This window comes from Yersinia alsatica (genome assembly GCF_902170305.1).
In the GTDB taxonomy this organism is placed as follows: Bacteria; Pseudomonadota; Gammaproteobacteria; order Enterobacterales; family Enterobacteriaceae; genus Yersinia; species Yersinia alsatica.
In genome coordinates this window covers 173,015-230,685 of record NZ_CABHWW010000028.1, presented here as the reverse complement: position 1 = coordinate 230,685, position 57,671 = coordinate 173,015, and the positions used below count along the sequence as shown (strand labels likewise).

Here is a 57,671-nt window from a genome sequence, read left to right as displayed (position 1 = left end):
ATTGGAATTCAACCCAACTTGTTTGGTTTTTTGCGCTGAGTGATACGGTCTTACTTTCTTCTTTTATTGAAGTATTATGTTCTTTATTACTCACCTGCCCACCTCTTTTATTAGTCCTGAGTTATGTCTTATTAACAAAGAAATCCCTTTACGGGTTTCTTTTCTTTTTCCATAAATAAGTGCTATAAAAAACACCAACTAATAAAAAACAGCCCGGCAGCAACAATTTGATTAAAAAGCCCATATAAAACGCAGCTTTGGTTTCCCCCTCATAGTGTCCTTGTAGAATAACCCCTTCATAGACATGATAAAGATATGATGAAAAACCAGTGATAATGAAGATAAAAAATAAAGTTAAAGAAAGTAAAATATAAAGGGATAAAAGCAAAAGTTTTCTTTTCATAGAATTTCCCAAAACAAGACTTTTGTTGATTTCCTTAGGTCGGACATTGACAGGTAACTTTCAGATGCCTGAGGAAAGGTTCTTCTTGCCCAAGTAGATAACCATCCCAGACTGGCTAATTTATTGTTTTTCCATAAATCGATATGATCACCGGTAGGGGATTTCTCACCAGAGCGTAACCAATAATCCTGGAAAAAAATGAGTCCTGTTTTATCAGACACAGCATCTTCATAGGTTTTTCCCGTCAATTCCAGTGGCTTTTTACCCCCAGCAAAAGGAAGTGTTTTCTGGTTTTTGAGATAATCACTCAATTCCTGGGCACGAATAGCATGAATTCCTTTTCCTGTACTATCCGGTGTAGGGCAATTCCAACATCTGGCTCCTTTAAAACTTTTCATCAATATGCCACATTGATACAAAGCTTGACTGACATTTATTGCACAGTGATCTGAAAATATATCGTCTTTCGACTTGGGATCAATATGTTTGATCGTACTTGATGGGTAAGCCGACCATAACTCATCAAAGTAGATAGATTTAATTTTGACATCCTGAACAGAACCCGTTTTATTATTGGATTTCACGACTGTTTTCTGATTCATTTATGCACCCTTCTCTATCCGAGCAAGGGCTTCATCGCCCCAAGATACGGTTATCTCCGATTTGCCCTGAGTTATCATTCGTTCAGTCAGTCCTTGAGCATCGGTAAATCCCGAGTAAACCTGTCCATCTTGTGATTTTGCATAGTAAGCATATTCCACCAGTGGTTCTCCCGTTGACTCATCAATCGCTCTTAATTGTTCATCCAGCGATTCATCTGGAGAACCGATGGTCAATGGCATTGGCGTGGTGGTAAAAATTTTGGCTGTTTTCCCTTCAATGTCAGTCGTTCCTGAGTAAACATCCCCTGCGCTAGTTGTTATCTGATAGCGAGTAAAGGGTAAAGCTTCCCCGGTTTTTTCATCAGTAAGGGCATAACTCCCCCCAAAACCACGAGGGAATGTTTTAGGGGCAATATTCAAACTCGCCGCACCCATCTTCTGTACATTGGCCGACTTCAACAAAATATTACCCGGACAACCTAGCTCAATATTCCCACCGCTGAGTTTGATATATGCTCCACCACAAGTCAGCACTAACTCACTATTCGCTGATATCTCTACTTTCCCTTCTGCACTACGGATTTCAATATCTTTCTGCGCCGTTGCTAAAATCGCATCACTCTGCGCCTGTACTTCTATCTTGCCCTTGCCCGCAAACAGTTTCATGCCCTGTCCTTGAGCAAACAAGCTCACCGCATCACTGGCCGCCACCGTGAACGACTTACCCGCACTGATATCAGTGTTGTGCCCTGACATCACACCAATACTTTCACCACCCGATGCTATCCGTACCGCTTTTGGGCTCACCATCCCTATACCTTCCGGAGCATGCAGTAATATCCCTGCCGCTCTCAGTTCGTTCAGCGATTTGTTTAACTGCTGCTGACTGGCAATATCTCCTTCATGTGTTTGCGCGGTTTGCACTGCTTGCGATAGGCTTTTCGCCAGCGACAATGCCGTCTCCAGTTGGCTTATCGCCTCGCTCATATCCAGCATCTCTCCCCCAGCAGACGGCTGTTTATCCGCACTGATAAACACCCCTTTCCCACCACGGATGCTAACCCAGTCATCGGTTCGCAGCTCGGCCCCCTCACCGCGGAGAACTCGTTGGGCATCCACGTTATGCCCGAGGTTCAACTGGGTTTTGCCGCCGTATTCGGTGCTGAGCTTGATGTGCTCTTCGCCGCGTTTGTCTTCCATGCGCAGCTTGTTGAAAGCAGGGGTGCGGATCACGTTGCGGGTGTTATTTTTTTCGGTTACATGGTCGGTATGACGCGAGTCGTGCAGGGCATGGGCGATATAGGGGCGGTCTGGGTCACCGTCATGGAAGGCTATCGCTACCTCGGTGCCTTGTACCAGTGGGAAGTGAATGCCATACACATCACCACCGTAAGGTTTGGCGAGTCGCACCGGCATACTCTCCTGACCCTGTACTTTATCGTCCTGATCCGCATCAAATTTCACCCGATACAAACCGGAGGTATCCTGCCAGGCATAGATATCATTCGACTTGGCGCTGGTCACGCGTGCCATCATGGTGCCACTGACTTTCGGACGTGGAAGTAATTCCGGACGCCAGCACAGGGTTTCACTGTAGGGTACTGCTGCGATTGTCACTTTCAGTGCATCTTTACGACTGGCACTGAATCCGGTGCGGACCACGACCATCGGTTGCGACAGCAGTTCCGGTAATGTAGACGGGATCGATGTATCAGTTACCGTCAGTACTTGAGCAGGATGTAATGTTGGATCGGTGCTAAGGCCGGTGATTAGTGTTTGTGCTGATAAAAAACGTTCATGGTCAAGACGAGCGAGGAAGTTAGCAGTTTCCGCGGTTGGATCTACTTTATCGCCGGTATCCAGATGGCGAGGTTTGTAATGATACACTTCGCCATAGGTTGTGCCTTCACCATCGCCGCGCGTCATGTCTACTCTGGTAGACTGCAATACTTTCTGCGCTTCACGGTAGTTGTAATCTTTGGTTGTCACGCTGGCCTGCACTACGCTATGCCGTACACTCAGTCCCCAGACTGACTGTACGCCGCTATCACTCATGCCTGACGGGCTGTTCAGTGGCAGAGTTTTACCAAACTCATAGGCACTCTGCTTATCAGCAAAATGAATCACTTCGGTCTGGGTGTCCGGTTGCAAGGTGAAGAAGTAAAATATCCCCATCTCCGAGAGCAATCGCTCAATGAATTTTAGGTCGCTTTCCTGATACTGGTTTATCTGCTCACGTTTTGGGTAACTCTGTTTCAGAGCAAATTCATATTCCCAGTCTTTCAGACCATGTTCCTGAAGTATTTGTTCGACCACTTCAGGTACCGATTTATTAACAAAGAAACGGTGTGTACGGAATTGTTTGTTTAGCAGGACTAGAAAGGGTTCTACAATAATCTCGTATTTAACCTGATCACGTGAACCTGATATACGCCTAAAATGTGTAATTACACCGTGTACCACTTTTCCCGTCACCGGGCTGAGCAAATCCCCTATACCCATATTCAATGTGGCTGGTTTATTCAAAAACAACTCAGCGGTGAGATCGGGATGAAGAGTGGTAAATTGGATAGTGTAATGATACAAAACACTTATTTGCTCAAGCCCATTAAAGTCCTCAACATCCAGCGGAGAAAAGCAGGACGGAATAATCAGGCTGTAGCGGTTAAGCGTTGCTCCAGTTAGTTCGGATAAAAGATTCATTTTCGGTTTCCTGCCCTATAATTTCACTATGCTGTAGGACTAATAAATATTAGGTGGTTGAACGTTATTAGTAGTAATCATCCCATTTCCTTTGAATGTTAGGATAAGTGATGCGGAAAATTAAATATCCTAAGATGGCCAATAAACTAGCCCCCCCACCCCAGTAGAATCTATCATCACTGTTCGATAGAAAAAAAAACCAAAGAGAAGAGATTACGCCAACCATTGCTATGGTAGAACCAATTGCACAAACAATATTTGACATTAAGATTACTGCAATTTTTTTTATATTCATGAATGACTTATATCTTATGTTTTCGTTTCTTTATTTTAAGAGACTAGTGATTATCAAACTTATTTTGAATTTTATTTAATCCTAATCCTAGCCAACGTACAGCCATGGATAATGTGATAAATGCTATTTTTTCAAACTCATAGGCCACCAAAAAAGTATTCGCAAATTTTATTAAACTCTTCCGGATTTTGGTCACTAACAGTGCAGGCTCGTTCAAAAGGCTTGACCGTATCTTCAACAAGAAAATAAAGAAGGTCTAAATCACCCAATCCTTGCAATTTATAGTATATCATCGGATTCCTTTCCCTTAGATATCTGGATGTATAGATTGATCTGGATGTTTCCGCACCGACAGTAATAAATGCACCGATCGCAGTTCCTGATAAAAATGCAGCCACAGCACGAGTTGCAATTACGTTACCAAGATTAACCCCTGTCAATTGAGAAAATAATACTTTTCCAATCGAGCTTCCTGCGATATTTCTCACGAGATTAGCTATGTTAATTCGAGAGGAAAAGTCATTCATAAAGATACCAATAATTTTCTCAATTACTTCTCTGTTAATAGTCCCTGATTTTATTAGCTTTGCTATTCTCATCTTGTCATCAAAATTTTCGCTTCGATGTTCAGTATCCATAAAGTCATAACCAAGATAATAAAAGCTAACAGGAAATGAGATAAATCCTTTCGCGACTGCACCGAAAAATCCAGAACCATCGATATTAATAGCATCCAGCATATCTCTGGCAATTTCTTTAGCACTGTCCATAATAGTTATCCTTTAGAACTCTCAAACTCCAGCACAATCCCTTCTTCTTCATCCCAGCCCAAAGTCAGTGACGTGGTAGGTGTTTGCTCCGACATCCGTTGCAGCAGTTGCTGACTCAGCACCGGTAAAATCTGTTGATTAAGTAGACTATCAATGTTGCGCGCACCGGTGTCTGGCAATAAGCAGGCAGCAACCAAGGTGTCATACAGACTGTCACCCAGGGTACATTGCAGGCCATAATGCTTATGTAGGCGTTTTGCCACCTGCGCCAATTTCATTTTGACGATGGTGCGCAACGCGGTGGCATCCAGCGGGCGGTAGATTAATGTTTGGAAGCGGGCCAACAGTGCGGGTTGGAAGTGATCACGCAGGATCGGGCGCAGCATTTCTTGCAGATCACTATCGGTGGATTGCGGCTGTTCATCCAATAACTGCATGATGTGGTCACTGCCCAGATTGGCAGTCATCAAAATCACCGTGTTGCGAAAATCAATTTCACGCCCTTCGCCGTCGCGCATAAAACCACGGTCAAACACCTGATAGAACACATTGAGCACATCGCGATGGGCTTTCTCAACTTCATCCAGCAACACCACGCTATAAGGTCGCTTACGCACCGCCTCGGTCAAAATCCCCCCCTGACCGTAGCCGACATAACCCGGTGGCGAGCCCTTAAGTTGGGAAACGGTATGCGCTTCCTGATATTCAGACAGGTTGATGGTAATCAGTGATTTTTCACCACCGAACAGTGTGTCGGCCAGTGCCAGTGCGGTCTCGGTTTTCCCTACACCACTTGGGCCAACCAGTAGGAAAACGCCCAGAGGGCCGTTTTCTGGTGTTAGGCCGGTTTTCGCTGCCCGTAACCGCTGAGCCATATCTTTCAGGGCAGCATCCTGCCCAACTACCCGACTGGCTAAATGATTCTCCAGGGAGAGAAGGTTGGTTTGTTCATCCTTCAACAAACTGCCTAAGGGAACCCCAGTCCAATCGGCGATGACCGTTGCAACGGTACGGACATCAACATCCAGTGACAGTAATGGCGCACTGCCCTGCAATTCACTTAATTGCTGCTGTAGTGCATTGATATCGACCTGACGGCTGATGTCCTGACGAGTTTCCAGCAGTTGCTGCGTCAGGTTTTTTTCCTCATGGTACTGATTCTCCAGCCCCCGCAGTTGCTCACCTAAACTTGTTGTTTGCAGTTCAATCTGACCCAGACGCTCAGTGTTGCGGTGGTTACCGAGGGCGATATCTTCCAACAGCGCCTGTTGTTCCATCGCCAATGCGCTAATCTGCGCCTTCAGCCGGGTTAACTCCTCCGGCAAGGTATCAAGGCTCATGCGCACGCGGGCACTGGCGGTATCCAGCAAATCAACCGCTTTATCTGGAAGTTGACGGCCGGTGATGTAACGGCGTGACAGGCTGACCGCCGCTTTCACCGCCTCATCAGTAATGTGGACACCATGGTGTTGGGCATAACGCGACTTCAGGCCACGCAACATCAGGCACGCCATGTCGTCATTCGGCTCGTCGACTTTAACAATCTGGAAGCGACGTTCCAGTGCCGCATCGCGCTCAAAATACTGTTTGTATTCAGACCACGTAGTCGCGGCAATAGTACGTAATTCACCGCGTGCCAGTGCTGGCTTTAATAGATTAGCGGCATCAGCGCCCCCTGCCTGATTACCAGCACCAATAATAGTGTGTGCCTCATCAATAAACAGCAACACGGGGTGAGGAGACTGCTGAACCGCTTCGATAACATTTTTTAAGCGCTGCTCAAACTCCCCTTTTACCCCGGCCCCCGCTTGCAACAGGCCAAGGTCAAGCGTGCGCAGGCTGACCGTTTTTAGGCTATCCGGCACATTGCCTTCGGCGATACGCAATGCCAGACCTTCAACCAGTGCCGTTTTCCCCACTCCCGGTTCACCCACCAAAATGGGGTTGTTCTTACGCCGACGCGACAAGATATCCACCATCTGGCGGATTTCATTATCGCGACCAAATACCGGGTCAATCTGCCCAGCTTTAGCTTTGGCGGTCACATCCAGAGTGAATTTATCCAACGCCGCTTGCAGGGCGTCATTCAGTTGGGGTTGACCGCTGGCTGAGGGGATGGTCGCTGCTTCGTCCGTCAAATTGACCGGGCTGTCCGCCAGTGCCGCAGCTTGCTGAACCTCGGGACGTTCATCGGATTGACTGTCCAGCAGCGGTAACAGACGGTGTAACTGCGTGCGGCTCAGGCTGAGCAACGGCCAGGCGGCATCGGCGGCTAATAATGACGGCGTGGCAATCAGCGCGGCCAGCAGATGAACGGAACGCACGTTATCGGCGTTCTCCTGCAACGAGGCATCCAGCCAGGCACTTTTGATCAGTTGCTGTAACGCGGCCGACAACTGGGGTTTACCCTGCACTGTGCGCGGCAAGGTATCCAGATGGGCCAGCAACCCCTGCCACAGACTGTCCATGTCCCACTCATAGCGACGGGCAATCACCGTGATATCGCCTTCACCCTGCTCCAGCAATTTCAACAACCAGTGTTCGACGGTGATCTCGGCATGGGCTCGGGTCTGACACAGAGTAGCGGCACCGGCTAGTGCCTGCGCACAATAGGGATTTAACCGACGTAATAAGTGTGCTGAATGCGTTGTCATAAACTCTCTTCCTTGTGTGCGAAACCGTTGCAAAACCTGATAAGTAAGCTAGCGTCGGACACGCTACCGCCCATAGCCGTCAACCGAGGCCCATAAGGTCATCTGATAAAATGTGTATGCGTTTGGCTGAATACCGATGCACAGATACTCAGCTAAAAACACAAAAAAGCAGACGGCGAACCGCCTGCTGATGCGGGTTACCCTAAATAATTCGTGTTGCAGGCAGGCGGCAAGTGAACGAGCCCCTGGGAGCATAGATAACTATGTGACCAAGGTGAGCGAACGTCGCCAACGCACCTGCGGCGCGAAGAATGACGGGTAACTATGCGGTAGTACGTTCGTTCCATGAATCGGAATGAATGATGTTGCCGTCTTTGTAAGTCCAGGTGATTTTTTCGTAACGCAGTTCAATCGCTTCCAGATGGTTGTGTTTCTCTTTAGCTGGATCTTTGATGTCATGCATCTTCGGCGCGACTTTCACCAGTTTTACGTTCTCAAGCTTGGTGTTGAAATACTCCACTTCCTGACCTGCATCGTTAATGCGATACCATTTAAATTCCGCAGATTTCAGGGTCTGACCGGTGGTCACCGCCTTGTACAAATACGGGCTGGAAGAGTCGATTTCTTTGGTAAACAGGAATGGAGTATGAATACGGGTCCCTGTCAGCTTGCCGGTGTTGTTGTCAGTCGGGATATACAGATTATGTTCCTGTGCCACGATCTCGATGCTGCCTTCACGATCTTTAACGTCGACGGAACCTTTAATGTCCGCACCGCCGTCATCTTTCAGCCACAGATAAACTGGAATTGCCATGGTTTACTTCTCCATTTCTTGAGTTGATACGTCACTTTCATCCTGTGACGCTGTTTTTACGCCTGGCAGGCGACAGGCATCAGCCTGCGGTACCAGACTGATTTCGACACGGCGATTGAGCGCACGGCCCGCTTCCGTATCGTTAGATTTCAGCGGGCGGCTCTCGCCATAGCCTTGTACGGCAAAGCAGCTTTCCGGAATGTCCCCGGTATCACGCATCCAGTTACGTACCGATTCCGCCCGTTTCAATGACAGGGTCTGGTTGGACTTATCATTTCCCGTGATATCGGTATGACCCGCGACCACGATCAGCCAGCCAGGTTTCGCCTTAATCCCGACCAGCGCATTGATAAGCACTTTGGTGGAGCCCGCTTTGAGTATTGACTGACCCACGTCAAACAGTGACAGGCTATCCAGACGCAGGGTTTTGGGTCCCTGAACAATTCGATTAATTACGGGAGGGGGCGGTGGAGGAGACGTCCAGCTATTGATAGCAATTTCAAGTGGAGCCCTAAGCCGCAGGCCCTGATACAGCCCCAGAGACAAACGCATGGGTGCACCGCGGCGTAACCAGTCATCCAATAGGTGTGCATCCGCACGCAGTTGCTGCTGAGCCAGAGTCTTCGGGGCTGGAGGCGTACCAGTGAGCCGGTTATACAGCGACAGATGATCGCCCACACTCTGGACCAGACGCTGGTTATTAACAAAAGAGGCCAACAGGGCAAACAATAAAAATACACCGCACAGCACACCGGCCATCTGCCAGCATTGCATCAGGCGGGAGACACCACGACGGCGAGGCAAATAAGGCAGTAACACTTCTGGCAACGGCAGGTCATTTTGCTCAGTGGCGGCTACAGGTGTCAGCGTGGTGACGCCACGAATGTATGTCTGCCACAGATTGTTTTGACGCCCCGTAACCGGGGTAAAACAGCAACCCCATGCGCACGGGGTCAGTGGAGGGACATCCCCTTGCCGCTGTGTCAGGATGCTCAGAACATATTCATCAAGCCAGCACAGAAGACTTTCCATCCATAATACAGAGCTCAACCTTTCCTGCCCGTTGCGGGGATCTTGATGCCGACTCCATTCAACCAACGGCATAATCCCTGCCCCGGCTTCCTGAACCTGAATGCCTTTCTGCCCCGGCGTGACCATATACCAACGATCTGTTTGCGCTGGTGAAACCGTAGGCTGTGAAAGCCAGATGCCCAGCCAGACAGGTGGAACTCCTGCAAGCCATCCTTTGCACTGCACGATAGCCCGTTGCCAAGCACGCAGCGACTGTGAAAAATCATCCCGGTCCTGATGCTGCTCTGGCACAATGGCCAGTAACACAGAGATCTGAGCAATCAGCGCCGGACGTTCCGCCGCCAAATATTGCGCAAATATGGGCAATTGTTCTGGCATCTTCACCGTTAGATACCAACCCTGGTGGGTTTCACGAAAAGAGGCTGAGGGGGAAAACAGGACATTGCTGTCACCGCAAACCAGCACTACCGCGCCCTGAAAATCTTCAGGTGGCAGCGTTGAATCTGCAATGGAGTCATGAGCCACTTTATAGCGGTTGTGTTTGCGCCACTGAAAATAACCGACACCGCCACAGAGGATGACAACCACGATGCTCAGTGCCACACGGCTACCCGTTCCCAACGGCCAAAAACCCAAGATAAGCCACAGTGCCAGGCATGTGCTCAGCAGTAGCAAGAGTAACGGCGTTAATCCACGCATCCGCTAATGCATCCCTGTCAGCTGAGACACCATCTGCGTAAGCCGGGTGGACAACATGAACCACAAAGCAACCAGGATTGCGACGCCCGCGACCCACGAGAACCAATAGGTTTCGCGTCCGGAGCGCAGACGCAGTGAGCGCGAGACCAGCGGTGTCTCCTGTGAAGAAGCGAATGGTGGCACCAGCAAACTCAGCTTACGCACCACATCTTCTCTCCGCTCATCTCCCTGTTCACGATAGCGACCGGAGAATCCTAAGGTCAACGCACGATAAAAGCAGGTCAGCACGGCGGTATCTGGTGCCGGCTCCTGTAACACCGTACGGATCCGCTCCCACAATTCCTCACCTGCATTCAGGGTATTAAAGTAGCGGGCTTGAAGCGGGTTTTTCAGCCATTTGGTATAGCCACTGTCCTGTTTCTGGCGGTTCAGCACACTTTCATCCAGTAACGCACACTGGGTATACAACATATGGTCACAACTAATCTCACTGAAACCGGCACGCGACAACGCCTCACGTGCGCCGTCAATCCACTCACAGGCACGGCGGTACAAAGCCTCACCGTCTTCAATTTCCTGACCGTTGCGCAATTGGCTAACCATCAGCCAGCAGGGATAGAAAACCGCATCAACGACAGATGTATTTATTTTGCTCATGAGCGCAGCACCGCAAACAGTTCAAGTTTGATATCACCCAGCGAACCTGGAGTGTAGAAAGCACAGTTACCCGCATCCAACATGGCTTGCGCTGCTGGCCCGTTGAGTTCAAGGGCAAAGTACTGATTCTCCAGACGCAGCGGGATAGCAGCCGGAACATGGGACAGTGGTTTCATCGCCACACCGTTGAGCGCCACATTAACCACATCGGACACATCTTCAACGCTGCCGGCTTTACACAACAGTGGGAACTGGGTCTGCAACAGATGATTGGGGATCGAAGAGCGAACAGACAGATAGAAATCAGCCCCTTCACGCAGGCGAGCATCGTGTAGAGAACCGGTCCAGAATTGGCCCTCATGAGCGAGTTCAATCACCACCATACGGGATGGCAGACTGGCTTCGAGCAGCGCATCAAGCAAAGTGAACAGCGGCGGGAAAACCTGCTCCGGTGCGTCATGCTGATACAGAGGAATGTCTTCGGCTTTATGCTCCAGAGAAAACGTCAACAGGCTACCGGCGAGGCGAACCAGTTCTCGATAGAACAGTTCGGGATGGCGCGAAGGCGTCTGATACAGTTCTGTTAATACCGGCTCAGCACTGTTTAACGCATTCAACAACCAAAACAGCGACACATCGGCCACCGAGAAATCAGCCATCCGCTCGTTGCTTTCACGCCGCATGGCCATCAGACGACGCCGACGAGCCTGCAGTCGATGGATGAGATCCCCCAACGCCATCAACACAACCGGACTGGCCGCCAGTGACAGCATCGGTGGGATAAAATTCTCATCTGGCATCCACTGCCCCTGGGCACTGCGTATTAACCGCACCACCGGACAGGTCAGATAGGCACTATTTTCCTGGTGAGCAAAACGCAGCGTGACCGCATGGCGCATTATTGCCAGTTCGGTACGCTCATGACCAGCAAGCTCCTGTACGGTAACCCACTCCTGCTGCCAGCGGCGAGGACGCGCGCTGTCTTGCCCATCATCCAGATTGCCGCCGTTAGCCGAAAGCAGCGGCAATGCCAGCACCACGTCCACGGCATCACGGTCTGAAACTACAGACAAATCGCAGCTAGGGGGCAGGTTATCTGCCCGTTCAGAATCAATTAGCGTGCCATCAGGAAAACGAACCACCAGTTTAAGCACGTTCAGGCGAGAAAGCGCCAACGACCCCCGGTCGAAGGTTGCCTCAATAACTCCCCAAGGAGATGCCAGTACCATATGGGCCACGCTATCTGCCACATAAGCATCCCAGCGGGCCTGTTGCTGGAATTGTTGCGGGGCCAAAAAGGCCCCATCGCTCCATAACGGACGATAAATTTTCATCCCAACGACCGCCTTAAGCTTTAGCCTTCGGCATCTGCGAGACTAACGACAGATTGACGTCCATACCTTCCACCTGGAAGTGTGGTACGGCATACAGCTTGACGCGGAAGAAACCTGGGTTGTCTTCAATATCTTCTACTGTAACTTTTGCATCGCGCAGTGGATGGGAAGCCTGCAAATCATCGCCCGGATCAGTCATCTCAGTGACCAGACTGCGTACCCAATTATTCAGCTCCAACTCCAACAAACGGCGATCTTTGGTGGTGCCGATATTTTCGCGTTGGATCAACTTCAGGTAATGAGCAATACGTGATAGCAGGAAGATATACGGCAGACGGGCATTGATGCGGCTGTTGGCAGTCGCATCCGCCGTTTCATACAATGCTGGCTTTTGGGTAGAGTTAGCCGAGAAGAAGCAAGAGTAATCACGGTTTTTGTAGTAAGACAGTGGGATAAAGCCCAGATTGGCAAACTCAAACTCGCGCGTTTCCGGGATCATCACTTCTGACGGGATTTTCACCTGATTACCGGTGCCCAAATCGTACAGGTGAATCGGCAAGTCAGTTACAGCACCACCCGCTTGTGGACCACGAATCTGCACGCACCAGCCGTTTTTGATGAAACTTTTCACCATGTTGGCCGCAAACGCAAAAGACGCATTCGCCCACAGATATTTTTCATGATCCGGGCCTTTCACTTCTTCAACGTAATTAAAGCTACGTACTGGCACAGTATCAGGGCCATAAGGCAGACGACCCAATACACGCGGCATAGTCAAGCCGATATAGCGTGCATCGTCAGAGTCGCGGAACGATTTCCATTTGATGTATTCCGCGCGATCAAAGTAGTTGCCGATATCTTTGATGGCAGCCACTTCTTCCATGGAGTCTTTGAGGAAGAATTTAGGGCCAACAGAGGCGATAAATGGCATATGTGCCGCAGCAGAAACTTTAGAAATGTTGCGTAATAGCGCGACATCTTGCGGACCGGCATCAAACTCATAGTTAGAAATAACCGAACCGATAGGCTCGCCACCCGGTGTGTCATATTCCTGAATATAGGTATGGCGATATAAGCCACTCTGGACAATTTCCGGGCAATCTTCGAAGTCCTGACGTAAGTCTTCTTTCGACACGTCCAGCAGTTCAATTTTGACATTCTGACGAAAATCAGTGCGGTCAACCAAGAACTTAAGGCCACGCCAGCCGGACTCTACACGCTGGAAATCAGGATGATGCATTACCGCATCTAGCTGGCGACTGATTTGGTCGTCCAGTGCTGCAATGTGGCCATCCAGTAAGGTTTTATCCAGTTTTTCTACTTTTCGAGACGACTGTTTCAACAAGTCTAAAAAGACGCTGACCGCAGCGGTAACACGCTCGTCGGTTGTGGCTTCTGCCAGTGCATCGTTGTTTTGAAAAGCATCAAGACGGGTCAGTGATGACACTGGGCTAAGATTGATTTTTTCAAACAGCGAGGCATAAACCCCCTGGGCGACGGGGCGGTTCTTCTCTAATACGGTCGTCGCACTACCCTGCGCAGCATTTTCCTGTACAGACATCAGCATGTTCCTTTTCTTCTTTCCGTTTACAAGCGGCTAATTCAGTGATTAACAGTCTTTCGGGGCCAATGCCGCCAGTTCAGCACGCAGCTCATCGCTCAGTGCCTCGTCTTTGAGGATATTTTCCAGCTCACGGCGGAAGGTGGCGTTGTCCAGCAGATTGGATTTGAGGTCACGCAGCAGGTTACGCATCGCCAGCAAAGCCCTTAATTGCGGGATTTGACGCGCCACGCTTTCCGGTTCGAAATCTTTCATGTCTCGGAAGGTCAGGGAGACCGCTGTATCCGTGCTATCCCCGGCAAGAGTGTCAGGTACAGTCAACTTCAGGCTCGGTTGAAACTCAGCCAGAACACTGTTGAAATTGTTTTTATTAATATCAAGCTTGTCACGCTCAGACAGCGGGCGCTGTTCCTGGCCATTGCTATAATCTCCCATCACTAATAATTTCAGAGGAAGCTCAACTTTCTTCTGAGCTCCGCCAGTGTGGAGATCTAATTTAATATTAACGCGCGCTTTGGGTATTTCATTCTGGAAACTTGAAGAGGACATCAACGTTCCTTATTGAGTGAAGGAAACTTAGGAAATCCATTCCTGAGAAGATGTGTAAAAATAATCTACGCTGCCAGGTTCAATATCCACAACTCACCGACAATTCGGGTGAATGAAATAAGAAAATAATTGTTCGTAGATAACCTTACCCATTCACCGGATGGCATAAAACAGTCTCTGACAGGTATTTTTCGCACACATTAGCACATCAATTAAATACCCAGCGGCGGCAGTTTAGAAACATTAGACACTTAACACCAATTAGTTAAATGTAACAATTTGTAACAGCAACAAGACCACCACAAACGGATCATCATATTGATATATAAGAATTTTCTCGGTACAGCACAATAACACCCTGTTATTTAAGGGAGACGGAAAACATCATCAAGGCTAAAGTAAGATTACATGTAATTAATTGTAGGACTACTCCTACAATATTTTTTCAAAAAATGTGATTTAAGACGGGAATTTTTATCGATGAGAAAACGAGGGAAATGCCATACCCATTATCATAATGAATAAGTTAATTTATAATAATATGAATGTAGCTTACGAATAGGTCTGACCATTGATGATCGCAAGTTATAAAACATTACCAGACAGTATATTTCTCAATATAAACTTCAGAATAAATAACGTTTAAATCCATTGGTGACACTTTGTTTCGGACGAATTAATCATGATTGCCAGTTTAAAAAACCAATAATTAGATCTTACCAGCCAGATAATCCTGCCGTAAAACTTCAATTCATCGTTTCAATTCCAATTAAATTGAAACGACGAATATTTAGCATGTGAATATATTCTTTCAGTTTACTGCGGCATTGGTCATTCTACCCATCACGAAAGCCAAATTGGCGGCAGCAACTAATGAAGCGGCGTGGGCATCGGTACTCATTTGCTGAGCATTTAATAGGCCATTTGCAGCTTCGTTTGCGACCGTGATAGTACCGACACCATTGCGGTAAGACTCCAGTGCGGCGTCATAGGCGATAAATGAGGTTTTCACCAGATTTAGCGCGGCCTGATTGGATTCAAGTGCAGACCGCAAAGTATCCGCTGCGACCACAATTTCACGTACGGCCAATTCTTGCGTTTTCTTAAATCCTTCAGCCGCCACCGCAGCACGCGACTCGGCTTCTTTGACCCTTGCGGCGCGTATCCCACCATCGTAAATAGGCACACTGACACCGACTAAAATGCTGGACGATGAAGTTTGCTGGCTGATTCCCGGTAAACCCTGAATATCAAAGCGCCCATCTCCCCCAGCCACCGCGCCAGCAAGATAAACCTTCGGCAAGAAGTCCGCCTCCACCGCTTTGACGCCTGCGGTCGCCGCTTCAACTGCCGCGTAGCTAGCTAACACATCTGGTCGCTGGGAAAGGGCCAGACGAATCATCCTTTCTGTTGGTGGGCTAGCAACATCCGGTAAAGCGCGATCCTCCGCATAACCGACTTTAATCGCCAATGAAGGCGAAACCCCCATGGCACCAAGCAATGCCTGATAGGCATCACGTTCAGTCCCCTTGGCCACCACTCGGCGTAATTCAGATTGCGCAACTTGCTGTTGGGCCAAAGCCACTTCTACTGACGTGGCGATACCATTTTTCCTACGCTCCTGCGCAGCATCCTGAATTTTCAGACTATTTTTCAGTGTTTGCTCAGCGATTTGAGTCTGGGTTTGCGCGGCACCATATTGGAAATAGGTGCGGGTAACATCGTAAATAAGCTTCTGGTGCATACCATTAAAGCTCACATTAGCCGCATAGGAAGTCTGTTTGGCCGCTTCAAGTAATGCGCTGCGCTGCCCGAAATCAAAGATAAGCCACTGTAATGCCAATGCAGGAACAACAGCACTTCCAGAAGTTTTAAGATCCTTCTCACCACCGATAGCATAAGGCAAAGGGGTGCTGGTGCTCTGGTAGCCGCCAATAACACTGGCTGAAATGATCGGTAGGAATACCGCCTCGCCCATGCCCACGGCGAGTGCGGCCTGTCGCGCCTGCTGCCAGGCAATACGAGTATCAGGATTCTGATTCTGGGCAATATCGATGAGCTCTGGCAATGAGTAAAGATGCTCACTTTTTATTGCCGGAGATTGGGGCAACTCTGCCACTAGTGGGTTCGCTGGCACTGAAAAGTTACCGGCACCAACCGAGGCTCCGGCATTCCCATCAGGTGTCCAAGGGGTGGAATAGGAGCTGGGGGCGAGGTCTAAGCGGTCGGTAGCACAACCGGCAATTAGCATGCTCAGACTCATTACTGCGCAAGTCAGACTTATTTTGGCGATCCGGGCCGTTAGTACCGCGTGCGTCATCATGTCATCAAGTTCCCAGAAGTTCCTCAAGCCGCTTTATGCGCTGTTGAATCGTCATCTCAATCGGCGATAATGGGTGCCGTAAAGAGTCACTATGCTGCTCTTGCTCATCAGAAAATACGCTAATATCGTCACCTGCCGAGAGGCGGCGCAGTTGCTCAGCATCTGACGGCGATTTTTGGCTGGATAAATACAGGGCCGGGCCTAATCTGCCGATTTCCGCCAATATTGCCTGTAGTCGTGCGCACTCTTCGCGTGAGGGGCGCAATTGTTTTGGCTCAAAGGGAACCAGCGCCAGTTCTTCTCGTGCTCCAGTAACTTCAGCTTCAACAAGGGTTGCTTCTCTCAATGCCGCAGGGCGGGCATGAGATGGCAACGCGGCCAAGTTTGTCAACCCGGTCAATGCTTTGCTAATTCGTATCTGCACAGCATCGGCAATCGCTACTGGCCACCAGCGGGTGAAAATTAAATACACCACCACATTACCCAGCAATATGCCGAGCACCCTATCGAGTGCCACGCCCATATCGGTGCTCGGCCCAAAGCCTTGCAATACTGTCAGGAGGAAAGCCAGCCCTATTTGCACACCGGCATAAGCAATACGTTCGTTGCCACACGACACCCAAGCGGCCAATATCACACCACCAAACACCAGCGCCATCAGTTGCCCAATCTCATTCATGTAAGGAATGATGAAAATGATCGCGAGCACCCCCATTAAGGCTCCAATCAGGCAACCAATGATGCGCAACACCAATTTGTGTACCGTCTCACCCGTGGTACCCAGAGCCGCAACATAGCAGGTGATCATGGCGGTATGAATGTCCTGCCAATCCAACGCGGTGTAAATCAGGTAGCAAATCAGGGCTGCGGCGGTGGTCTTCAGAGCAAAACGTTGATGAACTGGATTAGTGAGCGCATCAGCGGCAAAAAATGAGTCTTTGGGCGCATCAGGATCTGGCCCATTATCTGCATTAGCCAGTGCTAGCAGCGCATTGCTGATTTCAGCAATTTCATCCCCCGCCGACTCAATAGCAAACGGTGGGGCGACGGTAAGATGACCCGCAGCAATTGCCTCGCCAGCACGGGTGCAATATGCCGCCAGCTCAAGGCGCACATTTTCAGGGGCGGTGGCCGGTAAAACCGAGGTTGCCAGCAACAGCCGATAACTGCTTTTTACCGCACTTTCGAGCCAGTGCGCTTCAACCGAGGGGCGCAGATGAAAAATACGCACGAACAGCGCCCGCTGCTGATGCTCATTTTGCCCTTCCTCTAGCAAGTCGGTCACTTTAGCCATATTAGCGGCATCGGGCTGCCGTAGTGCCTCGCCCACCGCCAATAAACGCTCTGACAAACTGGCTCGTAATAACCGCTGCGGGGCGCGGCCAAGAAAGAGGTTAAAGCCAATAATCAACAACATAGGAGCGACAGCCATTAGCCAGGCATAGAGTAGCCCCCGCGTCGCGACTTCACCGAGGGGAATATCACTGAGCAAGGTCATCACAAAAGCGATGACCAGCGCAATAATACTGCCTGCCGGGCCCAATTTGCTCGCCGACCCCAAATAGAGAAACAGAAACGAACTGACGATCAGCGCCGCCATGCGCAGTGGCGCGGCTTCCAAAGTGAAGTGGATAAGTAGAAATACCAGCCCGACAACCAGCGAGACCAATACCGTGATAGCAATCGCCATCACCATACTCTCTACGCCATCCGGTTTCATGACGAAGATAATGAGATAGCAGCTAATCGCGGATTCCGGGATGCCATAAACCATGGCAACCATTGCCATCAAGGCGCACAGCACCGCAACCCGCCATGCCATGGCAAATCGCCCTGGGAAGAAGGCCAGATCGGCTTTTGCCTGGCGGAGCATGCCGCCAAGCGTACCGTCAGCAACCATCGTCATTTCGCACGACAACCACAGCCGTCGCTCCAATGCGCATTAGTTCTTCCGGTGGGTTATCCAGACTAATACGTACCGGGAAACGCTGTACAACGCGGACCCAATTCAGTGACTTCGGCACATAAGGCAGCCCACGTGGAATATTGAGCAAATCCTCCGAACTCACTCCCCAGCCAATCCCCTCGACCCGTCCCTGAATCGCGTGCTGGCGGTCCGCCATAACATACACAGTGGCACAGTCACCCACTTTAATGTTCTTCAATTCTGTTTCACGGAAAAATGCCGACGCGTGCCAATGCTCGGTATTGATGAGGGTAAAAATAGCCTGATCCGGGGCGACAAACTCCCCAGCCGAGACAGTGAGCCCCACCACCCGGCCATCATGCGGAGCGCGTATTTGCGTGTTCGCCAGTTCCCGCTCGGCAATGGCCAATGCCGCGCGACGAGCAACCACCAGCGCTTCGGAAGCTGCCGTTGTGCTCACCAAAGCCTCAGCCGCAAAGGACTGTTTCAGTGCCTGGTTTAAACTGACCTCGGCATCATGTTTCGCCGTCGCGGCATCGTCTACCTGTTGCGCCGTCACATAACCTTTAGGCAACAAAGGTTGTAGCCGTGCCAGTGTTTGAGTCGCCAGCTTAAGATTGGCCCGCGCCCGTACAATTTGTTGGTCAGTGATGGCGGCATTCGACTGTTCGGCTACCACTGTTCTTTGCTGGGTATCCCGAGCAGCTTCTGCCATTTTCAGCTCCGCCTGCGCCTGTTCAACCCGCAAACGATAGAGATCCGGCTCGATAGAAAACAGCAGATCGCCACGCTGAACTTTGCTGTTTTCCTCCACATTCAGCGCAATAATGCGACCAGGAACCGAGCTGGAGACATGCACCACGCTAGCGCCCAGTTCCGCATCTTCCGCCAATGGATTCAGTGTGGTTTGCCGCACTGAAAGCCAGCCCGATATCAGTGCCGCGACCACAATCAGCCCGGCGACAATCAGCGCCAATTGCCGCTTACTCCCCTGTCGCTTATTCATCTTCATAATTTATCGCGCAAACAGTAGTAGGGAACAGATAAATGCCACAGCCAGCGCCAGGCAGACATAGACCAACAGCCGCCATGGCAGCACCTCATCAATACCAACACGAATAAATAGGACGCGAGCGGCCATCGCCGCAATAACCCCGATAAATGCGCAAGCCAGCCAAGCAGGGAAATAAGAGCCAAATAATGCAAAAGAGGGCGCCTCTGAGCGCGTACAGCCGCTCAGAGCAATCGCCGATAACAGAACCCATGACCCACGCCATAAGCTTAGACTGGTGCAATTTAACCTATTGAAAAGAATCAACTGTGGCTTCCCAACATGTTTTTGAATATTTGGCCATCTTTCATAATTACCCGGAATGCAGTCTCTGGATGAGCGATAAGTTGGATATCACTCAGAGGATCACCGTCAACCAGAATCAAATCCGCTAATGCCCCATTTTCCACTACTCCCAGCTTACCGGGATAAGGATTTCTTGGGCCAGAAAAGGCACAAAGTTCGGCGTTAACACTGGTCGCCATCTTGAGAACCTCAATGGGTGAATACCAGCGGGTCAGCTTGGCTAATTGCGCCCCCTGCCGGGTGGCTAATCGCGCATCAAACAGCGTATCAGTGCCCCAGGCGGTCTTGATATTGTATTTTTTTGCCAACATGTAAGCATTATCGGTACCCGAGACCATTTCAAGCTGCTTGGCGCGTGAGGCGGGGCTTGCCATCGGCACCGCATCCTCGTCATCCAGGAAGGGTTGCAAGCTCCACCAGATACCTTTTTCGGCCATCAATTGGACAGTTTCTTCATCCACTAATTGACCATGTTCAATACATTTAACGCCGCCTTTAATGGCCATGGTGACGGCCCGAGCGGTATAGGCGTGAACCGTGACATAGGTGCCCCAGTTTTCGGCGGCGGTGACTGCCGCCTGAATCTCCGGCACTGACCCTTCAGTCACACTGATGGAGTCATACATGGAGGCCACACCACCGCCCGCCATATATTTGAGTTGTGATGCCCCGCGCATCAGTTGCTCTCTGGCGCGTAATAGCACCTGATCGGCACCATCGGCTATGGCGGTCATACCCACACGCTCGGCGTAGCTCAGAGGATCTGATGGGGTATGAGGCAGCTCGCCAATCAGACGAAAATCGCCATGCCCACCAGTTTGGGTAATAAATGCCCCAGATGGGAAGATGCGCGGCCCTTTGGCAATTTGCTCGTCAATGGCGCGTTTCAAGCCAAATACTGGTCCCCCCATATCACGTACCGTGGTGAAGCCACGCATTAAGGTGGCATCTGCTTCGGCAATGGCCAGCGCCTGAATATAGTTAAAATCTGCCGTCATCGCGGTCATCATTGAGGGACGAGCCATAATGGCGTGCCAATGTGCATCAATCAGCCCCGGCATCAATACCCCACCGCCGCCATCAATCAACTCCACATCCGGTGGCAACTCGGTATCAACCGGCTCTACCGACTTGATCTTGTTGCCTTCAACTAAGACTCGCAATCCATCGCGCAGATGGTCTGAAACACCATCAAAAATGCGCACATTAATAAATGCCATTACCTGCACAGCATTGGCAGCGACATCTCTTTTTTGCGGTTTGGTGCCCGGTACTGCCGCTGCAACAGTTGCCGCAGTGATAGGGGCTGATTGGGCCGCTTTCTGGGAAAATACGGTATTAATGCGCACGAACGCCGGGCTATGGCAGAGACAACCGTCAGAATGGCTGGAGGGGGGCTTGATTAATGGCATATGAGACATAGAGTTCTCCTATATGAACTGTCCCCCCAATCAATAATTAGAGGGCCGCGCTCTCGATCATAGATCAAATTCTCACGTAACAGCTTATTTTTATGCCAAAAGTTGACCAAAAATAGTGATTGGCCTCTTATCCTGACGAGAACTAGCGGGTCGCCGACATTATCGCTTTTGACAGGTGTATTTTATCTTTGCCTATGGCAATATACATAACATATATGTTTCGTATAGGTGTTTTATGGGCATTGTTAAAATCTCCGACCTGATGCATGAGAACCTTCGCATCGCCAGTAATGCTATGAGCCGGTCAATTAATGCGCAGGCTGAGCATTGGCTCAAAATGGGCATGCTTGCTGAGCTGTATCCTCAATTGAGCCATCATGAGCTTGCCCGCGCATTGGTACATGCAGAATTACAGGGCGGAGCTGATATTGCCAGAATCATCCAAAGTGAAACCAATACGCTTAATAAAGAAGAGAACGCGCAATGACATCAGTAAAGATCCACTCGCCAGCTGAGATTGAAATGGCCCGCGCCGCAGGTCAGGCTGCCGCGAAAGTACTGGAAATGATCACGCCGTATGTGCAAGCGGGTATCACAACCGATGAAATTGACCGGCTATGCCACGATTACATTGTGAACGTACTCAAGGTTATTCCTGCAAACATTGGTTATCACGGCTATACCCGTACCGTTTGTACCTCTGTAAATCATGTGGTTTGTCACGGGATCCCATCCGACAAAAAACTCAAAAAGGGTGACATTGTTAATATCGATGTGGCCATTATTAAAGATGGTTGGTATGGCGATACCAGCAGAATGTACTATGTTGGAGAGCCATCAGTCAGGGCTAAGCGCTTGGTGGATATCACTTATTTATCCATGGTTGCCGGTATTAAAGTGGTGCGTCCAGGAGCAACACTTGGGGACATAGGTGCTGCTATTCAACACGTAGCGGAGAGCGCTGGGTTTTCTGTGGTGCGGGAATATTGTGGTCATGGGGTTGGGCAGGAATATCATACCGACCCACAGATATTGCACTATGGCACGCCGGGATTGGGTATGAGCCTCAAAGCGGGGATGATTTTTACCATTGAGCCAATGATTAATGCCGGTAAAGCAGCAACCAGCGTTCTTTCTGATGGCTGGACAGTTGTCACCAAAGACCGCTCACTTTCGGCGCAGTGGGAACATACTATTGCAGTGACGGAGTCAGGTTACGACCTGCTGACACCTTGGCCAGAAGGCACCGGCGAATACGCGCCAATCTAATATTTCCCGGTATTCGTGGCCCATTAATCTGCCACGAATACCAGAAAATTACCGTTTAATATCTCAGCGGTAGTAAATCGCAATATGCTGATCTTGCACTTTTTCTATTCTTATTTTTAGATCAAAAATCTCTTCCAGAATATCCGGCTGCATTATTTTTTCTGGTGCCCCGCGATAAATAACCGCACCGTCTTTCATCGCAATAATATGGTCGGAATACGCAGAAGCGAAGTTGATATCGTGAATAACCAATATGATGGTTTTGTTCAGTTCATCTGCTGCGCGCCGCAATTGTTTCATCATCGCGACACAGTGCTTCATATCCAGATTATTTAATGGCTCATCCAGCAGGATATATTTCGTATCCTGACACAGCACCATGGCAACATAAGCACGTTGCCGCTGCCCGCCAGAGAGTTCATCAAGATACCTATCTTTCAGCGGCATCAAATTAAGGAATTCCATGGCCGCATCAATATGTTGGCGATCATTGGCATTGAGCCTGCCTTTTGAATAAGGATAGCGCCCAAAACCTACCAAATCCGCGACAGTCAGCCGGCTGGTGAAATGATTTTCCTGGCGTAAAACCGACAGGATAGTGGCCAATTTATCCCCGGAAGTTTTCGCCACATCCAGCCCATTAAACCTCACACTCCCGAGGTCGGGAGTGAGTAAACGGCTCATAATCGACAATAACGTAGACTTTCCGGCACCATTCGGCCCAATAATTGAGGTAATTCCACCTGAAGGAATATGCTCATTTATATTATCGAGTACCAAAGTATCCTGGTATTTTTTATTAATATCAGTTATTTCAATCACACCGGAGCCTTTTTTATTAAAAGATAAATAAACAGCGCGCCGCCAACAAACTCAATAACCACTGACAGCGTTCCCGACATGTTCAGTAAACGTTCGAGAATTAATTGCCCACCAACCAACGTAATAGCTCCCAGCAGAAAAACGCCGGGCAACAAATATTGATGTCGGAATGAGCCCACAATGGGATAAGCCAGATTAGCGATAAGCAGACCTAAAAATGTTAACGGCCCGACAAGTGCAGTAGAGATAGCCACCAGCAATGAAACAAGCAGCAAAATAATGGTTATCTTTTTCTGATAGGCAACACCCAGATTAACCGCGGTATTTCTACCCAGCGCGATAATATCGAGGCAATGGCGCATACGCCAAACAGCAATACCCACAATAACGATTATCCCAGTGGAGAGAGCAATAATTTCAGGCGCGGCTCGCGTAAAGGTAGCAAATACCCTCCCCTGTAATATGGCAAACTCCCCCGGAGAGAGTAGGCGCTGCATCAGGCTAGATAAACTACGGAATAAGGTGCCGCACACCAACCAAACCAATAGCACCTTGTGCAGATTGATGCCCACGCCCATCAGTAACCAGCGGTAGAGAAATGCCGAGAACAGCAATAACAATGCTGACTCACAGAGAAACTTACCGGTAATACCTAATACTCTGAACCCATCGGCATCAACAAAAAATATCAGTAGGGTTTGTATCAGAATAAATAGTGCTTCAAGCCCCATGACCGAGGGGGTCAAAATACGGTTATTGGTGACGGTTTGGAATAAGACGGTGGCAATGCCAGCAGCAAATGCAACCAATAACATCGTGGCTAAAATAAGGCCACGATGCACCAGCACATAGTGGATATTGCCCCTGAGATTAATGGTCATGAAGAGAACAATCGCACTAAGGGCAATGAAGCTTAATAACAATAACCGCTTTGCCGGTAGACTTAGCGTTTTGCTTTTCTCGTGCCGGAGAGAGCCTGTTGGAGAATATTCATTAGCCTGCATGGCGTTTTGTCCTAACAATTAATAATAGGAAAACGAATGCACCAATTGCGCCCAGAATAACGCTGGCCGGTATTTCAAACGGATAGCTGATTAACCGACCAATAATGTCGCATAACACGACCAGTGCTCCGCCACATAGCGCGACCCAAGGAATGGTGCGGCGCAAATTGTCGCCCATCGCCATGCTGACAATATTAGGCACAATCAACCCCAAGAAAGGCAGCACACCAATCACTACCACCACCACGCCGCTAATGATGGCAATAATGGACATTCCCATCAGCATAACGCGTTGATAATTAAGCCCGACATTGACCGAGAAATCTCGCCCCATTCCAGCGACGGTAAAGCGGTCTGCAATCAGGCAGGCAATCAGCGTCAGTGCTCCAACTATCCACAGCAGCTCATAACGCCCCTGTAATACACCCGAGAAATCGCCCGATTCCCAACTGCCCAGTGATTGCAGAAGATCAAATTCCATAGCCAGAAAAGTCGTTACGGCACTAAATACTGCTCCCAGCATAATGCCGGTCAATGGAACCATGAGTGCCGACTTCATTCTCATTCGTGCCAATAACAGCATGAAAAGCGCGGTGCCGCCCATGGCAAATACCGTCGCCACCAGCATTTTGACCATAACTGGCGCTGCCGGGTAAAACACCATGATCAGCAATAAACCAAGGCTGGCTGACTGGGTGGTGCCAGCAATTGAAGGTTCGACAAAACGGTTTTGAGTCAGCATCTGCATGATAAGGCCGGCAACACTCATCGCGCTGCCCGCCAAGACTAATGCCAATGTTCGCGGTACACGGCTTATCACAAAAATATCGCGCATATCCGGGTCAGACCAAACATCAGCCAAAGTGACATTCCCGGCACCGATAAATAAGCTGCATATCATCAGGCCCAGTAAAACCACCAGGCCTGCAATAAAGCTAAGATTTTTCATTAGTGAAAATTACTGCGCTGTCGCTTGTTTATCCAACACAGTGCTAATTTTATCCATCAGCTGCGTATAACTCTGTACACCACCGGCAATATAGAGCGAGGCAGAATCGAGATAAATAATGTGATTATTTTGCCAGGCTTTGGTTTTACGAATCAGTGGATTATCCAGCACCTGCTGTGCAGATTGACCTTCTGCGCGGCCAATCGCGTTATCGCGATCAAGTACAAATAGCCACTCAGGATTAGCATTAAGGATAAATTCAGAGGTGACCACATTCCCATGACGACCCGTCTCGGTGAACGTCGCTGCTGGCGTAAATCCTAACTCGTCAAAAATAAAACCAAAACGAGAACCGGGAGTGTAAGCCGACATTTTCCCGCCACTGACCATCAATACCATCGCTGAACCTGCGTTGGCCGATTTTTGCTTTATGGCATTAATCTGCGAGGTGAAATTACTCAGCAGAGTTTTCGCCTCTTCTTCTTTGCCAAATATCGATGCCAATTGCTCAGTGCGATGAGTCAAACTCTGTGTGAAATGCTGAGTATCTACATCAAGCGAGATAGTGGGCGCGATAGCGCTAAGTTTGTCATAGGCATCTTGAGCACGACCACCGGCAATGATCAGGTCAGGTTTAGCCTGACTCAGTGCCTCGTAATCCGGTTCAAATAAGGTGCCAGCATTCAAGAACTCTGAGCCACTGTATTTGGATAAGAATTCGGGAAGATGAGTGCTGGTCTGTGGGACACCAGCAACTTTAATATGCAGAGCGTCGGCGGTATCCAGTACCGATGGGTTCAGTATGATGACTTTTTGCGGATTAAGTGGAACCTGAGTGGTCCCCTGCGCATGTTCAATACTTATTTTTGATGTTTCTTCTGAGGTCTTAGATGAATCATCACATCCGGTAATGGCAACAGTGGCTGCCAGTAATGATGAAAATAAAGCCAAACGTAATCGCATTTTCTCTCCTGAAAAGTAGGGATGTAAATATCCTTGAGTGCTAACGCTAATGATTTGCATTACTGGTGATGGATAATACCGATCTATGCATGCGATGAACAGATTACATCACCGACCTTCTGGCTAATCTGTAGGATGGGTAACAGCTAAAACACATTATTCAGACTTAATATATTGATTAATTAAATTCAACTCATTGTATTTTATAGAGTAAATATTATTTAATCGAGATGGGTGGGTTTATCGCCGTAATATGGAGAAATTGTGAGTTTTCCTACAGGCTGTAGGAAATGCAGAGGATGAGTTTCAACTGTGCTGCAAAATATAGCCACATTACGGCTGTGGTAAGTTTTTTGTATGACTGGCAACGGTCACTCACCCTATAAAAAAGCCCGCATATGCGGGCTTGAAAAAGTGCGACGTTTAACGGCTAAAACCAATATTGTCATCAATAACGGCATTCGGGCCAATTGGCACCCTACCTGGCTTGGCCAACTGCAATTTATTGAACACAATTTTATCGCGCCATACTTTACGCAGAAAATCTTCAAACACCTGAATCGTCAGTTGCTCACCTGGGCAGCGACGATAGCTGAACCCGAATGGAGCAAAGCCCGCATAATCACATACCGGTTTTGCTTTACCATCCACCACGCCAAACACCGTACCGAAACCACTGTTAGTTAGCGCCACATTACGACCATCTTTAACCTCCAGTGAAGTGATATCAAATGGGCAGCGAGCCAGACCAATTTGTTTGCATTTCTCTTCGGTTATTTCGGCGCTGGTTGGCACATCACGATAACGGTTAGGATCAAATTCTTTAGGGTCTTTCCAGTGAACCGGGCTGAAACTGGTACTGGTATGGGGGGTGCTAATGTAGCTATGACGTTCAAAAGGCAAACCAAAACGATTATGAGGTGACTCTCCATAGGCCGAAGTACGGGCATCCTCCACCGCAGAAATACTGCCGCCATTAGGTGAGATAGTGCGGAATAATTCCATAACGAATAATTCCAGCGGCGTATAAGGTGCCCCATTAGCATTATCAAAATCACTGCTCATGGTCTTTTTAAATGCTTCACGGACAGCCGGGTCCCCTTCATTTTCACTCAAGCGGGACATGATACCGAATAAGGTATTCCCCCACTGACTGAAGGCAACAAAGTTGTGGAAGCATTCAAACACAATATCTTTCTTACTAAAGTGTTCACCGTTACCGGCATTTTTCAACCAATACCAGGCCATGGTTTTTTCAGGATTGGCAGTGCGCCCATTATTGATGTCATCGACACGCTCATCAATCCATTGCTTAAGAAAATCGAGTTGTTTACGTACTGTCATATAGTTTTCATAAACAATCGGTTGCAGTGGGTCACGGTAGGCTAATACGGTATTGAAAGACTCACCAATTTCTCTGACCTGTTTCGGGATAGCATCGCCTTTGACACCCAAATGCAAATCCCAATAAATATCAAAATAATAATCTAAGTAGTGCCGCATGAAGGGTTTATTGGCAAACTGAGGTTCCATCAGTTGGTCGAAAAATGCGACTACTTTATCCCCATACATTGGGCGATACAGATCCGGAGTGACAGCAGAGAAATAGATACGTTTGCGGAGGTTATTCTCACCACGTTCTTCCAAGCCCTGTAAAAAAACAGTGACTCCTTCAGAGGGCGTGGGCTTCCAGTCTTTATAAATCAAGCCCCAAAGATCATAAGGCAGCGCATTCTCTTTCGTAAAATTCAGGTCGATCATGGGTAACATCGGCCTTTCGCCCTCATAGAAACTGGTGAGGAAGAAAGGAACGACGGCATTCTCAACATAAGTTTGGTCAAAATTGGCGGGAATAGTTTCACGAAAACGAGCTAAAGCAGCGGCAATTTTATCAGGTAATGCATGCTCCCCTGTTGCTGCATGAGCTGATGCAGCTACTGCTCCCGCACTGGATGTCCCTGCTGCCAGCCCTAGCGCCGCAGCTCCTTTCAAGAATGTACGTCTTTCCATATCTGCACTCCTCACATTGAAAATAACACATACCAGCCATTGATTTTCTTAATGAATATATAAACAAAGTTAATATACTTATTATTCCATCACTGAATATAGCGATCAAAGTCACACTTGTATTATTTTAAGAGTCACAAATTTTACTGGGAACATTCTTACTATTTATCCTGCCTCACTTATAAAAAGGCAAGATTAATCTCATGGAAAATAAATAAAAAACACTAACTCTATAAAATCACTAATTAAAAGTCATCCAGAGTTAAATATTCCGCCTAAGACAGATACCCGATGAGAGTTATTTTACTTTTGAATTCAAATTCTAATTTTAATTAATTCCTCGATACTTTTAATTGCCATTAATTAAATGACGCAATATTCCACTAAAATAATGTGGTTACTCAGTATCAACCCAACTTTCGTTACCAAAATTGACGTAACGTCATCCTGATTGTTTGGGACTCAGGCTGCTGCGATGGCTTGGCAACAACACGTTCATAATTCACAATAATGTCACCGCCGCTCCAGGCTCTGATGCCGATCCCGGTCCCCAACCTCAAGGTATTAGCAGCATTATCTTGAGCAACATCATCAATACGTGTCTCACCACCAACATTGTAATAACTATCGAAAGATACCCATATTTGCGGTGTAATATTGCGACTGGCATGCCCCTCAATTACCACCAGAGGATCCTGAGCAAGTTTAGAGGCTCCAGCAACCTGGTAGTTATCATTGTCCGTAAATACGGTCGTCGTAATATAAGTCTCAAGCCATGTCCAGCCTTGATCTGGCGTATAGCTATAGTTCAGGGTTGGCGAAAAAACCCATCGATTTGAGCTGGGATTTAGAGCGGAGTGTGCATCATATTCTCCCAATGGAGTGCCAAGATAAAAATGAAAACTGGAGAAGGTTTCCGGAATAAAGGCGCGGAATTGCTCGCGACTCAATGCCGGCCCGCCAAACAAATTAATTTGCCACAACATGCCGATATCAGATACGCCACGAGTAGAAGCCCGGAAGTCATCAGAATGGGTTTCAACGTAACGGTAAGGGAGAACCAATGAAAGCCCCCCGGTTCTCCCCCAATAATCCATCGTACGAGTCAGCATAAAAGATTGAGATAATACATTTGCTCTCACATCAGACGTAATATCCATACCATCTTCTGGAGTCACCGAAGATGAATAACCCGCATTATAAAACCCCAGCCATGAATCAACTGGGGCATTAAGATAATCACGAGCAGACCCAGCAAAGCTATTGATAGGAAAGAGAGTGGCGGTAAGATAAAGCAATGGGTAGAACCGGCGAGAAAGATACATAATGGAGACTCTCTTTATAATAGAGTTGATAACACATTAAGCCATTTATACTATTTCTGAAATACTTACATCCAGATAATTATAAAAAAACTCAATGATAAATAACCCTCAAAAATACTTTTTATTTTCTATCGAACACAATGTTTAAGGCCATCACTGACAAGATCAGTGATGGCCTTAAACATTGACTAAAAGAAAAGTGGGAGACTCTATCTCAGGAATATCAATATGTAACAAGCAACAACCTCAATATTCCCATTTTTATTATGCCTCTAGCGAAGAATATCGCCGTATTGAATCCTCGTCCCTCCTTTTTCTATCAGGGACGAAGATGACTATCTCGTTAACGCGCAACAGCTTCAATGATCGAGAGGTAAGTGCCTGTATCTATGATGCGGTTAATTTTCAGATCAGCCTTGGCCAGCAGTCCTTTTAGCTCAGTTTCGGTACGCTCTCTGCCACCGTCAAAACTGGCTAACATGAGAATATCCATGGTTTTTCCGAAGTGTGGATGGTTATTCTCCGGAATAATAGTGTCCATAATCAGCACCTTGCCGTCAGGCCGCATTGCCTTACGGCAGTTGCTCAATATTTCAACTGATTTTTCATCCGGCCAGTCGTGGACGATATATTTCAGCATATAAATATCGGCTGACGGACATGACTCGAAGAAACTACCAGACTGGAGTTCCCAGCGCGAATCATCCCCCAGTTCACCCAGACGGGTTCTTGCCACCACCGGCTCGCGATCGAATAAAATACCGTGAAGGGTCGGGTTAGCTTGCAATACTCTCAACAGCAATCCCCCCATGCCCCCAGCCACATCTACCACCGTCGCATTTTTCGGGAAGTCATAGCTGCGTACCAAACAAGCATTTTCCACATTGGACATAGAAGACATGCCAGCATGAAAATCTCTGTCAGGCGTGTGATTTTCAGGTTTTGACCAGTATTCGAAGAAAGAAGTGCCGAATATTTTCTTAAAGGCCGAGTGACCGTGAACACTTTCGGCAATGATTCCTAATGGACGCCAGAAGGTTTCATCAGTCAACATCAATACTGCCGCTCGCAGTGAGTGAGGTGAGGACTTAGATAGCAGCTCCGCCGCTGGAGTCAGCTCAAATTTCTGCCCGCCAATCTCTTTAAAGACATCTCGTGTCGCCAGTAGCCGCATTACCCGATGCAAAGGTTGCTCTTCCACACCCATTTCTTGCGCAAGTTCTTTCACTGTTTTTGGTTTATCTAAAAGATGGTCGGCTACCCCTAAAAGAGCGGCGGCCCGAAGCGCAGCTTGATAGGTATAGCTCATGACTTGATCCATTAAAAATAATGCAGCTTTTTCACTTTCAGGTGTAAGTGTCTTATTAGTTTCCATGCTTATAATGCCTCTAATATAATATTCAACAAGATTAATAATTAAGACAACCAGACTAATCCCCTACCTAATTCAGGGTAGAGACATTGCCCGGATATATAATGGTTGCAAAACATAAATGCGCTATCCATTAGCATTAAATATATTTAATGCTAATTGTGGTTTTTTATTTACATGTGGCCCGAGATGTTTACGTTTGAATAATTTTTATTTTGTCACGTTTTTATCGAATTGATTTAATTGAAATTATGGGCTAGAAATATCATATGGATATATATGACAAATACGAAAGGCATTGATAACATTAATGATAAATACATTTCAGAACACAGAATAAAATAAATTAAACTCATTTAACCTTAAATAATATTAAACATAATTTTAAATATATAGCAAATCATTCAAATATAAATGATATCGAAAATTAAATATAAATAAATAGAGAAAAAATGATTAAATAGAATATGTTGTTCAAACTACCTCCTCACTGCTCCTCATAATTCAGCTAATAGTTAAGCTACATTTCTAAATCAGATACAAAGTGGCTCAATGAGAATCCCATAATGTGGACCTGTGCATAGACCACTTAATCAGGAAAATAATCTGTCACTTATTACGATAGATTGCCAAGTTAGGCACCTTTTTCATCGGGATTGGAGTCGTACGGGAATGGCGAATTATTCAGAAAAAACTGGCCGGGCTGTTGCCTTAAACCAGCAAACAGACAATAAACTGACGCAAGGCTGGCTCAATGGCTTCATCCGAATGCTTATTTTCAGTGGCTCTTTGCCCGCAACACGCGTCGCGGTATTGGAGTTCTCTCCCCTATTCTTGACTGGAATGAGAGCGGTGATCGCAGCATTACTGGCAATGAGTGTGTTGGTATGCGTATTTGGCGCGAAGAGATTTTCCAGATAAATCAGAAACAATAGGGCCGATGGATGGGTTTAGCCCCATTATTTTCTACCGACCCGATTGCGTCAGTGAAACCATAATCCCATTTAATTTGATGATTGCTCGAGTGATTTCTTGGTCACTGTATCCGCCAAGCCCAAGGAGTAACCCAGATCGGCGGCGTGCTGTGCCATACATGGGCGAAATAGCCCGCAAGGAGATTCCCGCCTGTGCGCATTTTTGTGCGACCACGCAGTCATCCAATCCTCGTTTGAGCCACAACACCATATGCATCCCCTGATCACAGGGCTGTAGTTCGCCAAGTTCAACATCAATATAAATTCTGATGGCCTCAATCAGTACTTTGCGTTTTTCCGCATATACGCTGCGCATCTTCCTAATATGCCGATCAAGATGCCCCTCGGCCATAAAACTGGCCAACACATACTGATCAGCACTAGGGGGATGGCGATCCATCAATATTCTTGCGCCGCAAAAAGCATCGACTAGCAGTTCTGGAACAATGGCATATCCCAGTCTCAGTGAAGGAAATAGCACTTTACTAAAAGTCCCTAGATAGATGACTCTGGCGGGATCCAGCCCCTGAAGAGAGGCAAATGGGTGGCCGGAATAGCGCATTTCACTGTCATAGTCATCCTCAACTATCCAGGATTTATGCTCTTTTGCCCATGCCAACAGCGCGTTTCTCTGCGCCATGCTCATGGGCATCCCCAATGGGTATTGATGCGAGGGAGTGACAAACACAGCCTTGGCATTTCCCGCGATTTCTCGCCCGACGGCCACATCAATCCCCGACTCAGCAACAGGGATTCTGACCATAGTTCTGTCGCGGAACGCACTGGCAAAAATGGCGGTAATTCCCGGATAAGCCGGTTCTTCAACCCATGCGCTATCACCTGAGTCCAGCAATATCTGGGTCGCCAGATATAACCCCTGCTGTGTTCCAGAGGTGATAATAATCTGCTGCGGCGTACAGTGAACTGATCGCGCTTTTCGCACATATTCACAGATAGCTTCGCGCAGTGCCAGCGCCCCCTGCGGATCACCGTAACCAGAAGGTGCACCCGGCCCTTTGGCGCGAATTCGATTACCTAAACGCCGCCAGATGTCGTCAGGTGCGGTGTCTAATGCGGGAACAGAAACAGCAAAAGGCACCGGGGCCAATGGTTTCATTTGAGCCGCAGTCAGGGCGAAGGCCTGCGCCTGAGCCGACAGAGGAATATCGTCAGCAATGATAGGTATTGTGGGTGATGGCTTTTTGCAATCACTTTCCAGTAATCGCGCTACGCGTGTACCAGAGCCATATTGCATCTCCAGAAAACCCTCGGCTTTTAGCTGTTCAAAAGCCTCAAGCACTGTGCCTCTGGCAACATTGAGTGCACTGGAAAGAACGCGGGTCGAAGGCAGAAGGTCACCTGCTTTAAGCTCACCTTTATGAATGGCTTTGCGCAGTGATCGCGCCAGTTGCAGGCTAAGATTTCCAGCGGTTCGATCAAGTTCACCAATAACCGGAATATCAACCACTCTGGCTTTTCTCGACATCTATTGTGGCCCATTAATTAATCTGCAATCTGGTACTTAATAGTAAACCACCATTGCCGTAATTTCGACGCCATAAGTCAGCGAGCCGCGCGAGTTGCTGTGCGAATACCTATTTGCACAGAAAACAGAGCAAGCCAATCATTAAAGGAGTGGAATATGTACTCTCCGCGTCAGTTTCAGGAACATCGTCCAGAAGTTCTGCATGCCCTTATTAAACAGTATCCATTGGGTATTCTCATCAACCAGCAAGCGGGAATACTTGATGCATGCCATATTCCCTTTGAATATCGTGCTACAGACCAAGGGGCGGGTTCGCTACATGCCCATGTAGCAAGAGCAAACCCTGTTTGGCAGAATATTGAGGGGAACGAAGAGGTACTGGTGATTTTTCGCGGCGAAAATGCCTATATTTCTCCCACTTGGTATCCCAGCAAACACCAACATCATAAACAGGTTCCAACCTGGAATTATCAGGTAGCCCAAGTGCGCGGAAAGCTCATTATTCATGATAATGAAGACGATATTCGTGAGCAGTTGGCCCGCCTGACACACCAGCAAGAATCTGGTCAGCTTACTCCTTGGCAACTAACTGATGCGCCAGAAAGCTATATCACTGCCATGGTCAAAGCCATTGTCGGTGTCGAGGTGGTTATTACAGAACTCAGCGGAGTCATGAAACTCAGTCAGAACAAAGATGATGCCGATGCCAAGGGGGTCAGCGAAAATTTGATAAAAACGGGCAATGTGGTCATCGGCGAGGCTATTTTGGCTAAAAGGCCACAGCGTTAATACAAAACAGGCTAAAAAAAGAGGGGATATCAGCAGCATCCCCTCCAATCACTTCTAACGGCTTATTTTATTATTTTTTATATATTCCACAATTTCATCATATTGGCTTCCCTCGATAAAGTTAGTGATCGACATGAAAGTGATCCCTTTATCTCCATGTAACTTTTTGGCGCGATCTATTAGTTGAATATGTGTAATAACCAAGTCGGTATCGCTGGGGATCTCCTCTATTTTTGCGTTAGCCACTTTAATATCTATCATCGCCTTCTTCAGTTTTGTTTTTAGCACTGAAGCCCCCATGGCACTAGAGCCCATACCGGCATCACAGGCAACAATAATCTTTTCAATATTTCGCGCACCCTGGGTGTTTAAAACTTCGCTATTAGCATTGTTGGCTGAGTGTGTATCAACAGACTCAGTTCCATCGATAGTTTCAGGGCGTTTATCTAATTTCAGTAAAACAGCGGCAATAATAAAGGAGACCGCCATCCCGGCAAAAAACCCAACCAAGTTACCTAACATGGCACCTTTGGGCGTTAACACCAGCATGGCAAAGAAACTGCCAGGTGAAGGTGTCGCAACGGTACCGCCGCCTAATAACATGAAACAAGTCAGTGAAGTGGTGATCCCCCCCATGGTGGCAAAGACCAATACGGGTTTCATTAGGACGAACGGGAAATAAACTTCACCAATCCCACCGACACCGGCAATTAATGCCGCGGTTGGCGCCGTCTTTTTCGCCATTCCTTTGCCAAAGAATGAAATAGCCAACAGTGTACCAACTGAAGGCCCACAGTTGGCATCAACCAAGAAGAGAATAGATTTACCGGTAGCGGCAACCTGCTCTAAACCTAGCGGGGCCATGATGCCGTGGTTAATGGCATTATTTAAAAAGAGTACCTGGGCTGGCGCAACAAAAATTGAAATAAAAGGCAGTAAACCGTGGGCTATTGTCCAGTCTACCCCGGCGGATAACATATGAATCAAACCCGCAATGATCGGGCCGATAATGATATATCCAGCCAGTGTAATAACCAGGCCGACAATCCCCATGCTGAAATTACTGATCAGCATTTCAAAACCCGCTCTGAATTTTCCATCCAGATACTGGTCAATTTTTTTCATTATCCATGCAGCAAATGGCCCCATAATCATGGCCCCACTCAGCATGGTGACTGAGGAGCCAATAATCAGCCCCATTGTTGCCAAGGCACCAATGGCTCCGCCTCGTTGTCCATGAACAATAAAACCGCCAGTAAAGCCGACTAATAGCGGCAGCAAATAGGTCAGAATGGGGCCGACCAGTGCGCCTAGGTGTTCATTTGGGATCCATCCGGTAGGAATAAATAATGCTGTAATTAAGCCCCAGGCAACAAAAACGCCAAGATTAGGCATTACCATTCCACTTAGAAAATTACCAAACCTTTGTACTTTTACGAGAAAAGTTTTATCTTTCTGTGCTTTGTCATTTATTGTATTAGGCATCTTAGTATTTCCCATAAGTAGGGTTACGAGGGAACTTTAAAGCTAAATAAATACTTTCCTTACCGCGACTTGCCTCCGGAAATATTTATCGTCGTTCCACTGATATAACTAGAGTGATCGGATACCAGATATGTCACCAGGTCGCCTATTTCATGATGTTCACCTGCGCGCCCCAATGGAATTGAACCGGTGTAATCGTTATCGATATTGTCCGGATCAAGCCCTCGTGTATAAGCCAGTGCGCGATAGTTCTCATCGCTATTCATATTGGTTCTTTTATTTATGCCGGGAGCAATGCCAATAACTCGGATACCAAATTTACCCAACTCTTTGGCCCATGAGCGAGTAAAACTATTTAATGCTCCTTTCGTCGCAGAATAAATACTTTGTCCGGCAGAGCCTTCAGTACCTGCTTCGGAGGAAACATTAACAATGACACCATGTTGGCTTTCGATCATGTGCCTTGCGACAGCCTGAGCACATAAAAAAGGCCCTTTCTGATTTACATTAACAATAAAATCAAAATCTTCTTCGGAGGCTTCATAAGCATTATTCTTTTTATAATGGTCGACTAAAAGTCTCGGTCTATTCACGCCTGCATTATTAACTAATGCATCAACTCTCCCATATTTTTCTATTACCGTTTGAACCATAAGTTCAACACTGTTTTTATTGGTAATATCACACTGAATAAAAAGATCAGAATTAGTTTTGCACTCTTCACTTTCTCGTAAGTCACTGATGACGACAATGCTATTATTATCATGCAGGTTCTGCGCAATCTTGGCACCAATTCCAGAAGCGCCGCCGGTAACAATAACCACTTTCTTATTTAAATTTATCCAACCTGTGTTACTCATGACTATCTCCTATTCAAGATTTGCATGTAATTTCCATAAGCTATGCAATTCTATTTTCTTTTCTTCCACCATCATTAAAGCAATCGTATCGCCAAGAATAAGCAGTGATTGCTCAAATAGACTTGTCATTGGCTGTACTGATGGAATCTCACCGGGAAGATTTAATTTTGTCTGAACCGGTATTCTGATAAAAATATCGCTGAATGCCCCCATTGAGCTATTCGGGTTAGAACCTATATGAGCCACTGTTGCATTAAAGCTTTTAGCTTTTTTCGCAATGCCCAAAGGAAACATACTTTCACCACTGCCAGAGCCAACAATCAACAAGTCATCCGCAGTAATGGCCGGTTCAGTTATTTGCCCGACCACATAGGTTTTCACGCCCAGATGTGCCAAGCGCTTGGCAATCGCTTCCAGAGAAAGCAAAACCCGGCCAACCCCGACAAAGAAAACTTTGTCAGCTTTTTCGATTTTATCGACCAGCGCCATGATGCTGTCAGGAGAAATACTATTGAGTGTTTTGTCCAATTCGCTGACAATTTTTACTCTTGCGTCGCTGTAGTCCATGATTAAAACCTCGCTGTCATTTACCAAATGCTTTACAGAGTTAACAAGCCTTGTTGTACGGCATGGTCCAGTGAGACTTTGTTTTCAGATAATGTTTTCCCTGGAATATAAAGACTGGTACTTCCCAAGACTAAATTGTTGGCACCTGATTGAATCAATCCCGGAATAGAGGCCAGCGAAACTCGCCCATCAACTTGAATTCCGGTACTTCCTTGCAACTCATCAATTAACTTGGCTAAGTCGCGCACTTTGCTCTCTGAATAAATTGCCTGTTTCTCACTTTTATCTCCCGCAAAACCGGGATTAATAAGCATAAGCAGAACGTTATCAAGTTGAGGTAGTAAATACTGCAAACAAGATAATGGGGTTGCTGGATTCAACGCGAGACTGGCTTTAACCCCTCGGTTTTTAATCATATTGACCAGCCGGTCAGCATGGAGGGTCGTTTCAATATGAAAAGAAATTTGCTGCACACCAATATCAAGAAGTTGTTCGACAAACCAATCATTATTCTTTGACATAATATGTACATCAAAATCCAGATCTGTCTTTTCTCTCAATCGTTTAACTGTATCAAGACCCAATGGCATGCTTGGGCTAAAAGCACCGTCAATAATGTCTATATGGAGCGCATCAATCCCGATGCTTTCCAGCTCTTTAACTGAATTTTCCAGATTTAATAAGTCTGCACACATAATTGAGGGTGCAAGTATGATTTTGCTTCTCATTTCTCTATTCCTTTCTTATTAAATTAAAATTTTTAACTACATAAAAGCTTAAGAATGGCGATATTAATGACTTATATAGCACTAAAATAAGAGATTATAATTAATGGCTTAAAGTTAACTTATTCATTTTTATACTGACTCACCCAAGCCATTTAAAATTGCACTCTGTAAAGTATCTAATGTTTCTTGCGCATCATCACCTTGAATAAATACTCGAATGTTATGCCCTTTTTTAACACCCAGAGCCATCAGGCTTAATAGACTCTTTGCATTGACTATTTTTGAGTCTCGGTTGGTATTGGTTATTTTCACTTCACTTTTAAATGGTTTTAAAGCTGCAACCAGAAATGCCCCTGGACGTGCATGTAATCCATTAGGATTATTTATTATGAAATCTGCAACCAGCTTGTTTTCTTTCATTTTAAAATCTCATCACGTTAGCATTGGTTAATTCCATTGATAAATAAACAACTCGCTAAAGGCCAAGCACATCTAATATTTCTTGCCTACTTTTTGCGTAGCGGATTTTTTCGATGTTCTCTTCTTCCATGCAAGCAATAGCTATCTGGTTCAAAATATCGAGATGGCTCCCATCTTTACCGGCAATGCCTATCACTACATAGGCAACCGCCCCATCACCAAAACTGACGCCTTCAGGTATTTGGATAACTGAGATGCCTGAACGGATTATTTCACTTTCAGAGCCATCAACCCCGTGCGGGATAGCCAGATTATTGCCCATGAAAGTGGAGGTCATTGCTTCTCTTTTAAGCATGAGTTCAATATATTTTTCAGTCACATATCCAGATGACTGCAATATCTCCCCCGCTTTGCGGATGGCATCGGATTTATGCAGGAATGAAGCCCCTAGCAAGATACTTTCTATATTGAGAATACCGTCCATTTTTGCCCCTTTAGCCTGTCAAATAGTGCTCGACGATAAAATTACGCTTCATAACCAATATATCGCTCTATCTATCGTTGCATCGCAATCTTATCTTTATTGATTAAGGTAATTGTATGATTCCGCCTACAACCCAACATATCACAATCAATTTACCCACCAATTCACAACCATTTTCCAAATTATCGCAACCTCAATCGCAATAATCGTAACTAAGAGGTCACTAATCAAGCTGATTAGTTGTAAAACCAGAGTTCAATCACAATTTTTTTCGCAATATCTATAAGATTGGGGCACCTTGAGGTAGAGTACTCGCACATTTCAGGATGAGTATTTGGTCCTTTGAATAACCAATTTATAACGGAATAAATTTTCATTTTTTAACTTTAATTTATTGAAAAATATATTTTTAATGGATTTTTAAAAGGTAGTTATCATGGCTAACTCTTTGACGATTGAACGACGAAATAAATTAGCGCAAATTTTAATTTCCGAGGGTAGCGTTAAGGTTGGGAAGATTGCGGATATGTTTGGTGTTTCTACTGAAACCATTCGCAAGGATTTGATATATCTTGATAAAAAGGGCATTGCCACTAAAGGCCATGGTGGGGCGATCGCCTCTGGTAATATTCTGGCCATTGAGCAACCGCTAGCCAGAAAAAACACAGAGCACCTTGATATTAAAGATAAAATAGCGCAAGTGGCGGTCCAGTTGATTCCTGAAAAAGGGGTGGTCATTCTTGATACTGGGAGCACAGTCCAATGTGTGGCGAAAGCATTGGTCATGAAAAGTCGATTAACTATTATCTCCAATGCGATAAATATTGTTCAGCCTCTCAGTGGAACTGATAACGATATCTTTCTGGTTGGGGGGCGTTTCAGACCAAGTAGCTTGGCCATGGTTGGGATGTGGGGAGTCAGTGCCTTTCAATCAATTAATGCCGATATCGTTTTTTTGGGTACTGATGGCCTTAAGCATCGTAATGGGCCTTGTACCGCATCCTACGAAGAAGCTGAAATCAAATCAGCGATGGTTAAAAGTGCCAGGTTAAGAGTAGTTGTGAGTGATGGCACCAAATTTAGTAGCTCCGGTTTATTCCAATTCTGTGATTGGTCTGATATTGACTATTTTATTACTGACGCTGGAATTCCTGAGGATGAGCTTAAAAAAATGGAGAATTTGACTGAAGTCATTATTATCGACTAACGCGATTAATCATATTTATATCGTAAAAACTGAGCTACACATTCGATTATCTGGCAATTAAAGTCATTTAACCAAATAATAATCTCTGCATGAAAGCTATGGCAGAGATTATTAGGCCAATGTTAATAAATGGTTATCCTTTCTTTCACTTAGTATACTTATAACCATGTGATTTATTATTTTGGCGTGAAAACATGTCGACTTATGCTTGGCGCAGTACTGTTTGGATTGCGGTATACCTGTTTTTTATTTTAGCCCCATTATTGGCTTTATTGACCGGTACATTGCCCCCCGCCCGAGATTTCTGGACTGAGCTTTCTATAGCTCTCGGTTATGCTGGATTAGCAATCATGGGGCTACAATTTGGTCTGACGGCGCGCTTTCGCTATGTCACCGAGCCGTGGGGGGAAGATATTATTTATCACTTCCATCGGCGTATTTCGCTTATTGCCGTTGGATTAGTCATTGCGCATCCAATCATCCTGTTTGTTGTTCGCCCTGAGTTACTGGCATTACTCAACTCCTTCGAAGCCCCATGGCGCGCCCGTTTTGCAGCACTCTCAACCTATTCACTGATTGCTTTAGTCATTACCGCATTGTGGCGAGTGCAATTGAAAATCCGTTATGAAATCTGGCATTTATCTCACATTATTCTGGCTGTCGTTGCAGTAATCGCCGGGATAGCTCATATGGTTGGTTGGGGCTTTTACCTCGACGATCCACTGAAAAAAACGCTGTGGATTGGCCTGATTCTGTTTTGGTTTGGGTTGCTGCTCTATGTGCGGATCGTCAAGCCGCTCTTTATTCTGCGCCGCCCTTATCGAGTGGTCGATGTGCGTGAAGAACGCGGGGACACCACCACATTGGTTATGGCACCTGAGGGCCATGCAGGCTTTCGTTTTACTCCGGGTCAATTTGGCTGGCTGACCGTTTGGGGCGGCCCGTTTAACATTACTGGGCATCCTTTTTCCTTCTCATCCAGTGCGGCAGTAAGTGATGGGCGCGTCGAAATGTCGATCCGCAACTTGGGCGATTTCACCCGTAATATTGCTAAAATACCGGTCGGTCAACGAGTCTATCTGGATGGCCCTTATGGCGCGTTCACCTTGGGTAATCCGGCAGATATGCATGTTTTAGTCGCCGGCGGGGTTGGGATAACCCCGATGATGAGTATGTTGCGTACCCTCGCGGACAGCGGCGACCAGCGCCCCGCCCTACTGCTTTATGGCAGTAAAGATTGGGAATCAATTACGTTTCGTGAGGAATTAGAAGCCTTACAATCACGGCTGAATTTGAAAGTGGTGCACGTATTATCCAATCCATCATCAGACTGGACTGGCGAAAAAGGGTTCATTAATGCCGAGGTCTTCAAGCGCTACTTGCCTCCTCCTTATGCCAGTCATGAGTATTTTATCTGTGGCCCAAATATCATGATGGATGCGATTGAAAAAGCGCTGGCTGAGATCGGGGTTCCGATGTCGAAATACCATTCTGAGCGCTACAGTTTTGCCTAAGGAGCATACCAATGCGTCGTTTATTTGCTGAGCGGCTGGTCATTGCAACCGCCGTTATTGTGATTGTAGTAGCCATACTGTTTGCCTGGTTACGAGTCGCCGGGTAAGCCGATTATTCTTATGCTGAATACTCATCACGGCTAAAAATTGTCGACTCCCTCCCCTGCTATCAACTGATATTTTGCGGGCTTTACTCGGTTAGCCCGCATATTTCGTGCAAATACCAAGCAATTATGTGACAGTTTCGTGAACAATCTCTAAAGATTTAATAATTAGTTTGACCTATCTACGCGGGTAGATACACTTAAAGCACGGAACAAGATTAAAGTGGCTAATGTTTTACTGCTCAGCACCCTTTGGTTGATTATCCTAACAACCGGGTGAAAGGCGAATAAACAGGCAGACATTAATCTGTGAACATATTGATGCGTGAATATGATGCTTCAACACCAGGGGAACTTTTTTAATGACTTCACTAAATAGCTCGGCGGCAGACAATGCTCCATCAGAGAGCATGGCTGCAGAAGAGCGCTTGGCTACGCCCGAAGGTCGTAAAGATTTTTGGCGCGCAACCTTTTCGTGCTGGCTTGGCACCGCCATGGAGTATGCAGACTTTGCACTCTATGGCTTAGCCGCTGGCATAATATTTGGTGATGTCTTCTTCCCTGAAGCAACACCGGCGATCGCATTATTATCCAGTTTCGCCACTTACTCTGTCGGCTTTATTGCTCGCCCTATTGGTGCGCTATTGTTTGGCAGATTAGGCGATCGTAAGGGCCGTAAAGTGGTGATGATTACCACCATCACCTTGATGGGCGCATCCACGACCATGATTGGCTTGATCCCAAGCTACGCCTCTATCGGCTTGTGGGCACCGGCCTGTCTGGCCTTCTTGCGCTTTATGCAAGGGCTGGGAGCTGGCGCTGAGTTGTCAGGTGGCGCGGTAATGCTCGGAGAATATGCTCCGGCGAAAAGACGTGGTCTGGTCTCCTCAATTATTGCGTTGGGTTCTAACAGCGGTACGTTATTAGCGGCACTGGTATGGTTGTTGGTGCTGCAAATGGATAAACAAACCCTGCTCGATTGGGGCTGGCGTATTCCGTTCCTTTCCAGCATTTTAATCGCCGGTGCCGCACTGTTTATTCGCCGTCATATGCGTGAAAGCCCAGTATTTGAGCGCCAAAAATTAGTGCTGGAGCAACAGCGCCAAGAAGCTCTGGCTCTCGGTCGTGAGCATATGACAGAAGTGGATAACCGCACTTTCTGGCAACGCAGCAAATCATTCTGGATTATGGTTGGCTTACGTATCGGCGAGAACGGCCCATCCTATCTGGCTCAAGGCTTTATGATTGGTTATGTTGCCAAAGTGCTGATGGTCGACAAATCGGTGCCAACTATGGCGGTGTTTATCGCCTCTTGCTTGGGCTTCCTGATTATTCCGTTAGCAGGCTATCTGTCAGACCGCTTTGGCCGCCGTATTACCTACCGCTGGTTCTGTTTACTGTTAATTATCTATGCTTTCCCTGCATTTATGCTGCTAGAAACCCGTGAACCTATTATTGTAATGGGAACTATAATTATCGGCATGGGTCTGGCATCACTGGGGATCTTCGGCGTGCAAGCTGCATGGGGTGTCGAGCTGTTTGGTGTGACTAACCGTTATACCAAAATGGCTGTGGCAAAAGAGTTAGGGTCAATTTTGTCAGGCGGTACTGCACCACTGGTTGCCGCGGCAATGCTGACATTGACTGGCCATTGGTGGCCAATAGCCCTCTACTTTGCTGTGATGGCCGGGATTGGCTTTGTCACAACATTTTTTGCTCCTGAAACACGCGGACGTGACCTAAACTTGCCAGAAGATGCGATTTAATACAGAAAAGTAGGTAACTTTGGTAAAGCCTCAATCTCATCGTATTACGCGTTCAGATGTTGCGCGAGAAGCAGGTACTTCGGTGGCGGTGGTGAGTTACGTCATCAATAATGGGCCGCGTCCGGTGGCAGAAGCCACCAAACAGCGAGTGCTTGATGCCATCAAGAAAACCGGTTATCGGCCCAATGAGATTGCCAGAGCATTAGCACGCGGTACGACTAAAACTTATGGTTTGGTCGTACCCAATATCTCCAACCCATTCATTTCTTCAATGGCTCATGCCCTGCAACGTGAAGCTTTTGCCAACGGGCAGGTGTTACTGCTGGGTGATGCCGGTGATTCTCGTCAGCGTGAACTCGAACTCATCAATAATTTGCTGCATCGTCAGGTTGATGGCTTGCTGTATACCAGCGTCGATCGCCATCCTTACATTGACTTAATTCAAGCTACCGGTACGCCGTTTGTCATGCTGGATAGAGTCGATCCTGCACAACAAATCTGTGCCATCCGTGTGGATGAGCGCGCAGCGGCATTTCAGGCAACCCAGCATCTGATTGAGCATGGCTATCGTGAAATTGCCATTATTTGCGGTCCGCTGGATATGCTTAATACTCAAGATAGGGTGAATGGTTGGCGCGATGCTTTGCAACAAGCCGGACTGACAGTACGCAACGAGTGGATTTTCTCTACCACTTATACCCGCCCTGGTGGTTATCAGGCGGCGCAACAAATGCTAGCTGGGCCATTACCACAGGCTCTATTTGCGACCAATGAATTACAGGCGTTTGGTTGTTTGCGGGCGATGGCCGAGCACAACCTGACTGCCCCAAAGGACTTAGCACTGATCTGTTTTAACGGCACAATTGAATCCGAATATAACGTACCGTCACTGACGACAGTACGCCAACCGGTGGATTTAATGGCGAAAACCGCTATTGAGATGCTGAAAAACTGGAATGGTGCTCCGACTATTCGCGAATTCGATTTTTCGCTACAACTCGGTGAGTCCTGCGGCTGCCCCACCAGTAAAAGAGTTTTTTCATTATAAAAAGATAAAAATATGCGTTTAATTATTGATTGTGACCCAGGAAATGGCGTACCCGGCGCCAATGTCGATGATGGACTTGCCTTAGCACTGGCCATCGCTGCACCGGAAATTGAGTTAGAACTTATCACTATCGTGGCGGGTAATACCCCAAGCGAAGTTGGATTCTCTGTTGCCCATGATTTGCTGACCCGTCTGGGATTAACCATCCCAATCGTTCGGGGCGCTTCACAGGCATTGGTTGAACCGGCCGCACTCTGGCGCGATAAGTTGGATAATAGCGCCGCCAGAAGCGGATTAACTGCACTTTGGCGACAGACTCCGCAACCACAAATCGTCCCCTCCAGCGCACCATTAGCGGCCCATGCTATAGGTGAATTAATCTGTAATAACCCCGGGGAGATAACCTTGGTGGCGATTGGTCCACTGACCAATATCGCCCATGCAATGCAACTTTATCCACAACTGGCGTCATCGGTGGCAGAAATTGCTATCATGGGTGGGGTATTTAATGTCGATGGCTATCTTAAAGACACTAATTTTGGGATCGATCCCGAAGCCGCCCATGTGGTACTGACCAGCGGAGCCAACATTACGCTGGCCCCTTTGGATATCACGACCCAGACGCAAATGGTGCATCAGGATTTAGATAAGATTGCCCTGATTGACTCACCACTGAGCCGTTATCTGGTCGAGACTCTCCGCCCGTGGATCAGTTACTCGATGCAAACCCGCCAACTCCCGGGCTGCTGGGTTCATGATGCATTGGTGGTCGCCTGGTTACTGGATAAAAGCATCGTGACCACCACCCGCGATTATATCGATGTCGCACTCGAAGGGGCATTGACTCGCGGAATGACCTTGCGTTTTAGCCCGGAGAATCTACGTTTAGATATTGGTATCCCGGCACCACAGGGGAAACCAGTAAAAATATTGCAAACGGTTGATAATAAAAAACTCTTGGCTACCATCTATCAATCGCTGAGTCATTATACCCACTAGATTTCCAGGTACAGGTCGGTGGGCAGCCTCCGACACTGTACCTTTAAATAATAAGGGGATTCCCAAACTCACATGCTGACACTGCTTCATCTGCTTTCTTCCGTTGCCCTACTGGTGTGGGGAACACACATCGTCCGCACAGGTATTATGCGGGTTTATGGTGCCGATTTGCGCCGGGTGCTGAGTGCCAGCATCCAGAAAAAACCGACCGCGTTTGTTGCTGGGATTGGTGTTACTGCACTGGTGCAGAGCAGTAATGCCACGGCGCTGCTGGTTATCTCGTTTGTATCGCAGGGGCTGATTTCCTTATCACCGGCACTGGTAATTATGCTCGGGGCTGATGTCGGGACTGCGCTGATGGCGCGGGTGCTCACCTTTGATCTCTCCTGGCTGTCACCCTTACTGATTCTCGGCGGGGTAATTGTCTTCCTCGGGCAACGTAAAGCGCGTATCGGGCAGATGGGTCGGGTGTGTATCGGCCTTGGCTTGATTATTCTGGCGCTGCAATTGATTGTAACAGCCGCCGGGCCAATCACTCAGGCTACTGCCGTCCAGGCCATTTTCTCCTCTCTGACCGGGGATACCATTCTGGCTCTGTTGATTGGTGCGCTATTCGCCATGATCAGCTATTCCAGTCTGGCTGCGGTGTTACTGACCGCCACGCTTGCCGCCACCGGTTTAGTCCCACTGAATATCGCCCTTTGCATTGTGGTTGGGTCAAATCTGGGCAGTGGTTTTCTGGCGCTGATCAGCAGCCGTGGGCAGAATGCTGTTTCCCGGCAAGTGGTGCTGGGGAGCTTACTGTTTAAAATTATCGGTTGTATTTTGGTTATTCCCTGGATCAACGTGTTAGGGAAGTGGTTGTTCGGGCATAATTTACCGGCAGCCGAAGTGGTCATTTACTTCCATGTTTTCTATAACCTGCTGCGCTGTTTGCTGATGCTGCCATTGGTTGAAGTGATGGCGCGCATCTGTAGCCGGTTAGTCAGTGATGATAGCAGCGTCGTCCCGCCCGCAGCACCGCGCTACCTTGATATTACGGCAATTGATACCCCATCACTGGCATTAGCCAATGCCGTGCGCGAAACCCTGCGCATGGGGGATGTGCTGGAGCAAATGCTATTGCGCTTTAAAGAAGTGCTGGAAGGCAATAAGCAGCAAAAACATGAAGTCAGCTTGCTGGAAGATGAAGTCGATATGCTGTACAGCGCCATTAAGCTGTATTTAGCGCAAATTCAGCAAGATGAATTAGGTGAAATTGACTCGCGGCGCTGGGCTGAGATTATTGATACCGCAGTTAACCTCCAACAGGCAGGCGATATTATTGGCCGCATGACGTCGGATGTCGCCGCTAAGTCACTTAATGCACGCAAGCCATTTTCAGCCGAAGGATTTGAGGAGCTAAATACCCTGCATGCCCGGCTAGTGACCAATCTGGATTTAGGTATGTCGGTATTTTTATCCCGTGATATCAATAACGCCAAGCGCCTACGTCGTGCCAAGCATCGTTTCCGTTTGCTAAACCGCCGTTATTCTCATGCTCACGTCGAACGCTTGCATCAGCAAAACGTTCAGAGCATTGAAACCAGCAGCCTGCATATGGGGCTGTTGGGTGATATGAAACGCTTGAATTCACTATTCTGTTCAACTGCTTATCATGTGTTGGAAGTGCAGGAAGAAGCATTGGATTAAGTCGATATGGGGAGAGCGTAATGCCCTCCCCTGATAGATTATTTCGCCGCTGACAAACAGATCGCCCGCGTCAATTCATACGATTTTACAAAGGAGCTGATAGGCAAGAATTCAAATGGCGAATGGAAGTTATGCGCCCCAGTGAAGTAATTCGGTGTCAGCAAGCCCTGAGTGGATAACGCCGCACCATCAGTACCGCCGCGCATCGGAATCACCTTAGGCTCAATACCCAACTGTGCCATCGCAGAGAAAATCAGCTCAATGGCCCGCTTATCTTCACCAATCGAGTTACTGATATTGCTGTAAACATCCGTCACTGAATAGGTTATTTTCGCCCGTGGATATTGTGCCGAGATCTTGGCTACCGCCTCGCCAATTGAGGCTTTACGGGCTGCAAATGAAACATTATCAAAATCGCGAATCGCAATTTTAAGCTTGGCTTGGTTGGGATTCGCCACCATATCGGTGAACCAGACATAGCCTTCCCGCCCTTCGGTGTGCTCTGGTGTCTGTTGCGGGTCAAACTCGCTGATAATGTCATAAGCAACACGGATGGGATTGATCAGCACATTTTTGGCAGACATGGGATGCGCCGTCACCCCGACAATATCAATCTCAGCCGCAGCGGCATTGAAGTTCTCATACACCACTTCGCCCAGTTCACAGCAATCGATGGTGTAAGCAAAATCGACATCAAAGCGCGCGAGATCCAGTGCCTTGGCACCGCGCAAGCCAATTTCCTCATCCGGGACAAACGCCACCAGGATATCGCCGTGTTGATCATCTGCACTGAGGTTTTCCAGCAATGTCATCACCACCGTCACCGCCGCTTTATTATCGGCCCCCAACACACTGGTTCCATCACTAAAAATAATCTCTTCACCCTGATAACGCAGGATTTCTGGGTGTTCAGCGGTGCGCAGATAAATACCCTGCTGCGCATTTAGGCACAAATCACTACCGGTAAAACGCAGCCGCTGCGGGTGGATATCTGGCGACAAACCAACATCAACAGTATCAATGTGGGTGATAAAACCAATGCGTGGCGCTGTAGGTTGGGTGCCGGGTTTACGCGCGGTGACCGTTGCATGTTGATCAATGACGATATCTGCCAGCCCCAATTGGTGCAGATCTTCGGCTAGCATTTGCGCCATTTTATGCTGCCCGGCGGTGCTCGGCAGGGTGGTCGAGGCCGCATCACTCTGGCTACTCACCGCCAAATAGCGGAAAAAGCGTTGCGTCAGTTGTTCTGAGAGTGCGATTGTCATTTTTTCTTCCTTATGAATTCTTTTTAGAAACTAGCCCCAAAGTGATTGGCGTGGTAGCCCGATGGCCAGCACCGCTACAGCACCAAATACCCAAGGTATTAATTACCTGCCGGATAGGTATACCCACTCTGGAACCCTAGCGGAATGCCTAATCCCCAGAACAAATAGAGCATCAGGGTCAGCACAATGGTCAGCCCGAGGGTATAAGGCAGCATCATGGCGCAGAGTGTTCCGACCCCGGTTTTAGAGCAATACTGGCGGCAATACATGATGATCAATGGATAGAAAGCAAACATTGGTGTCGAGATATTCACCGTGGAACTGACACGGAAACTGGCTTGAGTCAGTTCCGGCGAAATGCCAACAGCCATCAGCATCGGCACCAATACCGGCGCCAAAATCGACCATTTTGATGAAGCTGAAGTAATGATGATGTCCAGCGCACAGGACAGTAAAATCACCCCCATAATCGTGAAGCCAGCAGGCATCGCCAGAGTCCGTAAGAAATCAGCCCCTGAAATTGCCAGCAAGGTACCAATATTAGAATGGCTAAATGAATATAAGAACTGCGCACAAAAGAAGCTGAATACTAAAAACGAGACCAATGACTTGGTAATATTCTCCATGCTGCTGGTGACGTCTTTGGTGCTTTTAAAAGTGCCAGAACTGAAGCCATAAATCAGGCCGGGAATAGCAAACATAAAGAATAGCAGTGGCACAATCGCCTGCATAATTGGCGCATCAGGGCGAGTTAGGCTGCCCTCTGGCGAACGCAATAATGAGTTCTCCGGGTACAGTGCCGCCGCCAGACCAATTAGCATCAATAACATGGTCAAACCGGCCTTTTTGAACGCTTTACTCTGTTGCGGCGTGACTTTTTGTAGCTCATCACTGTTGTGCAGCACACTGAGATCGTCATTCAATGGCATCGATTTAACCAAGCGCGGTTCAACGATTTTCTCGGTAATAAACCAGCACACCAAAATAACTGCAAAGGTGCTGCCAAAACTGAGGAAGTAGTTGCACAGCACATTGACGTTATAACTCGGGTCAATAATATGTGCTGCACCCTGAGTGAATCCCTGCATGATGGGGTCGATAATCGACGGGGTGTAACTGGCAGAGAATCCACCGGCCAACCCGGCAAATGCGGCCGCAATACCGGCGAGTGGATGGCGGCCGCTGGCATAAAACATCATGGCTGATACTGGCATTAAGATGACGTAAGCCGAATCGGAGGCAACATGACTAACCACACCAATGAAGATAACCGCCGGGGTCAGAATGCGCTGTGGCGTGACATTTAGCATCTTCTTCAGCATCACCTGAATAAAGCCACTGCCTTCAGCAATACCAATCCCCAGAGTGGCAACAATGGTGATCGCCAGTGGTGGGAAGTTAATAAAGTTTTTGACCATGGTGGTAATAAAGGTCACCAGTTCAACCGGTGCCAACATATTGGTCACTTTGATTTGGTCACCGGTCAATGGGTGATAATAATCAAAATTGATAAAGGACAATGCAAAGGAGAGCGCCCAGCACACTCCCAAAGCATAGATAAAAAGCATGGTGATATCGGGCATTGCATTGCCGATGCGCTCAATGGTGTTAAGTATCCCGGTTTGTCGGTTTTCCTGCGGTTCAACTGCTGACATATCCTGTCCTTTCCCTTTAAAGAGGCCATAGCCAAAACGGACAGGAAATACACGTGACTCCCTGTCGCGATAGATAGAGTGGTGATATGCCGTGGGGAAAAATAACTAACGGGATGGAAAACGAATAAACCCGACAAACAAAAATGCTTCACTAACTTAATGAATAATATAATATTTTTATATTCAATTTTTTATAACAAAAAACAGAAAGCGTCAATTTAATTTCGTAGTAAATAGAAATCAGTGCAATATTAAAATCCACATCCTAGATATGAATGTGGATTTAAAATTGAGAAGTAATAAAAAGTGAGATTAATAAACTAAGAATGTCATAAATTCGAAATATAAACCCAAATGTTACACTGCCCAATCGGCAAGAATTTGCGCTGTGGATTTGACGGCGATGCTATTGCCCGGAATGCTCAGTTCTGACCAAACTTCATTATGTTGGGCGATAAGCTGCTCAGCGGTGACATGCTGCCGATTCGCCGTGGTATGAGCATCTGCTGCGATGGTCAGGGCATAACCTTTGCTGGCAGCAATTTTGACAGTGGTATCAACGCAGTAATCTGTAGCACAACCACAGATTGTCAGATGGGTCGTTCCCAGTTGGGTAATAACACTCTCGAGCGGCGTGCGATAAAACGAGTCACAGGCAGTTTTATTAACTGAAATTGCACTTTCTGGGCGGTGCAGTTGCGGTAATATTTGCCACAATTCACTGCCTTCAGCCATTTCACCTTCGATATGCTGAATAAAAATAACCTGATCAGCATGGTCTATCAGCTGATTAATACGCGCGACTCGACCTGTACGATCAAAGCGGGGATGAGCAAAAACACCGTTTTGCATATCAATGACGATAACCACCTTTTTTCTGATCACTGCCAACCCCCGCTATTTATGTGCAATCCCCGTTCAAGTTAACACAAATTCTACGGCTTATTTTTTCAGTTGCAATGTCGTCATGCAGGTTTGACTTTCCGCTTGCGTGGCAAAAGGTGATAGCGCTTTAAGGCCTTGGTAACTGACTTCAATCGTCCCTTCGGTATTACGTGGTAACCAAACTCCGACGAAACCATTTTGATAGCTGGTGAGCTTATCCTGCATGATTACTTTGCCGGTGTTATCAGTAATCTTTACATCGAATGTGGTATTTGCCAGCTCGCCACGGCAACCCGATAAACTGTGATTAAAGCAGGGGTGGGTTTGGTTTATATAAGGGGCAAAAGAGAGATAAAACTTATCACCTAGCGGGAAAGAATACTGCTGCTGCCCATCAGATAATTTCAATTCACTCCCAGTGACTGAAGCTGAATAGGGCAAAGGGCGTGGTTGCTTGGATTGATCAATAGTCTCGATCATCTGCTCAGTGGTTTTCCCAGCTAAACCATGCTGCGTTAGAAACTCTGTTTCTGCGGCGGCAGTGGATTGTGCCAAGGCAAAATGGCTGAAAGTCACTGCGGCTAAAGCAACAATGGCCAGTCGGGCAGTCGAAGCAAATGTCTTTTTCACGGTCATGGTTTCCTGTCAAAAATTTTTACCCAACGTCATTGGGTGGCCAGTTGGCAGCAATGCCAATGAGAAGGATAAATGTAAACCCTCCCCGTAGGGGAGGGTCAAAGAGAGATTTGAATAGAAAGGTAAACCATTGTATATATTTGGTTTTTCTTGATCTAAATCAAATCGAAACCGTGATATGGCCCACAGTACGCCTTAATTAATATCAGGGTGCTGTGCAATCAAGTTCTTTCTCTTTTTCTCAAGCTCGGCAATTTGCTGATCGATATCCTCAATATTCTGTTCAATATTGTCATGGTGCTCCTGCAATATCTCTTTGGCTTCTGCCCGGTCTGAAGCCGCAGGCGTCGCCCCTTTCAGTGGCTTATTGGCCGTTTCTTTCATAAATACGCCCGTCACTAGGCCAATCACTGCCACGACCATCAAGTAATAAGCGGGCATAAACAGATTTTGAGTGGTTTCTACCAGCCATGCCGCCGCTGTCGGTGTCAGGCCGGCGATCAGCACCGAGATATTAAAAGCAATGGCTAGCGCACTGTAGCGAATATGAGTTGGGAACATCGCCGGTAATATCGACGCCGCCACACCGGTAAAGCAGTTAAGTAAAATCGCCAGGATCAATAAACCACAAAATATCAAACCAATAATGCCGCTGTTAATCAGAATAAAGCTAGGAATGGCGAGAATAAACAAGCCGATACTGCCGCAAATAACAAAAGGTTTACGGCCAAATCTGTCGCTCATTAACCCCATCACTGGCTGGACAAATAACATACCCAGCATGATGGCAATAATGATTAATACACCGTGATCTTCAGAATAATGCAGGCTATGTGACAGATAGCTTGGCATGTAAGTCAGCAGCATGTAATAAGTGACATTAGTGGCAATCACCATGCCGACACAGATAGTCAGGTTCTTCCACTGTTTGGTTAAAATTTCGCGGAAAGAGACCTTAGGCGGCTGGGCAATGCTATGGCGCGAATCACTGTCCATCTTGTCCACATGCTGTTGAAAAGTGGGGGTTTCTTCAAGCGCATGACGCAGATAAATCCCGATTAGGCCCAATGGAGCAGCAACAAAGAACGGAATACGCCACCCCCACTCAAGGAAGCTGGCCTCGCCCACAATACTGGAAATCAGTACCACCACCCCAGCACCAAGCACAAAACCGGCAATGGAGCCAAAATCCAGCCAACTGCCAAGGAAGCCACGTTTTCTATCCGGTGAATACTCAGCAACAAAAATTGCCGCACCAGTATATTCGCCCCCGACAGAGAAGCCCTGCGCCAATTTTGCCAATAACAGTAAGATAGGTGCCCAAATACCAATCGAGGCATAAGAAGGGATCAAGCCAATACAGAAGGTACTGACCGACATAATAATAATGGTGACGGATAGGACTTTCTGTCGTCCATATTTATCACCCAGTGCCCCAAAGAATAAGCCACCCAGAGGCCGAACCAGAAAAGGAACGGAAAAGGTCGCCAATGCAGCGATCATCTGAATACCGGGATCGGCACCGGGGAAAAATACCTGGCCCAGTGCAAATGCGACAAAACCATACACCCCAAAGTCGAACCACTCCATGGCGTTGCCTAGCGCCGCAGCGGTAATAGCCTTCTTCAGTTTAGTATCATCAATTATCGTAATGTCATTGATTTGCATAGGTTTAACGTTTTTTCTTCGTAGTCCCATTTTTTCTTCCTTATGTTCTTAATAGCTCCACTGCATAAAGCATGAAAATGATGACGCGCAGCAATACCGTTAGAAATTAAAATTTCGTGAGATATTTATAAGAATAGTTGTAAAACGAGGGATTTGTAGGATGGCTCAGCCTGCAATCATTAGATAGATTAACGTAATATTATCAAAAATGCATGTTTGATAGCAGCAAAAGGCTGGCAACAGGAGTTTTAACCGCCATTTATATAAGGGAAATCAGCGCGACATGCTACTGTCGGTTTCAGTAACATAAGTGGGGCTTACACACCCGTGTAATGCTGGGTTATCACTCTCATCCTTAAGCTGCACCCCGGATAAACGGCGCTGGAAAGATTGCTCTAACAGCCATGCCAGCTTAAAAGCCGCCTGAGGATAATCCAGCCCTTCTGGTCGGATATTGGAAATACAGTTGCGCTCAGACTCCAGGCGCTGGGTATTCGGCCCCCAAGTCATATAAATCCCTAAACTATCTGGAGAAGAGAGCCCCGGCCTTTCACCAATCAAAATGACCACCGCCTTGGCCTGCAAGCATTCCCCCGCATCATCACCCAACGCCACTCTGGACTGGTGAGCCAATACCACCGGAGCGAGTGATAAACCTAATGTCTGTAAATATGGCAGTAGGGCCGCGACCAGAGGGATTGCCTGACGATGTACCGCTTTGGACGATAAGCCATCGCCAATCACCAACAAAACATCGGCTTGCTTATCAGGCCATGCGCACAGTTGCTCACGACTTTGTGGCGACAATTTCCGCCCCAGATCCGGGCGGCGTAAATAAGTGGAACGCTCCGGCGCAGCACTGTTCACCGTGATGGAGGTTAATCCTAAATCAGCCAACTGACTGGCAAGATCTTCACTGATAAAGGGCTGATGTACCGCGTCGCGTGCTTGTGCATGAGCTAAACCAAATTTTAGTAACTCGTGGGTCGGTAAACTTGCCCCTGTACGGCCAAGGGCAATACGGGCCGCGGTAAACTGGCGTAAGGCCTGCCACGGATTAGGATGCAACAGGTCATTATCAGCACTCATCGAGAGACCTCCAACTGCGGTAACTGAGCCAGTAATGGATGATTCATCGCGGTATCACGTAAGCGCCCACTGGCATCCATAATATTCATTTTCTCCAGCCACAGGCCAAACTCAGGGGCATGTTTCAAGCCGAGCAGTTGGCGAATATACAAAGCATCATGAAACGATGTGCTTTGATAATTCAGCATAATATCATCGGCACCCGGGATGCCCATCATAAAGGTTAATCCGGCCGTTCCTAGCAAGGTCAGTAAGGTATCCATGTCATCCTGATCCGCTTCGGCGTGATTGGTGTAGCAGACATCACAACCTAGCGGAACACCCAGCAGTTTGCCGCAAAAATGGTCTTCTAAACCGGCACGGATAATCTGTTTGCCATCATAGAGATATTCCGGCCCGATAAAACCGACCACGGTATTGGTCAATAATGGAGAAAACCGGCGCGCAATGGCATAGGCTCGGGCTTCACAGGTTTGCTGATCCACACCAAAATGGGCATTACCTGAAAGACAGCTGCCTTGCCCAGTTTCGAAATACATCACATTGTTGCCCACCGTGCCACGTTTAAGGCTCAGAGCCGCAAGTTGTGCTTCTTCAATTAAGGCGAGATTGATGCCAAAACCGGCATTAGCGGCTTCGCTGCCCGCAATAGATTGAAAGACCAGATCAACCGGCGCACCACGTTCAATCAATTTAAGGGTGTTAGTAATATGGGTCAGTACGCAAGATTGGGTTGGGATCTCAAAGCGGCTGATGACATCGTCCAGCATGTAATTTAGCTTTTCCAACAGCGGCAAACTGTCACTGGCCGGATTGATGCCAATCACCGCATCGCCGCTGCCATACAGCAGCCCATCAAGCATACTGGCCGCAATCCCCTGCAAACTGTCGGTGGGATGATTAGGTTGCAACCGCACACTTAAATGACCAGGAAGGCCAATCGTGTTGCGAAATCGGGTAATCACACTGCATTTCTTCGCCACCAGAATCAAATCCTGATTGCGCATGATTTTACTCACCGCCGCCGCCATTTCCGGGGTGATACCCGCACTCACTTGCGCCAGTATCACTGTGTCTGTTTGCTCGCTGAGCAGCCAATCACGAAAGTCACCAACCGTCAGGTGCGCTATGGGGGAAAAAGCCAGTGGGGAGTGCGTGTCAATAATCAGTCGAGTGACTTCATCCTGCTCATAGGGGATTAGCATTTGCTGTAAAAAGGTTTTTAACGGCAAATCGGCCAGTGCCATGCGAGCCGCCATGCGCTCTTCAGCGCTATCTGCTGCAACACCTGCCAGATAATCCCCCGAGCGCGCGGGGGAAGCTTTCGCCATTAAATCGCGTAAATCACTGAAGTGATAGCGACGATGGCTCAATGTTGTCTGGTACATAACGCGTCCCTTAGTTCAGCAGGCCGCCGAAGCAGCCTGAATATAATGAGGTCACTCTCGCCATGTCATTCGGCACCACTAAGCTGTGGATCGAATGCAGCGGCTGCGCGCGAACGATGGGTCAGACGGAAGTAAATATAACCGACCAACATCATTCCAGCGAATATCAGCGCCAATAGCGGGTTGTAATAGATCATTGCCACCAAACAGACCACCGCAAGAATCAATGCCAGTGCGGGAGCAAAGGGATAGAGAGGCGCCGAGAACGGGCGAGTCAATCGTGGCTCAGTTTGCCTGAGTTTAAATAGCGACAACATCGAGGTGATATACATCACGATGGCACCAAACACTGACATAGTGACGATATTTGCCGTCAGTGGCATACCGCCAATCACGATAAGCGAGTCAGAGAAAATGGCGGCAATCCCCACCACACCACCGGCCAGAATCGCCAGATGCGGAGTACGGAAACGCCGATTAACTTTCGCCAAGGGTTTCGGTAGATACCCGGCACGGGCCAGAGCAAAAATCTGGCGCGAATAGCCCATAATAATGCCATGGAAAGAAGCAATCAGGCCGAATAACCCCAGCCAGACCAACATATGCAACCAGCCACTGTCACTGCCGACAATAATTTTCATGGCCTGTGGCAGTGGGTCATTAATATTGGAGAGCTTCGTCCAGTCACCGACTCCACCGGCAAACACCATCACACCGAGCGCCAGCACCACTAAGGTCAGAATGCCGCAGATAAAGGCGCGCGGAATGGTTCGTTGCGGATCTTTGGCTTCTTCAGCCGCCATCGAAGCCCCTTCAATGGCCAGAAAGAACCAAATAGCAAAAGGGATAGCGGCAAAAATACCTGACATTGAACTCAGACTGAAAGTATCTGCCCCCGCCCAGCCACCTTTAACAAAGTTGCTGGCCTCAAAACCGGGAGCCACCACGCCCATAAAGACCAACAATTCAAAAATCGCCAGTACCGTCACTAATAATTCAAATGTTGCCGCGATGCTGACACCCAGAATATTCAGTGACATAAATACCAGATAAGCCCCAACAGCGACCCATTTAGGGTCAATTGCCGGAAACTGCACATTAATATAGGCGCCAATTGCCATCGCAATTGCCGGTGGTGCAAAGACAAACTCGATTAATGTTGCGAGGCCGGCAATAAAGCCGCCGGTAGGGCCAAAAGCGCGGTGGGCATAAGCAAATGGCCCCCCGGCATGAGGAATGGAAGTGGTTAACTCGGTAAAGCTAAAAATAAACGCCGTATACATGGCCGCCACGCCCAACGCGGTAAACAGGAACCCCAGCGTTCCCGCCTGCGCCCAGCCATAACTCCAGCCAAAATACTCGCCGGAAATCACCAACCCGACAGCAATACCCCATAACTGAAAACTACCTAATGTACGTTTTAACTCCGGAGCCTGTTTCGCCTGTGACATACCTTATCCCTGCCATTTGCCAGTAATAGTACGGTCTACGGCTCAAGCAAGGTTTGTACCACATTACAGGCACCCGCTAATTAGCAGGAATACCCGCACTTTATGTAATGAAAAACGGTACCGGAGTGAGGGAAAAGCACAGATTGCGCGCACTTTTTAGAGGCAAATGCACGAAGATGCAGCAGCACTGTCACCCCATGGCGAGGTGACAGATAAGTCAGCCGATGTTTACTCTTGCGACTCTTCATCCGCAGGTGATTTTCGCGTTTTTGTCCATTCCCGCAATCGCTGAACATGCAAATAGAGCGCTGGAATAAACAAAATCCCCACGGCGGTGGCCATTAGCATGCCACCAAATACCGTGATACCAATTATCTGGCGGCTCATCGCCCCGGCACCACTGGCAAAGACCAGCGGCATCACGCCGAGAATAAATGAAATCGCCGTCATCATGACTGCGCGAAAACGCTGCTTGGCCCCATCTTGGGCCGCTTGCGCAATGCTGGCCCCCTCTTCACGTCGGGCTTTGGAAAACTCGACAATTAATATCGCATTTTTGGCCGCCAGCCCTATCAGCAACACCAAGCCGATTTGCGCGTAAACGTCGTTGGCAAAGCCCATGGCTGATAGCCCGGCAACTGCACCGCCCACGGCAAATACCACCGAAAGAATCACCACCAGCGGGATGCTCCA

At 47.6% G+C, this 57,671-nt stretch carries 49 protein-coding genes and 1 pseudogene (2 of these 50 running past the window's edge); 10 read left to right on the top strand and 40 right to left on the bottom strand.

What is annotated here, in order from left to right:
• From FTA96_RS18180 to FTA96_RS18100, 17 genes are all read right to left on the bottom strand, one after another.
• Positions 1 to 94, bottom strand: the 5' end (the start) of a protein-coding gene (locus FTA96_RS18180; protein ID WP_145529500.1) for a lipase family protein. It extends 1,823 nt beyond the left edge of the window; the window shows 94 of its 1,917 coding nt (coding positions 1-94); its start codon is at positions 92 to 94; its stop codon lies off the left edge, out of view.
• A 54-nt stretch (positions 95 to 148) separates the two neighbouring features.
• On the bottom strand, positions 149 to 403 hold the full coding sequence (locus FTA96_RS18175; RefSeq protein ID WP_050108396.1) for a hypothetical protein: 255 nt from the start codon (positions 401 to 403) through the stop codon (positions 149 to 151).
• A complete protein-coding gene (locus tag FTA96_RS18170) occupies positions 400 to 1,005 on the bottom strand; it encodes a T6SS effector amidase Tae4 family protein (RefSeq protein ID WP_050108398.1) in 606 nt (201 codons plus the stop codon). Before FTA96_RS18170 ends, FTA96_RS18175 begins: the two co-directional genes overlap by 4 nt.
• Positions 1,006 to 3,708, bottom strand: coding sequence for a type VI secretion system Vgr family protein (locus FTA96_RS18165; protein ID WP_145574494.1), 2,703 nt, complete (start codon positions 3,706 to 3,708; stop codon positions 1,006 to 1,008).
• 432 nt (positions 3,709 to 4,140) lie between these two features.
• Positions 4,141 to 4,773 carry a hypothetical protein gene (locus FTA96_RS18160; RefSeq protein ID WP_050134354.1) on the bottom strand — a complete coding sequence of 211 codons (633 nt, stop codon included), beginning with the start codon at positions 4,771 to 4,773 and terminating at the stop codon, positions 4,141 to 4,143.
• A gap of 5 nt (positions 4,774 to 4,778) precedes the next feature.
• Positions 4,779 to 7,427 carry a type VI secretion system ATPase TssH gene (gene tssH, locus FTA96_RS18155; protein ID WP_145574492.1) on the bottom strand — a complete coding sequence of 883 codons (2,649 nt, stop codon included), beginning with the start codon at positions 7,425 to 7,427 and terminating at the stop codon, positions 4,779 to 4,781.
• Positions 7,428 to 7,749: 322 nt separating this feature from the next.
• Positions 7,750 to 8,241: a type VI secretion system effector Hcp gene (gene hcp / locus FTA96_RS18150; RefSeq protein ID WP_004711812.1), complete on the bottom strand. Its 492-nt coding sequence runs from the start codon at positions 8,239 to 8,241 to the stop codon at positions 7,750 to 7,752.
• A 3-nt stretch (positions 8,242 to 8,244) separates the two neighbouring features.
• Positions 8,245 to 9,972, bottom strand: a complete 1,728-nt coding sequence (locus FTA96_RS18145; protein WP_145574490.1) for an OmpA family protein — start codon at positions 9,970 to 9,972, stop codon at positions 8,245 to 8,247.
• 3 nt (positions 9,973 to 9,975) lie between these two features.
• Positions 9,976 to 10,629 (bottom strand): type VI secretion system protein TssL, short form, encoded by a 654-nt coding sequence (gene tssL, locus FTA96_RS18140; protein WP_145574486.1) that lies wholly within the window; start codon positions 10,627 to 10,629, stop codon positions 9,976 to 9,978.
• A complete protein-coding gene (gene tssK, locus FTA96_RS18135; protein WP_050123592.1) occupies positions 10,626 to 11,963 on the bottom strand; it encodes a type VI secretion system baseplate subunit TssK in 1,338 nt (445 codons plus the stop codon). The genes tssL and tssK overlap by 4 nt, the downstream gene beginning before the upstream one ends.
• A gap of 13 nt (positions 11,964 to 11,976) precedes the next feature.
• On the bottom strand, positions 11,977 to 13,530 hold the full coding sequence (tssC, locus tag FTA96_RS18130; RefSeq protein WP_050108416.1) for a type VI secretion system contractile sheath large subunit: 1,554 nt from the start codon (positions 13,528 to 13,530) through the stop codon (positions 11,977 to 11,979).
• A gap of 42 nt (positions 13,531 to 13,572) precedes the next feature.
• A complete protein-coding gene (gene tssB, locus FTA96_RS18125) occupies positions 13,573 to 14,073 on the bottom strand; it encodes a type VI secretion system contractile sheath small subunit (RefSeq protein ID WP_050318109.1) in 501 nt (166 codons plus the stop codon).
• Positions 14,074 to 14,884: 811 nt separating this feature from the next.
• Entirely contained in the window at positions 14,885 to 16,396 is a 1,512-nt protein-coding gene (locus tag FTA96_RS18120; protein ID WP_050134348.1) for a TolC family protein, read from the bottom strand.
• A 4-nt stretch (positions 16,397 to 16,400) separates the two neighbouring features.
• The gene (locus FTA96_RS18115; RefSeq protein WP_186372894.1) at positions 16,401 to 18,302 is read right to left on the bottom strand and encodes an FUSC family protein; all 1,902 of its coding nucleotides are present in this window, start codon (positions 18,300 to 18,302) and stop codon (positions 16,401 to 16,403) included.
• Positions 18,286 to 19,329, bottom strand: coding sequence for a multidrug transporter subunit MdtN (gene mdtN, locus FTA96_RS18110; protein ID WP_050108710.1), 1,044 nt, complete (start codon positions 19,327 to 19,329; stop codon positions 18,286 to 18,288). Before mdtN ends, FTA96_RS18115 begins: the two co-directional genes overlap by 17 nt.
• Positions 19,330 to 19,338: 9 nt before the next feature.
• On the bottom strand, positions 19,339 to 19,641 hold the full coding sequence (locus FTA96_RS18105) for a YtcA family lipoprotein (RefSeq protein ID WP_235897522.1): 303 nt from the start codon (positions 19,639 to 19,641) through the stop codon (positions 19,339 to 19,341).
• On the bottom strand, positions 19,638 to 21,101 hold the full coding sequence (locus FTA96_RS18100) for a metal-dependent hydrolase family protein (RefSeq protein ID WP_145574485.1): 1,464 nt from the start codon (positions 21,099 to 21,101) through the stop codon (positions 19,638 to 19,640). Before FTA96_RS18100 ends, FTA96_RS18105 begins: the two co-directional genes overlap by 4 nt.
• A 235-nt stretch (positions 21,102 to 21,336) precedes the next feature.
• Here FTA96_RS18100 and FTA96_RS18095 point away from each other — a divergent pair, with 235 nt between their 5' ends.
• Both FTA96_RS18095 and map read left to right on the top strand, forming a co-directional pair.
• Entirely contained in the window at positions 21,337 to 21,588 is a 252-nt protein-coding gene (locus tag FTA96_RS18095; protein WP_050108426.1) for a ParD-like family protein, read from the top strand.
• On the top strand, positions 21,585 to 22,370 hold the full coding sequence (gene map, locus FTA96_RS18090) for a type I methionyl aminopeptidase (protein WP_050108428.1): 786 nt from the start codon (positions 21,585 to 21,587) through the stop codon (positions 22,368 to 22,370). Before FTA96_RS18095 ends, map begins: the two co-directional genes overlap by 4 nt.
• A gap of 63 nt (positions 22,371 to 22,433) precedes the next feature.
• On the opposite strand, the gene FTA96_RS18085 is transcribed toward map, so the two are convergent.
• The 7 genes from FTA96_RS18085 to FTA96_RS18055 all read right to left on the bottom strand — a co-directional run bounded on the left by FTA96_RS18085 (position 22,434) and on the right by FTA96_RS18055 (position 30,818).
• The gene (locus FTA96_RS18085) at positions 22,434 to 23,192 is read right to left on the bottom strand and encodes an iron ABC transporter ATP-binding protein (RefSeq protein ID WP_050108431.1); all 759 of its coding nucleotides are present in this window, start codon (positions 23,190 to 23,192) and stop codon (positions 22,434 to 22,436) included.
• Entirely contained in the window at positions 23,189 to 24,196 is a 1,008-nt protein-coding gene (locus tag FTA96_RS18080) for an iron chelate uptake ABC transporter family permease subunit (RefSeq protein ID WP_145574483.1), read from the bottom strand. Before FTA96_RS18080 ends, FTA96_RS18085 begins: the two co-directional genes overlap by 4 nt.
• On the bottom strand, positions 24,186 to 25,145 hold the full coding sequence (locus FTA96_RS18075; protein ID WP_050318101.1) for an ABC transporter permease: 960 nt from the start codon (positions 25,143 to 25,145) through the stop codon (positions 24,186 to 24,188). The genes FTA96_RS18080 and FTA96_RS18075 overlap by 11 nt, the downstream gene beginning before the upstream one ends.
• Positions 25,146 to 25,154: 9 nt before the next feature.
• Positions 25,155 to 26,108 (bottom strand): siderophore ABC transporter substrate-binding protein, encoded by a 954-nt coding sequence (locus FTA96_RS18070; RefSeq protein WP_050123579.1) that lies wholly within the window; start codon positions 26,106 to 26,108, stop codon positions 25,155 to 25,157.
• 423 nt (positions 26,109 to 26,531) lie between these two features.
• Positions 26,532 to 28,118 carry a twin-arginine translocation signal domain-containing protein gene (locus FTA96_RS18065; protein WP_145532860.1) on the bottom strand — a complete coding sequence of 529 codons (1,587 nt, stop codon included), beginning with the start codon at positions 28,116 to 28,118 and terminating at the stop codon, positions 26,532 to 26,534.
• A gap of 422 nt (positions 28,119 to 28,540) precedes the next feature.
• Positions 28,541 to 29,443: a transporter gene (locus FTA96_RS18060; RefSeq protein WP_050134337.1), complete on the bottom strand. Its 903-nt coding sequence runs from the start codon at positions 29,441 to 29,443 to the stop codon at positions 28,541 to 28,543.
• 343 nt (positions 29,444 to 29,786) lie between these two features.
• Positions 29,787 to 30,818 (bottom strand): methyltransferase, encoded by a 1,032-nt coding sequence (locus FTA96_RS18055; protein WP_050150875.1) that lies wholly within the window; start codon positions 30,816 to 30,818, stop codon positions 29,787 to 29,789.
• A 669-nt stretch (positions 30,819 to 31,487) separates the two neighbouring features.
• Here FTA96_RS18055 and FTA96_RS18050 point away from each other — a divergent pair.
• Positions 31,488 to 31,703: pseudogene (locus FTA96_RS18050) on the top strand (EamA/RhaT family transporter); the annotation flags it as partial.
• Between the two features lie 78 nt (positions 31,704 to 31,781).
• Here FTA96_RS18050 and pdxR read toward each other — a convergent pair.
• Positions 31,782 to 33,275, bottom strand: coding sequence for a MocR-like pyridoxine biosynthesis transcription factor PdxR (gene pdxR, locus FTA96_RS18045; RefSeq protein ID WP_145574480.1), 1,494 nt, complete (start codon positions 33,273 to 33,275; stop codon positions 31,782 to 31,784).
• A 156-nt stretch (positions 33,276 to 33,431) separates the two neighbouring features.
• Here pdxR and FTA96_RS18040 point away from each other — a divergent pair, with 156 nt between their 5' ends.
• The gene (locus tag FTA96_RS18040; RefSeq protein WP_050123571.1) at positions 33,432 to 34,064 is read left to right on the top strand and encodes an FMN-binding negative transcriptional regulator; all 633 of its coding nucleotides are present in this window, start codon (positions 33,432 to 33,434) and stop codon (positions 34,062 to 34,064) included.
• A 54-nt stretch (positions 34,065 to 34,118) separates the two neighbouring features.
• On the opposite strand, the gene FTA96_RS18035 is transcribed toward FTA96_RS18040, so the two are convergent.
• The 6 genes from FTA96_RS18035 to FTA96_RS18010 all read right to left on the bottom strand — a co-directional run bounded on the left by FTA96_RS18035 (position 34,119) and on the right by FTA96_RS18010 (position 38,608).
• Complete coding sequence (locus FTA96_RS18035; protein ID WP_235897520.1) at positions 34,119 to 35,459, bottom strand: PTS mannitol transporter subunit IICB; 1,341 nt, start codon at positions 35,457 to 35,459, stop codon at positions 34,119 to 34,121.
• 149 nt (positions 35,460 to 35,608) lie between these two features.
• Positions 35,609 to 36,409 (bottom strand): sorbitol-6-phosphate dehydrogenase subunit, encoded by an 801-nt coding sequence (locus FTA96_RS18030; protein WP_050108445.1) that lies wholly within the window; start codon positions 36,407 to 36,409, stop codon positions 35,609 to 35,611.
• 9 nt (positions 36,410 to 36,418) lie between these two features.
• Positions 36,419 to 36,976, bottom strand: a complete 558-nt coding sequence (hxlB, locus tag FTA96_RS18025; RefSeq protein ID WP_050123567.1) for a 6-phospho-3-hexuloisomerase — start codon at positions 36,974 to 36,976, stop codon at positions 36,419 to 36,421.
• A gap of 32 nt (positions 36,977 to 37,008) precedes the next feature.
• A complete protein-coding gene (locus FTA96_RS18020) occupies positions 37,009 to 37,704 on the bottom strand; it encodes a ribulose-phosphate 3-epimerase (RefSeq protein ID WP_050108449.1) in 696 nt (231 codons plus the stop codon).
• A gap of 129 nt (positions 37,705 to 37,833) precedes the next feature.
• Positions 37,834 to 38,124: an HPr family phosphocarrier protein gene (locus tag FTA96_RS18015; RefSeq protein WP_145574478.1), complete on the bottom strand. Its 291-nt coding sequence runs from the start codon at positions 38,122 to 38,124 to the stop codon at positions 37,834 to 37,836.
• Positions 38,125 to 38,179: 55 nt separating this feature from the next.
• Positions 38,180 to 38,608, bottom strand: coding sequence for a PTS sugar transporter subunit IIA (locus FTA96_RS18010; protein ID WP_050108452.1), 429 nt, complete (start codon positions 38,606 to 38,608; stop codon positions 38,180 to 38,182).
• A gap of 436 nt (positions 38,609 to 39,044) precedes the next feature.
• Between FTA96_RS18010 and FTA96_RS18005 the strand changes: the two genes are divergently transcribed.
• From FTA96_RS18005 to FTA96_RS17980, 6 genes are all read left to right on the top strand, one after another.
• Positions 39,045 to 39,815, top strand: a complete 771-nt coding sequence (locus FTA96_RS18005) for a DeoR/GlpR family DNA-binding transcription regulator (protein WP_050108454.1) — start codon at positions 39,045 to 39,047, stop codon at positions 39,813 to 39,815.
• Positions 39,816 to 40,009: 194 nt separating this feature from the next.
• Positions 40,010 to 41,329 carry a ferredoxin reductase family protein gene (locus FTA96_RS18000; protein WP_145574476.1) on the top strand — a complete coding sequence of 440 codons (1,320 nt, stop codon included), beginning with the start codon at positions 40,010 to 40,012 and terminating at the stop codon, positions 41,327 to 41,329.
• Between the two features lie 466 nt (positions 41,330 to 41,795).
• Positions 41,796 to 43,199, top strand: a complete 1,404-nt coding sequence (locus tag FTA96_RS17995; protein WP_050123565.1) for an MFS transporter — start codon at positions 41,796 to 41,798, stop codon at positions 43,197 to 43,199.
• Between the two features lie 43 nt (positions 43,200 to 43,242).
• Positions 43,243 to 44,247 carry a LacI family DNA-binding transcriptional regulator gene (locus FTA96_RS17990; RefSeq protein ID WP_172665419.1) on the top strand — a complete coding sequence of 335 codons (1,005 nt, stop codon included), beginning with the start codon at positions 43,243 to 43,245 and terminating at the stop codon, positions 44,245 to 44,247.
• A gap of 12 nt (positions 44,248 to 44,259) precedes the next feature.
• Entirely contained in the window at positions 44,260 to 45,246 is a 987-nt protein-coding gene (locus FTA96_RS17985; protein WP_145574474.1) for a nucleoside hydrolase, read from the top strand.
• A gap of 72 nt (positions 45,247 to 45,318) precedes the next feature.
• Positions 45,319 to 46,938, top strand: coding sequence for a Na/Pi cotransporter family protein (locus FTA96_RS17980; protein ID WP_050108465.1), 1,620 nt, complete (start codon positions 45,319 to 45,321; stop codon positions 46,936 to 46,938).
• A gap of 38 nt (positions 46,939 to 46,976) precedes the next feature.
• On the opposite strand, the gene pepT is transcribed toward FTA96_RS17980, so the two are convergent.
• The 9 genes from pepT to FTA96_RS17935 all read right to left on the bottom strand — a co-directional run.
• Positions 46,977 to 48,206 carry a peptidase T gene (gene pepT / locus FTA96_RS17975; RefSeq protein WP_050123564.1) on the bottom strand — a complete coding sequence of 410 codons (1,230 nt, stop codon included), beginning with the start codon at positions 48,204 to 48,206 and terminating at the stop codon, positions 46,977 to 46,979.
• Positions 48,207 to 48,304: 98 nt separating this feature from the next.
• On the bottom strand, positions 48,305 to 49,861 hold the full coding sequence (locus tag FTA96_RS17970; protein ID WP_050108468.1) for an AbgT family transporter: 1,557 nt from the start codon (positions 49,859 to 49,861) through the stop codon (positions 48,305 to 48,307).
• A gap of 357 nt (positions 49,862 to 50,218) precedes the next feature.
• Complete coding sequence (locus FTA96_RS17965; protein WP_072077440.1) at positions 50,219 to 50,746, bottom strand: isochorismatase family protein; 528 nt, start codon at positions 50,744 to 50,746, stop codon at positions 50,219 to 50,221.
• A gap of 57 nt (positions 50,747 to 50,803) precedes the next feature.
• Positions 50,804 to 51,376, bottom strand: a complete 573-nt coding sequence (gene cueP, locus FTA96_RS17960; protein ID WP_050108717.1) for a copper-binding periplasmic metallochaperone CueP — start codon at positions 51,374 to 51,376, stop codon at positions 50,804 to 50,806.
• A 201-nt stretch (positions 51,377 to 51,577) separates the two neighbouring features.
• The gene (proP, locus tag FTA96_RS17955; protein ID WP_050108470.1) at positions 51,578 to 53,080 is read right to left on the bottom strand and encodes a glycine betaine/L-proline transporter ProP; all 1,503 of its coding nucleotides are present in this window, start codon (positions 53,078 to 53,080) and stop codon (positions 51,578 to 51,580) included.
• Positions 53,081 to 53,323: 243 nt separating this feature from the next.
• On the bottom strand, positions 53,324 to 54,139 hold the full coding sequence (gene eutC, locus FTA96_RS17950) for an ethanolamine ammonia-lyase subunit EutC (RefSeq protein WP_145574472.1): 816 nt from the start codon (positions 54,137 to 54,139) through the stop codon (positions 53,324 to 53,326).
• Positions 54,136 to 55,527: an ethanolamine ammonia-lyase subunit EutB gene (locus tag FTA96_RS17945; RefSeq protein WP_050134317.1), complete on the bottom strand. Its 1,392-nt coding sequence runs from the start codon at positions 55,525 to 55,527 to the stop codon at positions 54,136 to 54,138. Before FTA96_RS17945 ends, eutC begins: the two co-directional genes overlap by 4 nt.
• A gap of 65 nt (positions 55,528 to 55,592) precedes the next feature.
• Positions 55,593 to 56,978: an ethanolamine permease gene (eat, locus tag FTA96_RS17940; protein WP_050108474.1), complete on the bottom strand. Its 1,386-nt coding sequence runs from the start codon at positions 56,976 to 56,978 to the stop codon at positions 55,593 to 55,595.
• Positions 56,979 to 57,206: 228 nt separating this feature from the next.
• Positions 57,207 to 57,671, bottom strand: partial view of an efflux RND transporter permease subunit gene (locus FTA96_RS17935; RefSeq protein WP_050145353.1) — the end only. 2,661 nt of this gene lie beyond the right edge of the window; the window shows 465 of its 3,126 coding nt (coding positions 2,662-3,126); the start codon falls outside the window, past its right edge; its stop codon occupies positions 57,207 to 57,209.

Bases quoted from the DNA above. Each gene is read 5' to 3' on its own strand.
- FTA96_RS18080 (WP_145574483.1), bottom strand. From the start codon at position 24,196: ATGCAGGCTAATGAATATTCTCCAACAGGCTCTCTCCGGCACGAGAAA.
- mdtN (WP_050108710.1), bottom strand. From the start codon at position 19,329: ATGAATAAGCGACAGGGGAGTAAGCGGCAATTGGCGCTGATTGTCGCC.
- pepT (WP_050123564.1), bottom strand. From the start codon at position 48,206: ATGACAATCGCACTCTCAGAACAACTGACGCAACGCTTTTTCCGCTAT.
- FTA96_RS18065 (WP_145532860.1), bottom strand. From the start codon at position 28,118: ATGGAAAGACGTACATTCTTGAAAGGAGCTGCGGCGCTAGGGCTGGCA.
- FTA96_RS18010 (WP_050108452.1), bottom strand. From the start codon at position 38,608: ATGGACGGTATTCTCAATATAGAAAGTATCTTGCTAGGGGCTTCATTC.
- FTA96_RS17995 (WP_050123565.1), top strand. From the start codon at position 41,796: ATGACTTCACTAAATAGCTCGGCGGCAGACAATGCTCCATCAGAGAGC.
- FTA96_RS18070 (WP_050123579.1), bottom strand. From the start codon at position 26,108: ATGCGATTACGTTTGGCTTTATTTTCATCATTACTGGCAGCCACTGTT.
- FTA96_RS18175 (WP_050108396.1), bottom strand. From the start codon at position 403: ATGAAAAGAAAACTTTTGCTTTTATCCCTTTATATTTTACTTTCTTTA.
- FTA96_RS17980 (WP_050108465.1), top strand. From the start codon at position 45,319: ATGCTGACACTGCTTCATCTGCTTTCTTCCGTTGCCCTACTGGTGTGG.
- FTA96_RS18170 (WP_050108398.1), bottom strand. From the start codon at position 1,005: ATGAATCAGAAAACAGTCGTGAAATCCAATAATAAAACGGGTTCTGTT.
- FTA96_RS17985 (WP_145574474.1), top strand. From the start codon at position 44,260: ATGCGTTTAATTATTGATTGTGACCCAGGAAATGGCGTACCCGGCGCC.
- tssH (WP_145574492.1), bottom strand. From the start codon at position 7,427: ATGACAACGCATTCAGCACACTTATTACGTCGGTTAAATCCCTATTGT.
- eat (WP_050108474.1), bottom strand. From the start codon at position 56,978: ATGTCACAGGCGAAACAGGCTCCGGAGTTAAAACGTACATTAGGTAGT.
- FTA96_RS18040 (WP_050123571.1), top strand. From the start codon at position 33,432: ATGTACTCTCCGCGTCAGTTTCAGGAACATCGTCCAGAAGTTCTGCAT.
- FTA96_RS18075 (WP_050318101.1), bottom strand. From the start codon at position 25,145: ATGAAAAATCTTAGCTTTATTGCAGGCCTGGTGGTTTTACTGGGCCTG.
- FTA96_RS18020 (WP_050108449.1), bottom strand. From the start codon at position 37,704: ATGAGAAGCAAAATCATACTTGCACCCTCAATTATGTGTGCAGACTTA.
- FTA96_RS18000 (WP_145574476.1), top strand. From the start codon at position 40,010: ATGTCGACTTATGCTTGGCGCAGTACTGTTTGGATTGCGGTATACCTG.
- FTA96_RS18165 (WP_145574494.1), bottom strand. From the start codon at position 3,708: ATGAATCTTTTATCCGAACTAACTGGAGCAACGCTTAACCGCTACAGC.
- map (WP_050108428.1), top strand. From the start codon at position 21,585: ATGACATCAGTAAAGATCCACTCGCCAGCTGAGATTGAAATGGCCCGC.
- FTA96_RS18060 (WP_050134337.1), bottom strand. From the start codon at position 29,443: ATGTATCTTTCTCGCCGGTTCTACCCATTGCTTTATCTTACCGCCACT.
- FTA96_RS18145 (WP_145574490.1), bottom strand. From the start codon at position 9,972: ATGCGTGGATTAACGCCGTTACTCTTGCTACTGCTGAGCACATGCCTG.
- FTA96_RS18160 (WP_050134354.1), bottom strand. From the start codon at position 4,773: ATGGACAGTGCTAAAGAAATTGCCAGAGATATGCTGGATGCTATTAAT.
- tssL (WP_145574486.1), bottom strand. From the start codon at position 10,629: ATGAGCAAAATAAATACATCTGTCGTTGATGCGGTTTTCTATCCCTGC.
- FTA96_RS17970 (WP_050108468.1), bottom strand. From the start codon at position 49,861: ATGTCAGCAGTTGAACCGCAGGAAAACCGACAAACCGGGATACTTAAC.
- FTA96_RS18115 (WP_186372894.1), bottom strand. From the start codon at position 18,302: ATGACGATGGTTGCTGACGGTACGCTTGGCGGCATGCTCCGCCAGGCA.
- FTA96_RS18035 (WP_235897520.1), bottom strand. From the start codon at position 35,459: ATGCCTAATCTTGGCGTTTTTGTTGCCTGGGGCTTAATTACAGCATTA.
- FTA96_RS18005 (WP_050108454.1), top strand. From the start codon at position 39,045: ATGGCTAACTCTTTGACGATTGAACGACGAAATAAATTAGCGCAAATT.
- hcp (WP_004711812.1), bottom strand. From the start codon at position 8,241: ATGGCAATTCCAGTTTATCTGTGGCTGAAAGATGACGGCGGTGCGGAC.
- proP (WP_050108470.1), bottom strand. From the start codon at position 53,080: ATGGGACTACGAAGAAAAAACGTTAAACCTATGCAAATCAATGACATT.
- tssC (WP_050108416.1), bottom strand. From the start codon at position 13,530: ATGCTGATGTCTGTACAGGAAAATGCTGCGCAGGGTAGTGCGACGACC.
- FTA96_RS18095 (WP_050108426.1), top strand. From the start codon at position 21,337: ATGGGCATTGTTAAAATCTCCGACCTGATGCATGAGAACCTTCGCATC.
- tssB (WP_050318109.1), bottom strand. From the start codon at position 14,073: ATGTCCTCTTCAAGTTTCCAGAATGAAATACCCAAAGCGCGCGTTAAT.
- pdxR (WP_145574480.1), bottom strand. From the start codon at position 33,275: ATGTCGAGAAAAGCCAGAGTGGTTGATATTCCGGTTATTGGTGAACTT.
- FTA96_RS18100 (WP_145574485.1), bottom strand. From the start codon at position 21,101: ATGTCTCATATGCCATTAATCAAGCCCCCCTCCAGCCATTCTGACGGT.
- FTA96_RS18015 (WP_145574478.1), bottom strand. From the start codon at position 38,124: ATGAAAGAAAACAAGCTGGTTGCAGATTTCATAATAAATAATCCTAAT.
- tssK (WP_050123592.1), bottom strand. From the start codon at position 11,963: ATGAAAATTTATCGTCCGTTATGGAGCGATGGGGCCTTTTTGGCCCCG.
- FTA96_RS18055 (WP_050150875.1), bottom strand. From the start codon at position 30,818: ATGGAAACTAATAAGACACTTACACCTGAAAGTGAAAAAGCTGCATTA.
- FTA96_RS18030 (WP_050108445.1), bottom strand. From the start codon at position 36,409: ATGAGTAACACAGGTTGGATAAATTTAAATAAGAAAGTGGTTATTGTT.
- hxlB (WP_050123567.1), bottom strand. From the start codon at position 36,976: ATGGACTACAGCGACGCAAGAGTAAAAATTGTCAGCGAATTGGACAAA.
- FTA96_RS18120 (WP_050134348.1), bottom strand. From the start codon at position 16,396: ATGATGACGCACGCGGTACTAACGGCCCGGATCGCCAAAATAAGTCTG.
- FTA96_RS17945 (WP_050134317.1), bottom strand. From the start codon at position 55,527: ATGTACCAGACAACATTGAGCCATCGTCGCTATCACTTCAGTGATTTA.
- eutC (WP_145574472.1), bottom strand. From the start codon at position 54,139: ATGAGTGCTGATAATGACCTGTTGCATCCTAATCCGTGGCAGGCCTTA.